We start from the raw sequence: 57,671 nt of genomic DNA on the forward strand, positions 1-57,671 counted from the left end.
ATAAGGCAGTATTAAGAGAATGGAAGCGTCATCAGAAGGTAACAGTATTGTTACAGAATATAAGTAAGAAATCAGTATAATAGGACTATGTTAAATATGCTAAAAGTACCTGACCACAGAGCTGTGAAATGTGCAGCTGTGAAAAGGAGGGTGTGTGTGTTAAGTTGGCGGAGACTTGGGCTGTATTCATTTCTAATGATTGGTTTGTTGGGTGTGCTTACAGGATGCGGTGATGCCGGACCTTCCTGGACTTCATATGAAGGCGCAGTCAACGAGAAGAGTTTCCCTGTACCGAAAGTAGCGAATAAATCGGACCAATCCGGAAACAATTCGGAGATGGACTATGTTCGATATACATTGTCTGGTATTAGTGAGAGTACCAGCCTGCCTGAAGTATATCTAGACGAGATTAAAAGCTGGGGCTGGACGGAGACACAAGCCAAGAGTACATCAAACACCTCAAACTCTCTTCGTGTGTTTGCTAAAGAGGGGCATATTGTTCATCTAGCTGTACATGATGGATTCTTCACGCTTATGGTACCTCGAAATGATACTGCGACAACAACGGTGAAATCCCTTGTTGATGATGAAGAGTAAGAGTACGGTTTGTTTTGTAACATTGTAATGTTCAGACGATACAAGTTCCCGTATGCCTACGGGGGCTTTTTTTATTTCAGGGAAGAGGAGATACACTGGGTTAGTTTAGGAGGCTATGAGTCCTTCCAAAAACCCGACCCAAGATGACTTGAGCTCTTCATAAGCTGCCAAGTTACTGCACGACAACTATGGGTTCCATGGTAATTGATACTCTTATTATTAGAGGGAGGGCCCTAAAGCAGGATTTATGAGCGCGTAGGGATCTCAGTTAGGTAGTCCAAGACACTAGATAAAGCGTAGAGACATGAGCTGAAAATAGGCTTGAGGCGAAGAGCAGTAGAAATATGGCTGCTTAATGGGGTACAGTTTAAACGGCTGCAATGTCTGATCACTAGATAGAGGATGAGAACGGGAATAAAATAAGTGGGGATAACCTTGTTAGCTTCTACCCATGCTGTGGATAAAAGAAAGGTTAGTTAGAACAAACAAAGGTTATCCACAGTGGATAACCTTTGTTATTTATTAAATAGTAGGAATGCTTGATTGCTTACGAAGACCATAGGTCATTTTCTAAGCCAAGCTGGGAGCACGGTTTATGTATTGCACTTGCACATGATACTTTTTATAAATGAGATAAAGGCGTCTATTGCAGATAGTACGAAACGTCCTGTTCGTTTAGTTTGATTAATCCGTCTTTGCGTTCACGTGAGAGAATCATAACCACGTACAAACGGGGGAGGAGCAGCCACAGATGCCAGAAAATCAGTGAAAGCGTGAAGGACAGCGGAGACCAGATCAGGCAAACGGTAATGATGCATAGTCCAATCCAGCTCATGTTCAAATGTACTCTGACAAACATACGGTAACTAAAGTGCTGATCCGGAATATAACCTAACCAAGGCATATGGAAGTTCCAGCGCCAGCGTTTGGCATAAGAGGCACGGACCAGAAGTAATATGGTTCTGGCAATGACATAATGAATCCAAAGGGTGATGGGCCCTGCCAGTAGAAAAAAGAAGAGGCCGGTCCAGGAGAATGCCAGTAAATTAAAAAAGAGCATAATGATAGGCAAGCACAGATAGCTGTAGATGACACTGCGGGCAATAGCCTTTTTTTTCAGAAGCCGGTATTGATAAAATGTAGCTTTATTCTCCGGTTCAGCGGTCATACGATTACAAATCCTCCTTCTGGGATCACGTTTCGTGTATGGACGTATGCTTGTTACGTTGCTGTCGTGCAAATGATCCATATGCGTATAGGAACCTTGGAAGCGCTATAGGGATAATGTACAAGTTTAAGTGTAGCAGACCTCATACAAGTATATCCTCGAACATATCGACTGTCAGGTTCTGATGTATTATATATCGGCTGAAAATCAAAGTTTTTTTAAGATTATAGAATATAAGTTTTTAGTGGAGGCGAAGTTGAAAGTGTATATATGAGGGAGGAGATATAACCTTATGGGAAGCATGAGTGCAAAAAAGTACGAGCGGTATGCGATTTGTTGAACTTTTGAATCGGTACAGACACCCAATGGGTGTTGGGCGAATATATATATTTTACAGAAAGAAAGCACTATGAAAAGGTTTAAAATAATAGAAACTGTGCAATACTGATAGTAAACGTAAAACAAGGTGGGATGGTTGATGGAAGAACACACCGAACACACATGTATTATCTGCGAACAGAAAAAAAGAGAAGGCATTTTTATTGTATCTGAATTTATATGCGATGCTTGCGAAGCAGAAATGGTTCATACTGATGCACAGGATGCCAAATACAATTATTTTATACACCAAATGAAACAGATTTGGGTGCAAAAAAACGCATAATGACCATAAGCCGAAACATCCATTCATGTAGGTGTATTCAGGGGCCCGTAGGGCCTTTTTCTGTTTGGTAGGAGAATTGTAGAACAGACGATTGTGAAGTACCGTGGATTTGGCGAAAAGACTGATATAATAAAAGGGTTAATGAGGAGCAGAATAAGAGTAATCTTGTGCTCTTCACTTAATGCCGATCAAGAGAGGGACAGTTCACAAGAGAGCTCTTATTATAATAGGAAGTTAAAGAGTAAACGTGAATCCAAATTTATTGATTATATAGGAAGGTAATTCTATGAAATACAAACCATATCATGCTCCTTTGTACGAGGCTCTGCTTCATTACCAGGATTCGGGGAATCGTTCTTTTCATGTGCCTGGGCATAAGAATGGAAAAGCTTATCGAGGTTTGATGAATACAGAAAATAGGAAGCAGCACGGAAGTTCTGACGTTGTGCCAACGGCGGCCTTTCTGGACATGATGCGGATGGATGTAACGGAAATTACCGGTACGGATGATCTGCATCATCCAGAAGGAGTGATTCTGGGAGCTCAAGAGCTAGCGGCCGATTGTTTTGGTGCGGAGGAGAGTTTCTTCCTTGTGGGCGGAAGTACGGCTGGTAATTTGGCTATGCTGCTTACGGTGTGTGATGAGCCACAAAGTATCGTGCTTGTCCAACGTAATGTACATAAATCAGTCATTCACGGGCTGATGCTTGCTGGCGCAAGAGCTGTGTTTCTGGAGCCCCATGTTGATCCATGCAGCGGACTTGCCGTTATTCCGTCGGCAGAGACGGTTGCGGCTGCTGTCCAGGCTTATCCTAAGGCAAAGGGGGTACTTGTTACTTTGCCGAATTATTACGGCATGGGGGCTGATCTGACGCCCATAGCCGACATATGTCACGCTGCTGGCATGCCACTGCTCGTGGACGAAGCGCATGGCGCGCATTATGGACAGCATCCACAGCTGCCTGCTTCATCCTTGTCATGCGGAGCGGACGGGGTGGTGCAGTCGACCCATAAGATGCTGTCTGCCTTCACCATGGGAGCCATGCTGCACATTCAGGGGCCGTTGTTGAACCGGTCCCTGCTGCGGCAGCGTCTGGCCATGGTGCAGAGTTCAAGCCCATCATACCCGGTGATGGCTTCGCTTGATCTTGCGCGCCGGCTGCTGCATGTGCAGGGCGCAGACACCTTCACGGCGGGGCTTGCCGCCGTGAATGCCTTCAAGCGCGGCCTTACAAAGCTGCCGCGCTTTCAGCTGCTGCAGCCTGTGCAGGCGCTGCAGCAAGAGCCGCCAGCCGAGGCAGAGCCGGCTGCTGGCGGTAACAAGGCCGCCGATGTATCGGGGCGGCCAACAGCACCTCCCGCGGCGGCGATGCCATCTGCCGCGGGTTACACCGCTCAGGACCCGTTTAAAGCCGTCATATATGACGGGGCGGGGGTACTGAGCGGTTATGGGCTGCAGCAGCAGCTGGAAGCTTACGGCTGCGTGCCCGAGATGAGCGACGAACGGTACGTCGTCCTGCTCTTCAGCCTTGGCTCAACGCGAAGTGATGCTGAGCACTTGCTGCAGGCGTTAGAGCACATTAGTCAAGCCAATGAGAATGAGCATAGGCAAGACCTGAACGAGCCATCAACGCAAGCTGCGAAAAAGGCAATTCACTATATTTCCACGTGGAACAATTTACTAGATGCATCCATGGAGTCCTTTTCAGAGCCTATTTCGTTCTCGCTACAACCTATATCAGAAAAAGATACAGCAGAAGTTGAACTCGAAGACTGTGCAGGCTATCGATCCGCTGAGATGATTATTCCGTATCCTCCTGGAATCCCAATTCTATATGCCGGGGAACGAATAAGTCCTGCTGCAGTAAAACGTATAAAGCTTCTGAGGGATGAAGGGGCGAGGTTTCATGGCGCAGCGGATGGTACTCTTCGATCATTGAAGATCATGAAGGAAGGGGAGAAGTTAAGTTAAACCCAAAATGTGAGGCAATACTTCTCATTACGTACTCACTCACTCTTTCATCACTAATCCCTCAATAATTCTATTATTCGTACCAGCTAATACATCATGTGCGGTCTAGACATAAGAAAGAAGGGAATTATTTTGGATATTCCGATAAAGAAATATACAGGAATAGTCCTGCAAGTCATGTTAATGTATGGCTTTTATTGGATAGGAACCTGGATACAGTCTATATTGCATCTACCTTTGACAGGCAGCATTGTGGGCATGCTGCTTTTGTTCATGGTCATTCAAATGGGGTGGATCAGGATCAGCTGGGGAAATGAAGGTTCGTCCTGGCTCCAGTCCAATCTACAGTTATTGTTTATCCCGCCTACGGTAGGCATCATTAATCACTTTGATTTCTTTACTGCGAATACAATCCTGCTTGTGTTGGGATTTATCCTCAGTACCCTAGTCACTTGCTTGCTATCTGCCAAAATTGGTGAGTGGCTTATGGCGTGGTTAAGATCGCATCGAGACAAGAAGGAGGCGATCTCATGTCCACATTCATCATCGGAATAGCTATGATTGCTCTGACTGTGGCCTTGTATATCCCGGCGACTCGTCTATATAAGAAGATAAAGTGGCCTGTTCTTATGCCAGTACTCACAACAACGGCAGTCATTGTAGTCATACTGCTCATTACAGGAATTAAACTGGATACCTATATGCTGGGTGGAAAATGGATACAGGATCTTCTGGGGCCTGCGGTCGTTTCCTTAGCCTTCCCTTTATCCAAACACATGGATGTGCTGAAGCGGAACGTCATTCCCATTCTGGGTGGTACGCTTGGAGGAAGCATCATAGGGATGTTTACCGGAGCATCGGTAGCTCTGCTGCTTGGTTATCCCAAAGATATTGTGATCGCCTTACTGCCAAAGTCAGTCACTACTCCTGTTGCCATCCAGTTGGCAGATCAGGCAGGAGGCAACGCTTCATTTACGTCCCTATTTGTAATGATTGCCGGTTTTTCGGGGATATTACTTGGGCCGCTGATGATGAAATGGATTCGAATAAAGGATAATAGTGCCTATGGCATTGGACTCGGCTCAGCTTCTCATGCACTTGGCATGGCCAGATCTTTTGAATATGGCGAGAACGCTGTAGCATTAAGCTCCGTCTCCATGATTGTCAGTGCGATAGCCGGATCATTGTTCCTTCCCTTATGGGTATCCATCATCTATGGTTGACCGGTCATCTCTATTGAAAATATTGGCGGAATAGCTGACCGCTATCGCTTGATCATGTATAGTATGATAGTAAGAAGCTTGTACAATATGGCCCAAACGACAATACCATGATCATGAACATACACCTCTGGGCGTGTCATTTCATAATCTGAAGTAGAAAGATCAAGGCCATATAACATTCACAGCAGAGTAAGATGCCATTATCGACATAGAAAGCAGGGAAGCATATGCAGGGCAGAGGTAAATTCATTACGTTGGAAGGGGGAGAGGGGTCCGGTAAAACAACGATGATCAGCAGATTGGGTTCTTACTTCGAGGAACAGGGTATACCTTACGTAGTTACTCGTGAACCTGGGGGGATCGAGATCGCGGAGAAAATACGTGCTATTATCCTTGACCCTCTCCATACGGCAATGGATGCGCGTACCGAAGCACTGCTCTATGCAGCTGCACGCAGCCAGCACTTGGCCGAGAAGGTGGAACCGGCGCTGAAGGCAGGCAAGACGGTCATCTGTGACCGCTTTGTCGACAGCAGTCTGGCATATCAAGGTCATGCACGTGGGCTTGGAATAGAGAATGTCTGGGCCATTAACCGGTTCGCAATAGGTGAGCTCATGCCGGATGTTACACTATATCTGGACATCGAGCCTGAAGCAGGTCTTGCCCGGATTGATGCCCACGATGGACGTGAGGTAAACCGTCTGGATCTAGAGAGTCTGGAATTCCATCGTAAGGTTAGGGAAGGGTACTTCCTGTTAAAGAAACAATTCCCGGAACGAATCCAGGTTATTGATGCTTCCAGACAGCCTGATGAAGTCGCAGCAGCATTGATTTTGTCGCTGGAGACAGGGATTTTGAAGGATTTTGGCGAGTAATTGTCTAATATATAGACAGGGCATTTCTAAGGTGCTTATTCTGAAGGAGGTTATGCAGGATGAAACTGATTGTTGCGATTATACAGGATAAAGACAGCAACCGATTATCCAGCGCATTGGTCAAAGCTAATTTTCGGGCAACGAAATTGGCCAGTACCGGTGGATTTTTGAAGGCAGGCAACACGACGTTTATGATCGGTGTCGATGATGGTCAAGTCGAGTCCGTAATGAATGTCATTCGCAGCAGCTGTAAGGTTCGTGAACAGCTCGTGACTCCGGTCACACCGATGAGCGGAACAACCGACTCTTACCTGCCGCTGCCTGTTGAAGTCCAAGTGGGCGGAGCTACCGTGTTTGTTCTGCCAGTGGATCGTTTTGAACACTTCTAATAATGCGTTCTGTGTCTATGATGCAAAATGATTGCTAGTGTTCTTAGGCGACTTATATGTGTCCTTCCTGATAACAGGAATCGGCGCTTTCCGTCCGAAATTAGGCCATCTTTTGAAGGGAATGCTTGCTTTCGGGCGGAAGTTGACTACCAAGCAGGTTAATGGTGGCAAGTTTTATCTACCATTTATATAGAGACTCATACAAGGGTATCTTCCACGCACAGGCGCAGCGCGCACTGTGCTGATGGTCGATGGTCTACTATAATAGAAAGCGGGCATATCGATGAAAATCAATCCTGGATTCAGACCGATGCAGAGCGGAATCAATGCTACCGACTCCAGTTCCAAACCGGTTCAATCCAAAAGTTTCTCTGACATGATGAATCACCAGGGTGAACGAGCCTCACAAGCCGAGCTTAACCGCCGACTAAGTGAAATTCAGATGCAGGGCGATCGCTTGGCTCGTTCCATGACGATTCGTGAACTGAAAGCATACAAGCAGCTGGTCAAAAGATTTCTGGAAGAAACGGTTCGCCGGGGTGTATCCATGAAAGAGACCAGAGGATGGGATCGGCGGGGCAGAGGCAAAAGATACAAGCTAATTGATGAAATCGACTCTGCACTGTTATCCATGGCTGATGAACTGCTCGAAACAGAAGAAGGTAAAATCACGTTATTACAACAAGTAGGAGAAATTCGGGGAATGCTTATTAATTTAAGCTTCTGAGGAGGAAGTATGTCCTTTCAACAAATTATGGGTCAGCAGGCAGCCAAGCAGATGTTGCAGAGCAGCTTGAGACGCCAGGCAATCAGCCATGCGTATTTGTTTAGCGGGCCAGCCGGCAGCGGGCAGCTGAAGACAGCGGTCACGTTTGCCAAAGCCATATTCTGTACAGAGCTTGAAGATGATGCCTGCGGACAATGTCTGGAGTGCCGTAAGGTCGAGCATGGTAATCATCCGGATTTAACGATGCTTGCACCAGATGGAAACAATATTAAAATCGATCAGATTCGGGATCTGCAGCGTATTTTCTCATACCGTTCAGAGGCTGGCCATCCCAAAGTTTATATTATAGAACAGGCAGAAAAAATGACCGTACAGGCGGCGAATAGTCTGCTGAAGTTTCTGGAGGAACCGCAGGTGCCTGCGGTAGGGATTCTGATTACCGATAATGGCCAAGCCATGCTGCCGACTATCCGCTCACGCTCACAGCTTGTTCCTTTCAGTGCACTGAATCCGGAAGAAATGCTGCAAGCTCTGATCGCGGAAGGACACCCGGCCAATCTGGCACGTTCGGCGGTTCATTTGGCATCAGGACTGGAATCATGTAGAGAAATTCTCCAGCAGAATTGGTTTGCAGAAATTAGAAACGTAATGTTACAATTAGGGAAGGAGTCCCTGGGCAGAGGGAGCACATCATTGATCTCTGCACAGCAGAAGCTTTTTAAAACCGGACTCTCGGAACATCTGGATATTATGCTGAGTCTATTCCATTTATGGTTTAGGGATATGCTGTATGTCCAGCACGGTAGGCATGAACATATCGTTTTTATAGATCAGTTGGACATGCTGTCTCAGTTGGCAAATACCCGCAGCACGGAGCAGTGGGTGTCCTATATGGATTTGGCCGCGGCATGCAGAAAAAAATTGCGTTTCAACGTCAATGGCCAGCTTTGTCTGGAGCAATTTTTGATCGGTTTGGCATAAGGCTGGGGAGAGGACAGTTTTTGTTCCATTCATATGCAAACGGTTATAACTTCGGAGGGTTCCCTAAGAAGACAGGGCTTCAGACGAAGTGGGATTGGCTTACAAGGGGGTTAATTTTTTGTACAGTGTAGTGGGTGTCCGTTTCAAAAAAGCGGGCAAAATTTATTACTTCGATCCCCTGGACCTTCCCATTGAGAAAGAAAATTGCGTTATCGTGGAGACAGCGCGAGGGGTAGAGTACGGTAAGGTTGTCGTTGGCAAGAAGGAAGTAAGCGAGTCCGATGTGGTGCTGCCGCTCAAAAAAGTCATTCGGGTTGCGGGAGACACTGATGCCCGCGTAGTGGATGAGAACAAGCGCGCAGCGAAAGAAGCTTTCGGTACTTGTTTAAATAAAATCAAAGACCATGGCCTCAAAATGAAGCTGGTCGATGTGGAATTTACGTTTGATCGCAACAAGATCATTTTTTATTTTACAGCTGAAGGAAGAGTGGATTTCCGGGAGCTGGTCAAGGATCTCGCAAGCATTTTTCGGACACGGATCGAGCTTCGGCAGATTGGTGTGCGCGATGAGGCCAAGATGCTTGGAGGAATCGGACCTTGCGGCCGTGTATTATGCTGTTCTTCCTGGCTGGGAGACTTTGAGCCGGTATCCATCAAGATGGCCAAAGATCAGAGCCTGTCACTGAATCCGACGAAAATTTCAGGGTTGTGCGGAAGACTCATGTGCTGTCTGAAATTTGAGCATGATAACTATGAAAGTGTGAGAGAAGAACTGCCGGCCGTAGGCAAGTTGGTCGTCACCTCTATGGGTGAAGGGAAAGTTGTCGGCATCAATGCCGGTAATCGCACAGTCCATGTTCAACTGTTCGACATCAGTAAAGTCAAAGAACTTCCGCTGGATGACGTCGTTATCAAGTAAACCATAAAGGTTGCTTCGGGGTGGAAACTTGGAAAAGAAAAATCTGTTTACGCACATTCATGAAATGGAAACCCAATTGGGTCAGTTGCACAGTGATTTAGGAGAGTTAAAAATGATTGTCAAAGAGCTGCTTGAAGATAATCAGCGGCTTACGATTGAGAATGAGCAGCTACGCAAACTGCTCAAGCGTGAGGCTCCGGTAGATCTGCCTGTTTCATCTGCACTGGCTCCAGCCGCTAGACCGGCAGGTCCGGCTACAGGTGAAGATGTGGTAGGTGAAGGATATGATAATCTGGCCCGGCTGTATCACGAAGGATTCCATATCTGCAATGTCTATTACGGACATTTGCGGACGGAAGGCGATTGTCTGTTCTGCCTGTCTTTTTTGAATAAATGAAGTGACCGTAGGGAAAAGCCCCTACGGTTTTTTTTCAAGGTTATAGACCTAAACTAAAGCTAAAATGCGATATAGAGTACCGGAGGATGAACGTATCATATGACAGCCAATGAAGCTAAAGAAGTAATTTTGCATGAATCAGAACGGATTGATGATCTGCTCTCTCATGATTTGAGAATCATTCAAAGTGATGAAGTATTCAGTTTTTCCATGGACGCCGTATTGCTTGCCAGGTTTGCTTCTGTTCCAAAACGAGGCCGTGTACTCGATTTATGTACGGGAAATGGGGTTGTTCCGATTCTGCTGACAACGCGTACGCAGGCTACCCTGGAAGGAATCGAGATTCAGCCAAGGCTGGCAGATATGGCACGGAGAAGCGTGAAGCTGAATGCTCTGGACCAATCGATCACCATTCATGAAGGCGATCTGCGGGAACTGGTGAAACAGACAGGACATGCTGTTTATGATGCGATTACCGTGAATCCGCCGTATATGCCGCTGAATGGAAGTGACCTTAAAATGAATACACACCAAGCCATGGCACGTCATGAGTTGGGATGTACATTGGAGGAAGTGATTCAGGCATGCAATCGTCTCGTGCGTAATGGAGGAAAAGTATCCATGGTTCACCGCCCTCAACGGCTCGGGGAGATTATCTCTCTGATGAGGGAGTACAAGCTTGAGCCCAAGCGAATCCGAATGGTTCATCCACGCGCTCACCTTGAAGCCAATATGGTGTTAATCGAAGCGCTGAAGGATGGTAAACCGGAAGTGCGCATGCTTCCGCCCCTCATTGTCTACAATGAAGAAGGAACCTACTGTGATGAAATTATGGATATTTATTACGGATCACAACAACCAACGGGTACTACGGAAGGAGGAGTGTAAGTGACACTGCACATTCAAAAAAGTTATGCGGAAGTCCATGATGGTCGGGGTAAATTATATTTGGTTGGAACACCTATTGGGAATCTGGATGATATGACATTTCGAGCAATTAAGACACTGCAGAGTTGTGATATTATTGCGGCAGAAGATACAAGGCAGACCCGAAAGCTGCTCACTCATTTCGAGATCACCCCTTCCATGTTGTTTAGTTATCATGAACATAATAAGGCGGCAAGTGGCCCTGAACTGATACGCTATATAATAGAAGGAAAAAATTTGGCACTGGTCAGCGATGCTGGTTTGCCAGCCATTTCAGACCCGGGTTCCGATCTGGTACAACTAGCAATTGAGGCAGGAATTCATGTTATTCCGATTCCGGGTGCCAATGCAGCATTGTCAGCTCTAATTGTATCCGGACTACCGACGGAACGCTTCACGTTCGGCGGCTTTTTGCCGCGCGAGAAAAAGGATATGCGCAAAGTGCTGGAAGGTTTTGACGAATCTAACGGTACCTTGTTGTTTTATGAGTCACCGCATCGTATTCGCAAAACGTTGGTCAATCTAGAAGAGATTCTGGGGGATCGTTCGGTTGTGCTGGCTCGTGAGCTGACGAAGCGACATGAGGAGTTTGCACGTGGCACGGTTCGCGAGTGCATAGACTGGCTGGAGGAACATCCGCCACTTGGAGAGTACTGTTTGCTTGTGGAAGGCATTAAGGAACAGGAACGTAAAGCAGAGCGTGAAGCTTGGTGGCAGCAATTGTCCCTGGAGGACCACGTTAGCCACTATGAAGGCGAAGGACTTCACCGCAAAGATGCGATGAAAAAAACAGCAGCGGATCGAGGGTTAACGAAACGTGATGTATATAACGCGCTGATCTAATCCTCTGCATGACACAAATACGGTTAAACAGGGGAACATAACCTGAAAAGTTTCTTATTGGAAACCTTAGAGAAATATTAAAAGTCCGAGGCGGTGCAAAAATATTTTTGGATTTTTTCACCGCTTTTGTAGTTATGGAGGAGCTGCATCAGGGTTTGTCTGAATGGGGTAATAAAAAAAAGACCTTCCAACGGTGGGGTTCACACCGGGAAGGCAAGCAAGGAATATAAAAAGGTTAGAATTAACAATTCAATAAGTCCATTATACCTGAAATTTCTTATTTTGTCACAGGTGCAGGAATTTCGGAAATACATTCGTTACAAACGATTTTACCTTTGAAGTATGTAACGTTCTCAGCGTTACCACAGAAGATACAAGCTGGCTCGTATTTTTTCAACATGATGCGCTCACCGTCAACATAGATTTCCAGAGCATCTTTTTCACCGATACCCAGTGTACGGCGCAATTCGATTGGAATAACTACCCGTCCCAGTTCGTCTACTTTTCTAACAATACCTGTTGATTTCATCATTATAATCAGTGCTCCTCTCAGCTACTTATCTTTGTCATTATTCGACATTATTTTATGTTTTATGATACTCATCATACCAACGATTCCCAAAACAGTCAACCTTAAAATTAGCTTAAAATTAAGGCTGTTTTTGATAAGATTACGGCGGGCAAGGGGTTAAGAGCGATTTTTCATATTTAAACATCAATGTCAGGTTTGTCGATTTGGAAAACAATAAAAGTACCTTATTCGACAAAATTCGTCATTTTATGTCGAATAAACGGGTTGGGTAAGACTGAAAGCGACAAACACAACTCAAAAACAAGGGAGCGAAGCGACATGGAACAGCGTTTAACCGAAGAGAAAGTGTTTAAAGATCCGGTACATAATTATATTCATGTGCAAGATCCGATAATATGGCAGTTGATCAATACCCCAGAGTTTCAGCGCTTACGACGGATCCGTCAGTTGGGAACATCCTATCTGACTTTTCATGGTGCTGAACACAGCCGGTTTTCACACTCATTGGGCGTTTACGAAATTACACGGAAGATTATCTCTCAATTTGAAAGAAGTCACTACTCCGATTGGCCTAAGGAAGAAAAATCCGTTGCTCTCTGCGCTGCATTATTGCATGACTTGGGACACGGGCCATTCTCCCATTCCATTGAAGAAGCCTTCGACATGAACCATGAGGACTGGACGTGCCAAATTATCCTTGGGGATACCGAAGTGGGGGCGATCCTGAGACGGTATGCTCCCGATTTCCCGGAGAAGGTGGCATCTGTTATTCAGAAAACATATGAAAAGCCAATCGTCGTGAATTTGGTCACTAGCCCGCTTGATGCAGACCGGATGGACTATTTACTTCGGGATGCATACTTTACAGGTGTAAACTACGGAACTATCGACCTTGATCGCATCCTGCGAATGCTTCGTCCTTATCACGGGAGAATTGTAGTCAAGGAATCCGGTATGCATGCCGTGGAAGACTATTTGATGTCACGTTACCAGATGTACTGGCAAATTTACTTTCATCCGGTTACCCGAAGCTCCGAAATTATCCTGAGACAAATATTTAAGCGTGCAAAAGAGCTGGTAAAGCAGGGGTTCCAATTTCGTTTCATGCTGGAGCCATTGCCGCAGCTGTTTGCAGGAGTGCTCTCTGTTGAGGAATATCTGCAATTGGATGAGGCTTTGATACAGACCACATTCATGCAGTGGCGTAAAGAGAACGATTCTGTTCTGAGCGAGTTATGCGAACGTTTTATGGATCGCAGGTTGTATAAGTATGTAGAGGTTGAACAGATCGATGTGGAAACGATTGAAGAAATTCAGGTTGCCTTTGCCAATGCAGGTCTTCATCCCGAATATGATCTGGAAATTGATTTTCCGACGGATCTTCCGTATGATGTTTTTCGTCCGGATGAATCGACAGACAAACAGATTCTGCTGCTGGATAGACAGGACAAGTTGCATGAATTGTCCGAGGTTTCGGACATCGTCCGTTCAATCAGCGGAATACATCGTGGTAAGCACAATCTGTACTATCCGCAAGACAAGGTGGACGCCATCATTCACGAGCTGCCCTCTCATATTCGCCCATACTTCTCATGATCATGAATTGAGCCGTGGGGAGTAAAATATTTACAAATTAGCTATGACAGAAAGAGTTTCTACTTCGAGATATTATCATGATACAGTAATCTGCTTTAATGGAGAGTATATGTAGATCGACATAATTTTGTAATGTACACTTTTTTTGAACAAATTGAGATCATAAGGGCTCCTATATATAGTAGAAATTGAATTTGGTAATTCCACATGTTGTACTCTGAAAAATCAATGATGATGATAAAATGGGTGCATTTTATAGGATTTTGATTGGGATAGAAAACAGTTATTCGACAGGAAGGGAGAAATACAAATGATGTTATTCGACACACATACACACCTGGACGCACCGCAATTCGACGAGGACCGCGAGGAGATGATTCAACGTGCTGTAGACGCCGGGGTTGGCCGTATGATCAATGTCGGTTTCAACCGGGAGACCATTCCATCCACGATGAAGCTTGCCGAAACGTATGATTTTATATATGCTGCTGTAGGCTGGCATCCTCAGGATGCCATTACGATGCAGGAGGGCGATCTCGAGTGGATTGCATCTCTGTGCAAACATGAAAAAGTCGTTGCCATAGGCGAGATTGGCCTGGATTATTATTGGGACACTTCACCCAAGGATGTGCAGCATCGTGTATTAAGACAACAGATCGGACTGGCTCGTGAACTTAACATGCCTATTGTCATTCATAATCGCGATGCTCATGAGGATATTGTCAAAATTTTGCGTGAAGAGAAAGCTGGCGAAGTCGGGGGTGTGATGCACTCTTTCTCAGGAAGCTGGGAAACGGCAAAACTCTGTCTGGATCTAGGGTTCCATCTATCCTTCGGTGGACCAATTACGTTCAAAAACGCCAAGCAGCCGAAAGAGGTACTGGCGAAGGTGCCAATGGACCGATTTTTCATCGAAACCGACTCCCCATATCTTACACCACATCCTTATCGTGGAAAACGAAATGAAACAGCGCATGTACGTCTGGTTGCAGAAGCAGCTGCGGAAATTAAAGGCATTTCGGTAGAGGAAATTGCTGCAATAACAACCAAAAATGCCATGGAACGATTTGGTATTCGTTAAAAAACGAAGCAAATGCGGTGAAAAAGAGAGGTAGACGGAGCGAATTTGCTTTTTGATCCAAATAAATGAAGAATATTACAATATTTTAACCAAATATTTAGAAAAACGTACTTGAACAACGCTTTACAACATGCATCGAAACAGGATATCATCTTTTCAGTGAATTGTTGTGCGGAAAATTGGACAGATGTTCGGGGGATGAACAAAGGGACACTTTCCGATGACACAACAATACTTTTCATGAACCGATCTCGCTGAGTCTCCGTTAACGGAGAGCGGGGGAACCAATAGGGCTTAAACATCAGTGTAAGCAGCTGATGCGCATCGTTCGCTGACCCAAAAGCAGCGGATGCATTTGCGAAGCGCTATTTGATTTCTTCTTTGGGTCTCGGGGTGAATTCAAGGGCATCCGCCATGAGCGGGTGACCGGAGATAGGGCGGCTCTCTTTCGCCCGAACCCGACAGCTAACCTCGCAAGCGGAAAAAGAGAGGCAACCTCGTGCATGAATTTCCGATATTCAAAATCATTCGGAAGCCACGAAAGAGTTCCTCTGACACTCTTTCTTTGGCTTTTTTGTTTTTGAATAAAAGAAATAAGGTCATCATACGGTAAGAATTCAGGTGGTGACATCATGTTGCGAAGAGTGGTTCATGGTGCAGAACCGGTCATTGAGATAACGGTCAGTTCTGTAGAAAATTTGGTATAGTCGCGTCAAAGACATCATGCATTAACTTTAGACGGCGAGGCTATGAAGGAGGACGGAGAAGTGGGCACATTCCAACCAGAAGAGACCCATGAGTCACGATCATCCAGTAAGTCTTACGCGTTGCGGTGGAAGCATGAGAACATGCGTCAAATGGCACTGATCGCTATTTTCTCAATCGCGCTTACAATCATGATCTTGTTAGTCGTTTACGGTCAAGCCGGGAAACAAATTTCGCTGGTTATTGATGGCAAAGCTCAAGCGGTAGAGACTCGTACAGGAATGCTTCAAGAAATGCTGGAGGAGCAATCAATCACAGTCAGCCCCCATGATGAGGTATCCATGCCTTTGAACGGGGCAATCGCAGATGGAGACCGCATTGTTATTGAGCGGGCCGTTCCAGTCAACATTACGGCAGACGGAGACACCAAGACTCTGTATACAACCGATTCATCGGTAGAAGATGCAATTCAGAAATCTGGAATTGAAGTTGCCAGTGAGGATAAGGTTTATCCTGCGCTCGCAACACCAATCAAGGCAGATATGAAAATTCGCGTAGTGCGTGTAACAAAGCGTACAGTGGAAGTGGAACAGCCGATTGCGTACAAAGTAATCAAAACGGCTGACCCTAGCTTGTACAAAGGTGACAATCGCGTCATCGTAAACGGCAAAGAAGGTACACTTGTACAGCATATCGAAAAGGTGTTTCAGGATGGAGAATTAGTCTCCAAAAAGATGGTGGGCAAATCGGTATCGACCAACCGTGTCGATAAAGTTATTGCTGTCGGAACCAAAGCAAAACCTGTTGTGAAGCAGCCGGAGATTCAGACGGTATCGGCCCAAACCTCCACAGCAAAGAAAGAAACGACAACGAACTCGAAGAAAACCGCTGCATCAGGCAGCAAAGTGATTACCGTCTCAGGCACTTCTTTTAAATATTCCAAAGTACTTAAAAATGTATCGATGACTGCGTACTCTTCTGAAGAGCCTGGCATTGGTACAAAAACAGCTTCCGGTACCCGGGTAACCGAAGGACGGACCATTGCGGTCGATCCAAAAGTGATTCCGATCGGCTGGTGGGTGTACATTGAGGGACTCGGCTTCCGTCGTGCGGAAGATACCGGCGGTGCCATTAAAGGCAACAAAATCGATGTATATTATGACAGTGTAAAGCATGCCCTGAATTTCGGACGTAAGAAAGGCAAGACGGTATATGTGATCGGTCCAGTTAAGCCGGAAGCGAACTAAAATCGTTTTACTTTGAAATGGGAATGCTATAAAATAGTTGCATGAATGAATCATGCGGAATATGCGGCGGTGGAGTCTGAACAGGCTCGCCGCCGTTTGGCAGAGAAGAGGATATTCCTCTTCTTTTTGCGTTAGAAAGGAAGAAATGGAACATGATAAAAGAAGTCATTGTGGTAGAAGGACGCGACGATACCGTCGCCATCCGGCGGGCTGTTGAGGCAGACACCATAGAGACCGGCGGATCAGCCATCAACCAGCGAATCTTGAAGCGAATTGCACTGGCACAGGAGAGACGCGGTGTAATTGTTCTTACGGACCCGGATCATGCTGGTGAGCGCATTCGCAAAATCATTGCAAATAAGGTCCCGGGCTGCAAGCATGCTTTTATTCCGGAAGCGGATGCAACCCGCAAAGGGGATATCGGGGTCGAGAATGCCTCACCTGAGGCAATCCGCCATGCACTGGAGCGTGTGCATACCTCATATGAGGGTGTACCGAGCCTGATCGATTGGGAGGACTTGATTGCAGCAGGGCTGATTGTGCACCCGCAGGCAGCCGCAAGGCGTATGGAGATGGGGAATCTGCTCGGCATAGGTTACTGCAACGGAAAGCAGTTCCACAAGCGGCTGGGTGTATTCCAAATTAGCCGGGAAGAGTTTTCTGCAGCATTATCGCAAATTGAACGTGAAGGATTGTGAGCGTATGAATGGCATGGATGAGACTTTGGAAATTGCAACACCCAAGCGAACGAAAGAGATAATTCAGAGACACGGTTTCTCCTTTAAAAAAAGTCTAGGTCAGAACTTTCTGATTGATCAGAATATATTGAACAAAATTGTAAATGCAGCGGATTTGGACGAGTCCAAGGGCGCACTCGAAATCGGCCCGGGGATTGGGGCACTTACGGAGAGGCTGGCCCGAGCAGCCGGCCCTGTAACAGCTGTAGAAATCGATCAGCGTTTGTTACCGATCCTTGGAGAGGTAATGGAGCCTTATCCCAACGTTCGGATACAGCACGGCGATGTGCTGAAGCTGGACTTGGCAGAGCTTTTTCGCACAGACTTTGCTAGTGTGAGCAAGGTGAGTGTTGTAGCCAATCTGCCGTATTATGTGACGACTCCTATTATGATGAAACTGCTGGAAGAGAAACTGCCGGTAGACAGCATTGTCGTTATGATTCAGAAGGAAGTAGCAGAACGTATGGCAGCTGCACCCGGCTCGAAGGACTACGGAAGTCTGAGCATTGCGGTCCAATACTACAGTGTGCCTGAATTGGTTTGCATTGTGCCGCCAACTGTATTTATTCCGCAGCCCAACGTGGAATCAGCTGTCATCAAGCTCAAGGTTCGTGAGCAGCCTCCTGTCGAAGTGCCGAGTGAAGCACACTTTTTCGAAGTGGTACAAGCCTCATTTGCCCAGCGCAGAAAAACTATCTCGAACAATCTCAAGGCTCGCTTCTTCACCAAGGAGAATCGGGAGCAGGCGGATCAGTTACTGGAGCAGGCTGGCATTCAGCCGTCCAGGCGGGGTGAGACACTTAGTCTGCAGGAATATGCGACGCTAAGCACAGTAATGTGGGATGCAGGAGTTCGTGCCGGCCTGTAAATAAATTCGGATGAACCAAACCGGGTCTTTGCCCATACGATGGGGTAGAGGTGATTATGTTGATGAATATCGGAGACTTGGTCGTTCGTAAGTCATACGGTGGAGATGTGACTTTTCGGGTGGAAGGCCTCCAGTTGGATAGCGCGGTCATTAAAGGGACCGAATTCCGGCTGCTTGCCGATTCCCCGGTGGACGATTTGATACAGGTTCCTTATGAACCGCAGAGTGCCAAGACCAGACAGGCACATGTAAAAGCGCATCAGACACTCTCCAGGCTGCAGCAGAACCGGATTGAACAGGCGGAACGCAACCGTGAAGGCTTGACGCAGGACTGGGCTGCACAGCGCGAGCCTGCTTATTTTGAAATGCCAGGCAAGGTGCTTCACTTGGATGGGGATCCAAATTACCTGAAGAAAAGTATGGCTCTCTATGAGCAGCTTCGTGTCCCGGCAGAGGGTCAATATGTCCATGAGTCAGCCATGGCTGATGCCCTGTATCGTCTTCTTCCCAAAGTCCAGCCTGACATTGTGGTTATTACGGGCCATGACGGGGTGCTGAAGACCCGTCAGCCTTACGACTTATACAGTCTTGGAAGTTACAAGAATTCGCAAAATTTTGTTGCAGCGATCCAGGTTGCAAGACAATATGAGCGTCATCTGGATGCACTCACGATCGTTGCAGGAGCATGTCAGTCCCATTTTGAGGCACTTCTGCGGGCAGGTGCGAACTTTGCCAGCTCACCAGGCCGAATTCTGATTCATGCCCTTGACCCGGTATATGTGGCAGCCAAGGCGGCCTTTACATCCGTTAGAGAAACGGTGAATATGAATGATATTCTGCATAACACAATTAGTGGCAGCCAGGGTGTAGGTGGTGTCGAAACACGCGGCAGTTACCGCGTTGGCCTCCCTGGTTTGAACGATTTATCTACACTTAAAGTTAACCCATCAGTCGTCTGATACAGGTCAATTAAAGTCCCAATTTGGGGCTTTTTTCATTTGCAAAAAAATTCATTGACAGCAACTTTTCCATGCTGATATAATATTTAGTTTTGATTTGACATTGACTGTAAATTCAGGTATAATGGACAAGAAAAGAGGTGGTCGTCGACAATGGCTAAAAATACGCTGTTGGATATCAAACGCAATCTCGACGCTCATATAGGTCAAAAAATTATGTTGCGGGCTAATGGTGGCCGCCGTAAGACTATCGAGCGTACGGGTGTATTGGAAGAAACGTACCCTTCTGTTTTTATCGTCAAGCTTGATGAGGAGCAAGAAACATTCAAGCGAGTCTCTTACAGTTATGCAGATATACTTACGGAGTCGGTGGAAGTCATGGTATTTAACCCAGGCGACCAGACGCCTAACTCCTACATGGAGACGTAAGCATCGTTTTACAGGCAGTTTGCCCCTTGGGGCGAACTGCTTTTTTATTTGTATAGAAATACCGTCCAGGGAGGCATCTGCAGGAATGAGGTTTAACCAGAAACGGCATACTACTTGAACAGGCCCATACTGATATGCTGAACAGTTCATCGAAAATGGTGGCTCTGAAGCTGTCAGGAAGAATCCTGGTGTAAATGGACTAATCAGAACTGCTACTTCAAGGAGGATGGTTTCATGAGCCGCAGAAGAAGAAGTGTGATGTCAGATGAGCTCAAGTATGAGCTGGCAAAAGACCTGGGATTTTATGATACCGTACAGCAGGAAGGTTGGGGTGGTATCAAAGCCAAGGATGCAGGCAATATGGTGAAGCGTGCCATTCAGCTTGCTGAAGAGGCAGCACGCAAATCGTAATTCGATCTAGACGGTTTGGAGAGCGGGGCCTTCCACGAGGTTGACCTCGCTTTTTCCCCATGAATTCGGAATAAAAATGACTTGACAGCCCCATTTTGATATAATATGTTAAGTTGTCTTAGGGAAAAGGTGAGGACGGGTGAACGCCTTGAAAATTTACGAAAAAGCGCCTGCTAAAATTAATTTGATGCTGGACGTTTTACATAAACGAAGCGACGGCTTCCACGAAGTCGAGATGATTATGACCATGGTCGATTTGGCAGACCGGCTGGAAATGTCAGAACTGCCTCGCGATACGATATTTATCTCCAGTCAGGCCGGGTATATTCCGCTTGATGAGAAGAATCTGGCATTCCAGGCGGCCAGATTAATCAAAGAGCGCTACGACGTGCGTACTGGAGTGCACATTCATCTGGACAAAAAGATACCGGTGGCTGCCGGTCTGGCAGGTGGCAGCAGTGACGCTGCAGCTACGCTGCGTGGCTTGAACCGCCTCTGGCGTCTGAATATCCCGGATCATGAGCTCCAGGAGCTTGGGGCAGAGCTTGGTTCGGATGTACCTTTTTGTATTACAGGGGGGACAGCGCTCGCTACAGGCCGTGGAGAGAAATTGAAACCCATGCCTAACCCACCGCAATGCTGGGTCATCTTGGCGAAGCCTCCAATCAATGTGTCGACAGCGGATGTGTACGGAAGATTCCGCAGCGACAAGATTGTTCGGCATCCAAGTGCGGCCAAAATGGAGCAGGCCATTCGTAATCATTCCTTTGCAGAGGTGTGCGGACAGATGGGTAATGTGCTTGAGGATGTTACGCTTAAGCTGTATCCGGAAGTTCAGCATCTGAAGGATGCCATGATGAAGCTGGGTGCGGATGGGGTGCTCATGTCGGGTAGTGGCCCAACCGTATTCGGGTTGGTCTCCAAGGAAGCAAAGGTTGCACGGATCTATAATGGGCTGCGCGGCTTCTGCAAGGAAGTGTATGCAGTACGCATGTTGACTTAGAATTCGCTTTTATAATGTACAAACACGTATAAAGGTGGTATATTTTTAAATAATTATTCGGATTTGGATGTTTTCCGTGATCGTGAGGATGGATCTCTGTGAAGAAATTAAAACGAAGCGCTAGGCTGGTTGAAATGACGCAGTATTTATTGTCAAGACCGCATACGGTTATTCCGTTAACCACTTTTGCCGAACGTTATGGTGCCGCAAAGTCGTCAATCAGTGAGGATTTGGCGATTATCAAGGAAGTGTTCGAAGAAGGTGGGTCGGGAGAACTGCAAACACTGGCAGGGGCTGCCGGGGGAGTGAAATGGATTCCGAAGGTGTCCAGAGAACATGCTCTGGCTTTTGCCGAACGACTAAGCAATCAGTTGGAGCAGCCTGACCGTATCTTGCCTGGCGGTTACCTCTATATGTCTGACCTGCTTGGACAGCCTGCATTGATGAATGAAGCAGGTAAAATATTTGCGACTGCTTTTGGCAATATGGATATCGATGTAGTCATGACGGTAGAAACGAAGGGCATTCCTCTGGCGTATGCGACTGGAGCCCAGCTTAACCTGCCTGTAGTGCTCGTGCGCAGGGACCATCAGGCTACGGAAGGATCGGCCGTAAGTATCAATTATGTATCGGGGTCCCATAAAAGTCTCCATACCATGTCCCTATCCCGCAGGGCGATGCGTGAGCATTCGAGGGTTCTAATTGTGGATGATTTCATGAAAGCCGGTGGAACGGTACAGGGCATGATTGATTTGCTCGCCGAGTTTAATGCAACGGTAGCAGGTGTAGGGGTGCTGGTAGAATCTGGTTCAGTTGATTCGGAAGAGCGTTTGCTGACCGATTACGTATCTCTTGCGCAGCTGACAGCCGTGGATGCAAAAAGCAGACACATTTCGGTGAAGCCTGGTAACTATTTTGACCTGTAGAAAGATGACGAATGACATGTCGGTAAAGGTTCTATTCCATCGACCTGGCACTAACGTTGTCGAATTGTGTATTAAATAAAAAAATTCCTGAAATTAGGACATTTTTGTGGGTATAAAAAGAAGGAGTTCGTATAGGCTGTGTGGAATTATACACCAAGTTCTGATGGAAAAAGGTGGTGAACACACACATGCAAATTACGGATGTTAGACTCCGCCGTGTTAACTCGGAAGGGAGAATGAAGGCTATCGCATCCATTACCATCGATAACGAATTCGTCGTTCATGACATTCGCGTCATTGATGGGAACAACGGAATGTTTGTTGCTATGCCGAGCAAGCGGACTCCTGACGGAGAATTCCGTGATATCGCCCACCCGATCTCTTCCGGTACTCGTGAGAAGATTCAGGCTGCTGTTTTGACTGAGTATGACCGCGCTGCAACTGAGGAAGAAGTCATTGAAGAAGGTGCCTGAGAACATTATTGGGGTTCGAAGGAAAAGAGAGCCATGTCTTATGGCTCTCTTTTCTTTTTGACCGGAATAAGATATATTCAGTATTGAGTTTATTCAAACAGGAACATTTAGCAGCATTATTGCTGGAAAATGTTGAAGGAAACATTAGCGCAGCGTGCGCTTGGTGACAGGGCGGCATCTTAAGAGTCATTGGGATTCGGTTAAGGCTCGCAGGTACACGGCGTATACATATAGGTCACGATTTGCTCGTGTCCGCGTTGTTACGTGTGATAACAGAGACAGCAGGCGATGAACAAGACCGGCTTCAGGCCGGCTGAACGATACTTATCAGGGGTGATCCATCAAGGTGGGTCTTCCGGATGGGGTTTTCAGAACAGGAGGTCGTGAAATTTGAAACGAATGGCAATTGTACTTGCTGCAGGGCAAGGCAAACGAATGAAATCTAAATTGTACAAAGTACTGCATCCCGTATGCGGAAAACCTATGGTGGCTCATGTGCTGGATGCAGCTCTACGCGCAGGTGTTGAGCGCAGTGTAGTGGTGGTCGGTCATGGTGCCGAAGCGGTGCAGTCATTTTTGGGTTCCAAAGCAGAGTACGCACTTCAGGCTGAACAATTGGGAACGGGTCACGCGGTGAAGCAAGTGAAGTCTTTGCTTGGAAGTGAGCAAGGCTCTACTATAGTCGTCTGTGGAGATACGCCACTGGTAACCAGTGAAACGCTGGAAGGTCTGATGAAGCTTCATGAGAGTCGCGGAGCTGCGGCAACTGTGCTAACGGCTCAATTGGACAATCCAAAAGGCTACGGCCGCGTCATTCGCGGAGAAGACGGTTCTGTACAACGCATTGTGGAACAGAAGGACTGCAACGAGCAGGAAGATGCTGTGAAAGAAATTAACACAGGTACTTACTGTTTCGATAATGCGAAATTGTTTGCTGCACTGGAGAAAGTAACCAACCAGAACGCCCAAGGAGAGTACTACCTGACAGATGTTGTTGGGATTTTCCGTAACGATGGAGAAGTGGTTGAAGCTTATATGTCAGATGATATCGCAGAATCCATCGGAGTTAACGATCGACTTGCTCTGTCCCAAGCAGAAGCATATATGCGTGAACGTTTGGCTGTAAAACATATGTTGAACGGTGTTACGATCATTGATCCGTCATCGACATATATCGGAGCGGATGTTACGATTGGATCAGACACGGTATTGTACCCGGGAACCATTCTGAAAGGGACAACTTCCATTGGTGAAGCTTGCCATATTGGTCCTCAAGCCGATATTGAAGACAGTGTTATTCAGAACGGTGTAACGATTAAACATTCCGTGTTGGCACAGGCCGAAGTAGGCGAAGAGACAACGGTAGGACCATTTGCTTACCTGCGTCCTGGCACCAAGCTGGGCCGGAAAGTAAAAATTGGTGACTTTGTCGAGGTGAAAAATGCTACAATTGATGAAGGATCCAAAGTATCACATCTCAGTTATATTGGGGATGCTAAAGTAGGAAAGAACGTAAATGTTGGATGCGGGGCAATAACGGTTAATTATGATGGATATAATAAAGCTGTAACGACAATCGAAGATGATGCGTTCGTAGGCAGCAATGTCAATCTGATTGCACCGATCACGGTAGGAAAAGGCGCTTATGTGGTTGCTGGCTCAACCGTTACACATTCCGTTCCGGAGAACGATCTGGCTATTGCTCGTCCTCGCCAGGAGAACAAACCTGGTTACGCGGAGAAAATTCGCGGACGTGCCAAAGCCAAGAAACAAAATGCCAAACCCGAATAAGGGGTATTGATATTCTGATTGCCTCCCGATCTTCGGGAGGTGCCGACATGTCGCAGACGCTTATAGATTCCAATGAACCAGCACGGAGGGTTTTTATTTTATGACTTATTTTGATTCGAAATTAAAAATATTTACTTGCAATTCTAACCCCAAGCTTGCCCATCAAATTGCTGATTATATCGGAATTCCTATGGGTGAATCTCACACAACCAGCTTCAGCGATGGTGAGATTCAAGTGAAGCTCTCCGAGAGCGTTCGGGGCTGTCACGTATACATTGTGCAGTCCACTTGCTTGCCGGTTAATGACAACCTGATGGAGATGCTCGTCATGATTGATGCACTGAAACGGGCATCAGCCAAGACAATTAACGTTGTAATTCCGTATTACGGTTATGCACGGCAGGATCGTAAGGCACGTTCACGTGACCCAATTACAGCGAAACTGGTAGCCAATCTGATTGAAAAAGCAGGAGCTACCCGCGTGATTGCGATGGACTTGCATGCGATGCAAATCCAGGGCTTTTTTGATATTCCAGTGGATCATCTGCTTGGTGTGCCGATTCTGGCTCAATATTTCCGCTCCAAACAGATCGAAAATCCGGTCGTTGTATCTCCTGACCACGGTGGTGTAGTACGTGCACGGAAATTGGCTGATTTCCTGAATGCACCTCTGGCCATCATTGATAAACGCCGTCCGGAGCCGAATGTAAGTGAAGTTATGAACATTATCGGTAACATTGAAGGTAAAACAGCGATCCTGATCGATGATATCATCGATACGGCAGGAACCATTGTGCTGGGTGCAAACGCACTGATGGAAGGCGGCGTGAAGGAAGTATACGCATGCTGTACTCACCCGGTATTGTCCGGACCAGCGATGGAGCGTTTGGAGAATGCACCACTGAAAGAGGTTATCGTAACGGATACGATTCCAATCACGCATGCCAATCCGACAAGCAAACTTAAAGTGTTGTCTGTAGCACCTTTGCTCGGGGAAGCCATTATCCGGGTTCATGAGGAATTGTCAATCAGCAAGCTGTTTGAAATTGAATAAGGATGTCTGCACAAAGTAGTAGAGGGGTTACGTTTTCCGGTCGAACGGAAAATGTAACCCCTGTCGGCGTGCCATTATAATGATGCATGGAGAGGCCGGATATTAATATCCTGGCCGTGAAATGAAGCGAAAACGCCGCCGATGAAAAAGAGTGTCGGCAATTTCGACAAATTGATTATCGAAACGTGTAATCAATCCGATCTCAATATGGGTGTCGCGATCATATACCTGTACGGGTACATGGTATTCGAGATGATAGATAAAATCACTATGTTGAGTCAGCTGTCCGTTATCTTCGCGCAAAACCCGCTCACCTTCCTGGGTTAATAAGATAAGATAATAATCGTGAAAATTACAGTAAATAGGAAGTTCACTTTCTTGATATTATATGAAATATAACATTCGAAGTCTATGCCTCACCTCATGTGATTCGAAGGAGGGAATAAGATGAAGTGGATTGTAGGCCTGGGTAACCCGGGCTCAAACTATGCCAAAACACGACATAATATTGGTTTTATGGCACTGGACCAACTGGCCAGTCGTCATGGGATCTCCATCACTCAGAGCAAATGCAAAGCGTTAATTGGAGAAGGAAATATTGGCGGTGTAAAAACCGTGTTAATCAAACCCATGACATTCATGAATCTGTCCGGTGAATCGGTACGGGCATATATGGACTTTTACAAAGTCAGTCTGGAAGATCTGATTGTCGTTTATGATGATATGGATACGGAGATTGGCAAAGTCAGACTGCGTTATCAAGGTAGTGCTGGCGGCCATAATGGCATCAAGTCCATTATTCAGCATACGGGCACACAGCAATTCAACCGTGTACGGATGGGCATTTCCCGCCCGGAACCTGGACACGCCATTGTTGATTATGTACTGTCTACATTTATGAAGAAAGAGAAGGAAGCGCTCGAACATACCATTGAGCAAACTTGTGATGCTTTGGAGCATAGCCTCAATCATACATTTGAGCAGACAATGGCTAAGTTTAACGGGTAATACTTGTTGGAAGACATGCTGGGAAAAATGATCAAATCCGGGTTCAATTCAGTCATAATGGGCATACTGGACGTATAAACCATGTTCAGGAGGCATAAATATGTCAGTGAATTATGTGTGCAGGCACTGCCGTACCTTTATTGGAAGAATCGATTCTGCCCGAATATCAGAAGAACAGTTGGGCTTTCATTTCTTGACCCCCGACGAGCGGAGGGATATAATAGCGTATAATTCCGGTGGGGATATTACCGTTCGGATTACATGCGATTATTGCAAAGAAGCGCTTGAACTCAATCCTGAGCTCAGCCTGCTGGCGAGCCCGCTTCAATAATAAGCCTGGTTCGCAGCGAAGATGGATAACAGATGATGGGGGCCGCGGAATACCGCTCCACCTTTATAGCCTTGGCAGCCTGCTGAGGCTTCTTTTCAATTTGGGAATGAAAATGCTCATGACCGAATTTAGGTTATTGGTTGAACCTGATGTGGTAATGCAGCGAGTAATCCGATATGATGAAACAGGACAAAAAGGAATTTGTATCCAATTTAGAATGATAAACCTGCGCTTAGGCGTGAACTAATCAAGTAAGTTATAAGAGAGGTGCCCCTTTTGTTACAAGCACTTATACAGGCTTTTTCCAAAGATCCCGATTTTGGATCCATTACTGCCGGTATTACGTCCGGTATGAAAGAGCAGCTGGTCTCAGGATTGTCCGGATCAGCGCGCCAGATCATGCTGGCAGCTCTGCACCAAGAGATGAACCGACCACTGCTCGTCGTTACACACAATATGTTTTCCGCACAAAAAATCGCAGAAGATTTACAGGAAGCGCTTTCACCTGATCAGGTGCTGCTCTATCCTGCGAATGAACTTGTTGCCGCTGAAGCCGCCGTTTCCAGTCCGGAAACACTGGGTCAGCGTATTGATGTGTTAGTTCGTTGCGCCCAAGGTTTTAGGGGCGTTGTTGTTATTCCATTTTCCGGCGTGCGACGTTATGTCCCTCTTCCGGAAGTGATGGCGAATGCTCAGATTACCATCAAACAAGGGAATACACTCGATCTGGACTCGTTCCTTCTGGAGATGGTGAAGCTTGGGTATGAGCGTGTGGAACGGGTTGAATCTCGCGGCGAGATGAGCGTGCGCGGAGGAATTATTGACTTTTATCCAGTGACTTCGTCCATTGCCTATCGGGTGGAATTGTTTGACGATGAAATTGACTCCATACGAACATTCGACCCAGCGGATCAACGCTCCATTGAACGTATCGATGAAGTTACGGTGCTGCCATGCAAGGAATTGATTGCTGACCGCGAACGCATGGAGAAGGCTGCGGATGAAGCTGTCGTTTTACTGGAAAAACAGCTGGAGAAAATGACTGACCGCCAGGCCAAGCTACGTCTCCGTGAAGAAATTCACCGGGAGATTGAACTGCTGCGGGAGCATGTATATTTCTCTGAAATGTATAAATATATATCACCGCTCTATCCGGAGCATAAAACCATTTACGATTACATGCCAGAGGACACGCTTCTTGTTCTGGACGAACCGGCACGGCTGGCTGAAACGTCCAAGCAGCTCGACCGGGATGAATCGGAGTGGAACCTACATTTGATGCAAAACGGAAAGACGCTGCCTGATCTTCATTTGTCGGCAGATGGGGATGAGCTGTTATATGAACGCCCATTCCAGACGCTGTTTATGTCGATCTTCTTGCGTCAGGTTCCACATACACAGCCTCAAAACATTCTGAATTTCATCAGTCGGGGCATGCAGGATTTCCACGGACAGATGAATGTACTTAAGGCCGAGATGGAGCGCTGGCAGAAAGCCGGAGTGCATGTGCTTATGCTGGCGAGCGGGGAAGAAAGACTCGAACGTATGCGGCGCGTCCTCATGGACTACGATATACCGGAACCGGAAATGCTTATCGGTAACCTGCAGACCGGATTCGAACTGCCGTCCATTCATTTAGCCGTCGTAACCGAAGGTGAGATGTTCTCCCAAAAGCAGCGCAAGGCGCGCAAACAAAGCCGGAATGTGGATAATGCAGAACGGATTAAATCGTATAGTGAGCTGAAAGTGGGCGATTATGTTGTCCACCAGAACCACGGGATTGGTAAATATCTAGGCATTGGTACACTTGAGGTTGGCGGTATTCATAAGGACTATATGCATATTCTCTATGCTGGTGGGGATAAACTGTCGGTACCGATCGAACAGATCGATCTGATCCAGAAATATGTCGGGTCAGAAGAGAAAGAGCCCAAGATCTACAAGCTGGGTGGTAACGAATGGACACGGGTTAAAAATAAAGTTCGCTCATCTGTACAGGATATCGCCGACGATCTGATCAAGCTCTACGCAGAGCGTCAGACCTCAAAGGGTTTCGGCTTCGAGAAGGACTCTGCCGAGCAGCAGGAATTTGAGGCCATGTTCCCTTATGATGAAACTCGTGATCAGGTCCGTGCGATTGAAGAAATCAAAAAGGACATGGAACAAAATCGTCCCATGGATCGTCTGCTATGTGGAGACGTCGGTTACGGAAAGACCGAGGTTGCCATTCGTGCTGCATTCAAAGCGGCTATTGAAGGCAAGCAAGTTGCGGTACTCGTTCCAACCACGATCTTGGCACAGCAGCATTATGAGACATTCCGTGAACGTTTCTCGGGGTATCCATTCAATATTCATGTCCTTAGCCGGTTCCGTTCCCGTAAGGAACAAAATGAGACGGCCAAAGGCATTAAAAGTGGTACGGTCGACATTGTTATCGGTACACACCGGTTGTTATCTCAGGATCTGGTATTCAAGGATCTTGGACTGCTTATCGTTGATGAAGAGCAGCGCTTCGGTGTAACCCATAAGGAGAAACTGAAGAAGCTGAAAACAAACGTGGACGTGCTTACACTGACGGCTACACCAATTCCGCGTACCCTCCATATGTCCATGCTGGGAGTCCGTGATCTCTCGGTTATTGAAACACCACCAGAGAATCGTTTCCCGGTGCAGACCTATGTCGTGGAACATAGTCAGGCGCTTGTTCGGGAAGCCATTGAGCGGGAACTGGCACGTGGGGGTCAGGTCTATTATTTGTATAACCGTGTTCAAGGGATTCAGGAGATGGCTGCCGAAATTGCTGATCTCGTTCCTGGAGCCAAAGTCGGCGTGGGCCATGGTCAGATGTCGGAGACGGAGCTGGAGAAAACGATCCTGGACTTCCTGGATGGCGAATATGACGTGCTCGTAAGCACAAGCATCATTGAGACGGGGGTAGATATCCCGAATGTAAATACCCTGATTGTTCACGATGCAGACAAAATGGGCCTTTCCCAGCTGTACCAGCTGCGTGGTCGCGTTGGACGGTCCAATCGAATTGCCTATGCGTACTTTACGTACCAACGGGATAAAGTGCTGACAGAGGTTGCAGAGAAACGTCTGCAGTCTATTAAGGAGTTTACCGAGCTGGGGTCGGGATTCAAAATTGCGATGCGAGATCTATCGATCCGCGGAGCGGGGAACCTGCTGGGTGCAGAGCAGCACGGCTTCATTGCCTCAGTCGGATTCGACCTGTATTCTCAGATGCTGGCCGAGGAAATTAACAAACGCAAAGTCACTATGCTCGGGGAAGAGCCGGTACCTTCCGATCAATGGAACACCACACTCGATCTCAGCATTGATGCCTACTTGCCGGGCGATTATATCTATGACAGTATACAGAAGATTGAAATTTACAAAAAAGTGGCGGTCATTGCCTCGTTCGACGATGCCATGGAACTGGAAGACGAATTGGTTGACCGATTCGGCGACCTTCCGGAGGCCGTCATTAATCTTATGGCTGTAGCCAGATTGAAAGTGTATGGCAAAATGTATGGAATTGAGTCCATTACGCAGCGTGGTGACGACCTTACCGTGAAGTTCTACGAAGGCCGTGAGCATGCGTTTGAGCTCTCGAAAATTGCGCACATTGGAAATCAGTTCGAAAGACGTGTACAATTTGAACAAGGACCCCATATGCTTATTCATGTCAAAGGCAAAGGGCTTGGGGACAAGCAACTGATGGAGCTGGTAGAGAAATTTCTGGAGTCCATGAAGAGTGCTTTTAAATCAAAGGGGGAACCAAAGGATGTTACCAAAGTATAAAAAAGTAGGGAAAGTACTCTCCGTGAGTATGGTTGCTGTACTGTCCTTATCACTGCTTGCTGCATGCGGCAAGAAGGATGAAGCAGCTGCACCAGAAACTAATGATACAAGCGCTGTTGTAGCGACCTATGATGGCGGTACAATTACAGCCAATGAATTCGATATGGAGCAGCGGGTCATGAAATTCCTCTATCCGGAATATGCACAAATGATGGAGATGGACGATTTCAAGGACTACCTGGTGCGCCAGGAAGTTGCTTATGAATATTTGAGTGGCAAGGCGAGTGAAGAAGCCAAAACAGAAGGTGCCAAAGTGGCAACCGAACAGTTCGACAAAATGAAGGCTTCTGTTCAAGCCGATCAATGGACTGAAATGTTGAAAGCTCAGAACCTGACAGATCAAAACATCAAGGATTACATGACTCGCATCATGACTGTAATCAAGGATAAAGAGACTGGCGTTACGGAAGATGCGATCAAAAAAGAATTTGAAACAAACAAGGATCAGTTCACAACGGCTTCGGTTCGTCACGTCCTGATTAACTTCACGGACCCGGATACGCAAAAAGAGCGTAAAAAAGAAGATGCTTTGAAAATTGCGAAAGAAGTTAAAACTAAGTTGGATGCCGGCGAAGACTTTGCAAAAGTTGCAAAAGAATACTCCGAAGATCCAGGCTCTGCAGATAATGGCGGATTGTACGAAAATACCCCTGTATCCAACTGGGTAGAAGCGTTCAAAGAAGCTGCCAAAACATTGCCGCTCAACAAAATCAGTGATCCTGTTGAGACGGAATACGGCTATCACGTGATGAAAGTGGAATCCCGTACGGAAGCAGACTACAGCAAATTGACAGATGAGCAAAAAGAAACACTCAAAAGCCAATTGGCTGCTGCAGAGATCGATACGTTCATGACCAATGAACTGGATAAGATCGTGAAGGAAGTAAACCTGCCGAAGACAGACAAGGCTGAAGAAGGTACTACGGAAGGTACTGAAGGCACAACGGGTACTGGAACTGGAACCGAAGGTGACAAATCTACAGAAACCAAAACGGACGAGTCCACAGGTACTGACGCTAAGACAGATCAAGGTACTAAAACAGAGTCCGATGCAACAACAGGAGATAGCGCAGATACAAGCAGCAAGTAAGAAACGAGCTGAAGCACACTTACTTTCTGGACAAGCCTAGAGAAGCAAGGGGAGGACTTATGGCCTGCCCCTTGCTTCTCTTTGTACAGACAGAAGCGTAATGGGTACATGGTCACCTTCTGCGAAGAGAACACAACTATATTCTTCAAAGTATGTATAAGGAAATGGGAACAGATGAATACTATGGTCAAGATATCACACTAAACGTTCTGGGACTTTCCTCTACCCATTAAGGAACAGTAGTTGAAAAATCTTCTCGAGAAAGTGGGGCAACATGTGAAATGAAAGCTACTGGTATTGTCCGCCGTATTGATGACCTCGGCCGTGTGGTCATTCCAAAAGAAATCCGTCGTACGTTAAGAATTCGTGAAGGAGATCCGCTTGAGATTTTTGTGGATCGTGATGGAGAAGTCATTCTAAAAAAATATTCGCCTATTGGCGAACTGGGCGATTTCGCCAAAGAATATGCTGAATCGTTGTATGAGAGTACAGGTCATGTAACCATGATCTCTGACCGCGATACCATTATTACGGTAGCGGGCGGCTCCAAGAAGGAATATCTGGACAAGCAGGTAGGTCAGCTGGTAGAGAGCTGCATGGAAAACCGCAAAACCATCGTTGAGACAGGTAGTGGCTCCTATGAGATCAGCAAGGATCATGATGAAACATTATCCTCTTTCGTCATTGCACCCATCATTTCGGGTGGAGACCCTATTGGAACCGTCATTCTGTACAACAAGGATGAATCCGTGAAAATGTCCCAGATGGAAGTTAAAATGGCTGAGACGGCTGCTGGCTTCCTTGGCAAACAGATGGAACAATAAACAGCAATCAACTCCTGGTGCCTTTCCGGCAGACAGGAGTTTTTTTGCATTTAAAAAGGCATAATGCTCAGGCAGAATGAAGAGCGGAGAGAGGGAACTTCAACAGAAGGTTAGTCTGTGCGGCTTCAGGCAGGTATAATAGCAAAGTATGCTTACTGGATATAATCGCTTGGATAACTGTAGGAGGGATTTATGAAACAGCCGTCTACTACTGGCTCAAGATTGCTGCAGGGTGCATTTGTGCTTGGCCTTGCTGCCATTATTTCTAAAATCATCGGTGCTTTTCAAAAGATTCCGTTACAGAATCTAGGGGGCGACGGTGTTTTTGGCATTTATAACACGGTATATCCGTTCTATATGCTTATTATTACGATTGCAGCCGCCGGACTGCCTGTTGCCGTATCCAAATTTGTTGCCGAACAACAGGCGCTGGGGAGGCCAGAGGAGGGCAAACGGATTATCCGCCTGTCTTCGATACTTCTTGGAAGCATCGGATTAATCCTGGCCATACTGATGTACATCAGTGCACCACTTATAGGTCATCTGATTGGTAATGGACATGTCATACCTTCTATTCGGGCTGCGGCGCTCGCACTGCTATTTGTCCCGCTAATGACTGGACTCCGTGGATATTTTCAGGGTTTACAGCAGATGGTGCCAACTGCTGTGTCACAGGTCGTAGAGCAGACGATTCGTGTGACGGTAATGATTGTGCTGCTGCTATGGCTGATGAAGCAGGATGCATCACTGGAGACCATTGCTGCGGGAGCCATGCTGGGTTCTGTTGCCGGTGGAATCGCGGGATTACTCACCATGCTCGCCTATGTGTACGGTAGGCGGCGAAAGAGCGGGAAAACTGGACTAACCCAAGAAGAGCTGGATGGCTTGCAGAGATCGGGAGCCAGGGAGGGACAACCGGAGCAATGGACAGGAGAAGGCACTCAAGCGGAGAAGCTTCCCACCAATGGTCAATGGATTCGAACCTTGCTGGTGTATGCCATTCCCGTCTGTCTGGGTTCGCTCGCTGTACCTCTGATGAACCTGGTGGATACCTTCACGGTGCCCCGGCTTCTAAGAAGTGAAGGGCTGGATGAGGTCGAATCCATGGTGTCGTTCGGAATTTATAATCGGGGCTTGCCGCTTGTACAGCTCGTGACGATGCTTGCTACGTCGCTATCGGTGCTGTTCATCCCGGCGATGGCCGAAGCTCGCCTGAAGGGCGGGCCGGAAGCCGCCAGGCAGCAGGCAAGCATTGCGCTGCGCTGGTTCTGGTTAATCGGTCTGGCTGCATCCGCTGGTCTGGCGGTGCTGGCAGAACCGATCAACCGCATGCTGTACGGTGATGCCGCAGGCACCGAAGCTCTGCGGTATATGGCGCTGACGGCAGCAGGCAGTACCGTCAGCATCATTGCGGCGGCGCTGCTGCAGGGGCTCGGCGCCGTGCGCGCACCCGCGTTCAGCATGCTGGCCGCCGCAGGTGTCAAGGCGCTGCTGAACGTCATGCTTGTGCCGGCGATGGGCATCAGCGGGGCGGCCCTGGCAGGCGCAGTCGCCTATATGCTGGCGGCTGGCCTGAATGTGGCATTGCTGGCGCGGCGTACCGCAATGCGCCCTGCCCCTGGCGCCGTGCTGGTGAAGCCGGCGCTGGTGATCGCCGCCATGAGTGTGGTGGCGGCAGGCATGGCCTGGGCCACCGGAGCGGTGCTCGGCGGCATGGGCATCGCGGCTGATCGCAGGCTGGCCGCGGTAGGCATTAGCCTGCTTGGCATTGCCGCAGGCGCAGCCGTGTTCTTGCTGGCGTCAGCCCGTACCGGGCTGCTGACCGCCACAGATCTGGCCGCGATCCCGAAGCTTGGACCGCGTCTGGCCAAATGGCTTCGGAGGCTGCATGTCCTGCGCTAGCCCTGTCTCACCCTTTTGCGTGTGAAATTATTGGATATCCGCGGATTCTGTTATAATACGTGTAATTATAGAGCGCTGTTCTGCGTATGTTTCTCATGTCAATGTAACAGTGGGAGGCATTCTGCAGAATGGTTCGGATGGAGGCCTAAAAATGAGCGCAGCAGCTTTGACCGTCGTTGGTCTCGGATCAGGAGATGCAGATCAGCTGACAGTAGGTATTATCAAGAAAATGAAACAAGCAGCTACGCTGTATGTCCGCACATTGGATCATCCCGTGCTGAATGACCTGAAGCAGGAAGGGCTGGAGATGACATCATTTGATGCGATCTACGAGGCGAAAGCATCGTTCCCGGAGGTCTATGACGAGATTGCCAATCGCCTCATTGAGGCTGCCCGTCAGGGAGAGCAGGGAACAGAGATTGTCTATGCTGTGCCAGGCCATCCGATGGTGGCAGAGGCAAGTGTACGGCTGCTTAAGGAGCGCTGTCCGCAAATGGGGATCTCACTTCGTGTCATGGGGGGAGAGAGTTTTCTCGATGAAGCCTTTATCCGTCTCGGATTTGACCCCATTGAAGGCTTTCAACTTCTTGACGCAAGCAGCCTGAGCACGGAGCTAGTGCAGCCTCAGCTTCATACCTTGATCGGACAGGTCTATGATGTGTTTACCGCGTCTGATGTGAAGCTTTGCCTGATGGATGTATATCCGGATGACTACCCGGTATTTGTTGGACACGCCCTCGGTGTACAGGATCAGGAGATCATCCACAAGGTACCGCTTCATGAGCTGGACCGGATTGAAGGTTACGGAAACCTCTCCCTCATTTATGTGCCGAAAAACACGGATGATGCCTTGCGACGCCGCTCTTTTGCAAGGTTGCATGAAATTGTTAATATTCTTCGCAGCCCGGGCGGATGTCCATGGGATCAGGAGCAGACCCATCAGTCGATTCGCAAAAACCTGATTGAAGAGACGTATGAGGTCATTGAAACGATCGATGAAGATGATCCTGACCACATGAAAGAGGAGCTTGGGGACTTATTGCTGCAGATTCTGCTGCATTCCCAGATGGAAGAGGAAGTGGGCACATTCAATGTGTATGATGTTATTGAAGGGCTTAATGACAAGCTCATTTTCCGTCATCCTCATGTATTTGGCGAGCATCAGGCCGAGAATGCGAATGAAGCACTGCAGAACTGGGAACAGATGAAGGCAGAGGAGAAGAAGCGCAAAGGGATAGATCAACAGACCGTTTCGGTGCTGGATGGTATTCCCCGCGATTTGCCTGCCTTGATGAAAGGGTACAAGCTCCAGAAGAAAGCAGCCAAGGTTGGTTTTGACTGGGATGATGTGAATGGCGTATTTGCCAAGATTGAAGAAGAACTGGCAGAACTGAAAGAAGCGGTGCAAAGCAATCAATCGGCTGAAGAGCGGAAGCTGGAACTGGGCGATTTGCTGTTTGCTACGGCTAATGTGGCTCGTTTCATTGATACGGACCCGGAGGAGGCCCTTGCTGCCACCAATCGCAAGTTCACTCAGCGGTTCCGATATATTGAGGAGCGGCTTCGTGAACTTGGACGGACACCTGCAGATAGCAACGTCGAAGAGATGGAGCAATTCTGGCAGGCGGCGAAGAAGGCTGGACTGTAACAGGGTAGACCAAGTAAACTGTTCAAATATCCTTGTTCCATGTTTTTCAATGGTATGATATGCTATACGAACATGTGTTCATATTCGGATTAGGGTTATTCCTGATTAATCGGACAACATTCCGGGTATTGGACTTAGACTTTCCATAGGCACAGGTTCAACATAAGCCAAAAAAAGTCGCTGGCCGAGGCAGGAATTCAGAATCCAAGCCAGAATACATGTGTAGTAACCTTGCGCGAAAGCCGCGGCAATCAGGCCGATTGCCAGGATTCGCAGATACTTTCTTTTTAATTTGGGAGGCTTTTAAAAATGAACAAAACAGATCTGATTAACAACATTTCCACCAAAAGCGGTTTGACTAAAAAAGACGTTGAGTCCGTATTGAACGGCTTCTTGGGAGAAATTACAGATGCACTCGCAAGCGGAGACAAAGTACAACTGATCGGCTTTGGCACTTTTGAAACCCGCAAACGTTCCGGTCGTACCGGACGTAACCCACAAACAGGGAATGAAATCGTAATTCCTGAGTCCACTGTTCCTGCATTCAAAGCAGGCAACAAACTTAAAGAAGCCGTAAAATAATGCGTCTTGATAAATTCCTGAAGGTCTCCCGGCTGATCAAACGCCGCACTGTGGCCAAGGACGTCTCCGAACAGGGACGTGTTCTGATTAACGGACGTGAAGCGAAGCCAAGCGCTGCTGTTAAAGTGGGCGATGAGCTGACGGTTCAGTTCGGTCAGAAGCTGGTCACCGTGAAGGTGGAACGTCTTGCTGAGAGCACCAAGAAGGACGAGGCGAGCAGCCTCTATACCTTGGTTAAGGAAGAGCCGATCGCCAAGGATAACGGGCTGAACTGGTAATCAGCTGCCCGATATGCTCTTTTGTGAATGAAAGCAAGTGAGATAGAAGCACCTTTCCTATACAGGAAGGGTGCTTTTGTGTTTGGATAAGCAGAAGCATTTCCTTCATGATCCCTGGTTCTATTCCCGCCTTCGCCTCCATAAGCTAGGTGTAAGAAGGAGGGGTACATGCCATGGTTGAGCACGGTAAACCGAAACAGCATCATTTGAGCATGCAAAATCGCAAACTGCTGGATCTGACAGGTGTCTCCAATGTAGAGAGCTTCGACAGTGAGGAGTTTTTGCTGCAGACTGAACTTGGGCATTTGACCATCCGGGGGCACAATTTACATATCAAAAACTTGAGCCTGGAGGAAGGTTTGCTATCCATTGAAGGCACAGTCAGTTCTCTGCAATATCTGGACCCCGGTTCCCAGAACAAGAATAGTAAAGGCCTGTTCGGCAAGATGTTCCGATGAGTCTGGACACGCAGTGGATCACATTAACATGGATGCTGTTGTCGGGAATCGTAATGGGTATGGCCTACGACAGTTACCGGGTACTGTCCGGTCAGCTGCGCTTCCCGAGATGGAGCATGCACACGCTTGACCTGTTGTACTGGGTTGCTTCCGCGCTGTTCGTTTTCCGGATGCTGTACGCCGGAAACCACGGACAGCTGCGGTTTTATGTCTTTTTGGGGCTAATTATAGGGGTTTGCTTCTATTTTTGGCTTTTAAGTGTTACAACCCAGCGTTTTGTGGTAATGTTAATTAAACTCGCAAGAACACTTATTCATTGGTGTGGACATGTCCTTAACATCCTGTTCGTTATGCCAGCGAAGGGACTATACAAGCTAGTTCGCGTGATATTGGGTTTTGTGCTCGCGATACTGATATTCCTGGGCAAGCTGGTACTGCAATGTTTGGTACCTTTCGGCAAGTTGTTCCGCTGGATGTTTAGGCCGCTCCTGAAACATTGGGTAACGCCCCGTTGGATAATCCGTGCGGGTTCAAGTATTGCAGCGATTTGGAAACGCTGGTTTTAAGGAGGTCCAAAAATGGGTAAAACACCTGTGGGGAGATCTGCAGCCCCGACAGGCCAAGGGAAATCTGCCGGCGCAAGAAGACGCCTCATGCTCTGGATGACATTTGTCGTTGTATTTGTTATTTGGGCAGGATATACGTTCCTTGTACAGAATGCACAGATTTCGGACAAGAGTTCGAACTTGGCCGCACAGCAGGCTTCAAAGGAAGAGACGCAGAAGAAGCTGGATCAGTTGAAGTATGAAGTCAGTCGGTTGAAGGACCCTGAATACATAGGACAGCTGGCGCGGAAAAAAGGCTATTACTTGCCTGAAGAGACGCCAATCCAGGTTGAAGAGTCAGGGAACTGATGGAATTACGCTCATGACTGAGCAAGAATTATTATCCATATATCTGAAGCCGTTATACTGTAAAAAATAGGCTTCCCTGCGGGGTAGAGCTCTGTTGACCTTGGTTTGCGGCATAAGGTATAATTACATTTAGCACAGCATTGATTTTGGCATCTAAAAAATCGGGTTGTATATTTTTAAGGGAGGATCATTTTATTCTATGGCAATTGAAGTGGGCACCAAGTTAGAGGGCAAGGTGACAGGCATCACGCATTTTGGAGCATTTGTGGATCTGTCAGGAGGTGTCACGGGTCTCGTTCACATCTCGGAAATCGCCGACAATTATGTCAAGGATGTCAACGACCACCTGAAACTTAATGACGTCGTTACAGTGAAGGTCATCAACGTTGACAAGGATGGCAAAATCGGACTTTCCATTAAGCAAGCTGTTGACAAACCGGTTGAGCAACAAACACAATCCAGACCGCCAAGAGCTCCAAGACCGGAACGCAGTGGAGGAGATCGCGAACGATTCAGCGGTGGAGGCCCAAGTGGCGGCCAAGGCCGTGGCGGCGGCGGTGGATTTAACCGCGACCGTGGAGGCCGTTCTTTCAAGCCCGCAGCAGGCAAACCTTCATTTGAGGATAAAATGTCACGCTTCCTGAAAGATAGTGAAGAGCGGATCTCTTCGCTCAAGAAGAACACAGAGGGCAAACGCGGAGGCCGTGGAGCCAAGCGCGTGTAATCTGTATCAACCTGATTTAAAATATAAGAAAAGCCGTTAACCCGAAAGGGTCGACGGCTTTTTTGTGTTTTGTCCTTTTTTTCTTTTAGTCTGTTGGTTGCGCATATTTTTTAGGGTTTACCGTCGGCTATGCGCGTCCCACTGGATTCCTGGCTTTTCTTGTAAAGTAGTGCTCCACAGATGCACTTTTTTCGCACAAGGACCAGAGGAAATAAGAACATTTGTCGTCTACCATTTTTTACCGACATGTTTCCATGCCATTCCGCAGGTATCCCGTTCAATTCAAGTTGAAGGAAGAACAAATGCCATTCAAAATCAGACAACTCTGTCCTCGGCGAATCAGGTTGTAAAGGATGGAATGACAATAAGGCCGGGGGTTTCGCTCCTCCGCGCCATGCTTGTTTCTTTTGTCGTAAACTTTTTGAACCCTGTCCACCTATTGTGACAAACTACGTCTTCTAATCTATCTATAATCAGAACCATCGAGGATGAAACATGAAAACAAATAATCGAATGGGGTGCCTTTGGGATGATGGAAAAGTGGAATGTCATTCAATTTCCGGGAATGAAAGCTGGTAAAGGGAGTACAGAAGCTCGGGAGGAGCTGTCCGTACGTCTCAAACAGTGGATTACCTCCCGCAAGGCTGTCCAGTTCGTTGCTGCACGCAAATGGGTGCTGCTCCTTACATTTATGGGATTCTTATTGGGGAAGGCCATGATCCTGAATGAACTATCGCCCTTTGCAATTGCGTACTTCGCGGTGATTGCCTTCATGCGAAGGGATTACATTATTCCCGTTGGGGCCGCTTTGCTGGCGGGGAGCCTGTTTGCTCCGTTTCCGGTTCCACTTATCGTTGCATCTGAGATGGCGATCTTCTATCTCTTGTTCAGAGGGCTGGAGTCTTATGACCGTGCTGAATTATCTTATGCACCAACAATGGTGTTTACGACTACTTTTATGGTCAAGTTGTTCGCAGTCGTCATTGGGCCGTCTTTCAGCTGGTACGCTATGTTAATGCTCACGATGGACTCCGTACTCAGCTTCGTGCTTACCCTGGTTTTTATACAAGCCATACCGATTTTTACGTACCGCAAAAAGAAATTCAACCTAAAGAGCGAGGAGATCCTCTGCCTGATCATATTGCTGGCCTCCGTTATGACAGGCGCGGTGGGCTGGACCATTCAGTCCCTTTCCGTGGAGCATATGCTCTCTCGTTATTTAATTCTGATCTTCGCGCTGGTGGGCGGAGCCCCCCTTGGGGCATCCGTCGGGGTCATTACGGGGCTGATTTTGAGTCTTGCTGACATGTCCGCCGTATACCAAATGAGTTTGCTCGCTTTTGCCGGGATGCTGGCGGGTATGCTTAGAGAGGGCAAACGTGCAGGCGTTGCACTGGGGATGCTGCTTGGCTCATCCATTCTATCCATTTATCTGGGCGGTCCAGGTGACGTGATGAATTCCTTATGGGAGACGTGTGCTGCCATTGTTCTGTTCATGCTTACACCTAAAAGCATGATGGCGGCCATATCCAAATATGTGCCAGGTACACAGGATCATACCAAATCGCAGCATGAATATGCGAAGCGAATTCGGGATATCACGGCAGAACGGGTGACCCGCTTCTCGCAGGTATTCCGCCAGCTTTCCCGCAGCTTCGATCAGATGTCCGGTACGGGGGAACCGGTACAGAACGAAGGCGGCATGGAGCATTTCATGAATGCGGTAGCAGAGGGAACGTGCGCAGGGTGCTTTAAACGTGCACAGTGCTGGGATGCCAAGTTTATTCAAACGTATAAATACATGACAGATGTGATGAGTTCCATTGAGGCCAATCCGGAGATGTCGGGCAAACAAATCCCAGTGGAGTGGAACAGGGTATGTGCCAAACCGGAGGAGGTGCTTGAGGTTATGCGTGCCCAATATGGGCTCTACCAGCATAATATGCAGTGGAAGCGTCAGATTGTGGACAGCCGGCAGCTGGTTGCCGAGCAATTATCCGGAGTATCCCAGGTGATGGAGGACCTGGCCAGAGAAATCCAACGGGAAAGTGAGGAGATGGTACAGCAGGAGGAACAGATTCGGGATGCGCTGGAGTCGCTGGGCCTGTCCATTCATTCGATTGAGATTATCAATCTGGAAGCAGGCAATGTGGAAATCGAGATAGTTCATGCCTATACGAGGGGATTTGATGAATGCCGGAAGATGATCGCGCCGCTGATCTCGGATGTTCTGGACGAGCATATTGCTGTTCTTCATGAGACGATGACGGATCCCCGTCAGGGTCTGGCAACCGTTACCTTTGGATCAGCCAAAACCTATGAAGTGACTACAGGGGTAGCTGCGGCTGCCAAAGGGGGAGATTTGTTATCCGGGGACAGCTTCAGCACGGTTGAACTGGGGAATGGTACCTTTGCGGTGGCACTCAGTGATGGTATGGGCAACGGGGAACGTGCGCGCATGGAGAGCAGTGCCGCGTTAAATATTCTGGAACAGCTGCTTCAATCGGGCATGGATGAGAAGCTGGCGATCAAGTCCGTGAACTCTGTGCTGATGCTGCGCTCTCCTGAAGAGATGTATGCTACGGTGGACATGGCTCTAATCGATGAATATACGGCAGAGACCACATTTATGAAAATCGGCTCAACTCCGAGCTTTATTAAACGCGGACAGGAGGTTATTCAGGTATCGGCCAGCAACCTGCCCATTGGCATTATTAAAGATATCGAAGTGGATCTGGTCACTGTACAGCTTCAACCGGGCGATATATTGATTATGATGACAGATGGAATCTATGATGCCCCAGGGTATGCCGTCAACAAGGAGCTATGGATGAAACGTCTCATTCAGGAGATTGATAGTGACGATCCGCAGGAGGTAGCGGACTGCCTGCTTGAGAGTGTGATTCGATATCAGCAGCATGAGATTTTGGATGATATGACTGTCGTTGTAGGAAAAGTAGAGCACTACCGTCCCGAATGGGCCACATTACGAGTACCGGGAATTAACCGGATGGAGCGTCCCCGTACAGTAAGTTAATTGCATCGTTCTCTGTTTGAAGTCTCTTCATTCTGGCAATGCTAGTCATAGAATTGGAGAGTAACGAAAAACGGAGGGATTTCGGATGAAGCAGATCTTGTTGATCACCGACGGTTGTTCTAATGTAGGTACAAGTCCGGTACTGGCAGCAGCGGAAGCACGTGAAGAGGGAATCACGGTCAATGTGGTTGGTGTGATCGATTATGGAACCATTGGTGAACTGGGTAGTCGGGAGATTGAGGATATTGCGAAAGCCGGAGGGGGGATCAGCCAGATTGTCGGCACAAGGCAGCTTGCCCATACGATGCAGATGATGACAAGGAAAACGGTGGTTCAGACCATTCAGCAGGCGGTTAATAGAGAGTTAACACAAATTTTGGGAGAGAAGGTGTCCAAAACCGTAACGGACCTTGAACCTGCCCAGCGTGCTCAGGTGGTAGAAGTGATAGATAACCTGGCTGAAACAGCCCCTCTTCAGGTCATCCTGTTAATCGATGTAAGTGCAAGCATGAAGCCTAAGCTCGCTGCGGTTGAAGAAGGAATCCGGGATTTGATGTTGAGCTTGCAGTCACGTGTAGGGCAGAGCAAGCTCTCGGTATTTCATTTCCCGGGTCGCCATAGTGGAGAAGAGGCTGTGATGGATATCAACTGGACATCGGATCTGGGTAGTGTCCGTTCGCTGTTTGGACGTCTGCAGATGAAGGGTGCGACCCCGACAGGTCCTGCGATTCAGAAGGTGATTGATTTTTACCGATATGGTACACTGGAGGGACAGCAGGAAATAGAAGGGAACTATCGCATTGAAAGAGAAGGGATGCTCGGTGACAACGTTGTCTGATGCCTCTTTCCCGCCAGGAACAGTAATTACGGGGAAATGGAATCGCAGCCGTTATACGATTCGCAAGCTGCTGGGCAAAGGCGCCAACGGCATCGTTTTTCTTGTCCAGCGGGGTGAGAATGGCAAGCACTATGCACTTAAGATGGGATTTGATCCGTTCGATCTGCAATCAGAGATCAATGTGCTCAAATCGTTTCAGCTACAGCGTAATCATGAGGCCCTGAAGCAGAGTGGTATTCCTTCCTATCTCAAGGATGTGGACGATTATGCCATTCAGGGACGGGATATTCCCTTTTATGTGATGCGTTATGTTCGGGGTGAAGCTCTTCACCACTTCATCAGGCGTCAAGGGACGGACTGGACACTGCTGGTTGGGCTTAGACTCTTACAGAAGCTGGCACAATTACATCAGGCGGGATGGGTGTTTGGTGATCTTAAGCCTCAGAACGTACTGGTATCCGATTATGGTCAAGTGGAGCTCATTGACTATGGTGGAGTAACGTCGATTGGACGAAGTGTGAAACAGTTTACCGAATGGTATGACAGGGGCTTCTGGAATGGCGGAAGCCGAACAGCAGATGGCACCTATGATGTCTTTGCTTTTGCCCTGTTACTGATTCACGTATTGGAGGGGGAAGCACTCAAGTCGCTGGCTGCCGAAGGATTGCCACAATTGCGGAGTGTCAGTCAGCTCACGGCTCTGGTGGAGCGAAGCGAAAGGCTGCGACCGTTTCGTAACTGGACGATTCAGGCTCTTCGGGGACAGTTCCGGGATGCCGGACATGCAGCCAAGGCCTGGAAAGACATGATGGCCCGGCCTACACCTCTTCGCCGGCGTTCATCAAGCTCTACACCACGCTGGCTTAAAAATGCATTCGCTGTATCCGTTATATTACTTATTGGGGTACTCATCTATGCACTGCGTTTTTAATTTTTACAGGTGCATATACATAACGCAAGGAATGAGGAACAGGTATGAAGGCTTTACGCTGGAACGAGCTGGTGAATCATGTGCTGGAGGCAGCGGAAGAGCATCAGTTATGGGTTCCCGGGGATCGGATCATCGTCGCAGTATCGGGCGGACCGGACTCGGTGGCTTTTTTGCATATTATGCATGAGATCAGTACAAGACATGTTCCGCTGAAACTGGTCTGTGCTCATGTGCATCATGGGTTCCGCTCAGAATCCGATGAAGAGGCCGAAATGGTCGGGAAAATGGCAGCACAGCTGAACATTCCTTTTGAATGGGTGAAGGCCGATATTCCTTCCTATATGAAGCTTACAGGAAAGGGATCACAGGAAGCAGCACGCGATAGGCGGTATGCATTTCTGCATGAGGTAGCTGACAAATATGGTGCAGCAAGCATCGCTCTGGCACATCATGCGGATGATCAGGCAGAGACCGTTATGCTTCATTTATTGCGTGGCAGCGGGTTAACCGGACTGTCCGGAATGAAGTTTAAACGCCGCGAAAAAAATGTGGAACTTATTCGTCCATGTCTTCGTATAAACAAGACAGACCTTGTAGAAGCTTGTAATACTCAGGGATTTCTGTACTTTAATGATGCAAGCAATTCCCAGCGTAAATATCGGCGTAATGCCATTCGCTTGGATGTGCTTCCTTATTTGGGGCAATATAATGGACAGCTCACGCCGTCTTTGAATCGGCTTGCCGAAATTGTGGGCGATGAAGACGATTTCATGGAACAAGGTGCATATGACGCATACAGGTGTCTAGTGCAGGTGAACGGCGGAAGGCAAACCTTTGAGGTGCCTTCCTTTTTGAAGTTACATGTCGCTTTACAACGAAGGTTGATTAAACTAATATTGAATTATCTGCCTTTGGACAGTGATTTTGTCGACTTTACCCGTATCGAAACCATTCGCCGCAAGGTGATAGAGCCTTATGCGAAGACCTGGAGCCTAGATATAGGACAGACACTCGCTTGTACCCGGGAGTATGATCTGGTTTCCTTTGGCTTACGGACAGACGTACAGGATCAATCTTTCGAGTATCGTCTCGTGCAATGGAACGGAACTTATGAGCTTTCACTCAGGGAGATTGACCGATATCTTCGGATCGTTCCTATGAGTCCCGAGGACTATCTTGTACCGGAAACGGCAGATCAGGCCGCATTTGATGCGGATCAACTGCTCATGCCGCTGGTTGTGCGTTCACGGTTACCTGGAGATACCATGAAAGTCATGGGATTAAACGGAAGCAAAAAGGTGAAAAATATTTTCATCGATGAAAAAATCCCCCCCTCTGTCCGTCCGCGTATTCCCGTGGTTTGTGACGGAGCAGGCAACATTGTCTGGTTGCCGGGTGTTCGCCGGTCGAATATTGCACCGGTGAAGGAGGATACTTCCGCCATCCTGTACATGACTGTAGGCAATTCAGCGATTCAGGGGTAGTGGTTATGGTTCAGGTAAGGCTTTCATAGTATAACTTAGGAGGTTCGCACAGTTGCAGAACGACATTCAGGAAGTATTGATCAGTGAAGAAGAAATTCAAAGTAAAGTCAAGGAATTAGGCGCAACACTAAGTGCCGAATATGCAGGTCGCAATCCTTTGGTCATTTGTGTGCTCAAGGGTGCGTTTATATTTATGGCTGATTTGGTTAAAAACATAACGGTACCTGTTGAAATGGATTTCATGGCAGTATCCAGTTATGGAGCATCCACCAAATCGTCAGGCGTTGTTAAGATCATCAAGGATCTCGACGTCTCGGTTGAAGGCCGTGAGGTTCTCATTGTCGAAGATATAATTGATAGTGGACTTACGCTCAGTTATTTGATTGAACTGCTTCAAAATCGCGGTGCCGAATCGGTGCGCGTGGTTACGCTTTTTGACAAACCTTCAGGCCGTAAGGTGGAGCTTGAAGCTCATTACACCGGCTTTGACATTCCTGATGCATTCATCGTTGGATATGGTTTGGATTATGCCGAGAAGTACCGAAATCTCCCTTACATCGGGATTTTGAAACCGGAAGTATACAGCAGTTAATAAGCATGCTAGTTCCAAGCCCAGTTCTGCTCGTGCCTTCTGTTGAGAAGCCATGTCGGGCTATGTTAAAATAATTAAAGTGTCTCGAGAGGAGGTAGGGGATGAATCGGTTCATCCGGAATTCTGGTTTTTATTTGATTCTTTTTTTAGTCGTGGTGGGCATAGTGCAGTTCGTCAGCAATGGCGGCGAAGCCACAGATAATCCTAGATATGATCAGTTGCGCACGGCGGTTAAGGCGAACAACATCTCGGAATTGACGGTTCAATTCGACGGTCAGTCTTTTCTTGTGACCGGTCAATATAGAGAGAAGCCTAGCGAAGCCAAATCAGAAAATTTCTCAACGTACATTCCTCCTACGGATGAAGCGATTAGTGAGCTTGTAGCGGCAAGTGAAGCTAATAATTTCAAGTTAAATCAGGAGCCAATGAGAGGTGACAGCATCTGGCTGACACTTCTGACATCCTTTATTCCTTTGATCATTATGTTCCTGCTGTTCTTCTTCCTGTTTAATCAGGCACAAGGCGGCGGCGGTAAAGTAATGAACTTTGGTAAAAGCCGTGCCCGTCTCTATAACGAAGAGAAGAAGCGGGTTACATTTGAAGACGTCGCAGGTGCGGACGAAGAGAAGCAGGAGCTTGTTGAGGTCGTTGACTTCCTCAAAGATCCTCGCAAATTCGCAGCTGTAGGTGCGCGGATTCCTAAGGGCGTATTGCTCGTGGGGCCTCCGGGTACTGGTAAAACGTTGCTTGCTCGTGCTGTTGCAGGTGAAGCGGGTGTGCCGTTCTTCAGTATCTCGGGTTCTGACTTCGTCGAAATGTTTGTCGGTGTCGGTGCATCCCGTGTACGTGACCTGTTCGAAAATGCAAAGAAAAACGCCCCATGTATCATCTTTATTGACGAGATCGATGCTGTAGGTCGTCAGCGTGGAGCTGGCCTTGGCGGTGGTCACGATGAACGTGAACAAACGCTCAACCAGTTGCTCGTTGAAATGGACGGATTCGGAGCCAACGAGGGTATTATCATCGTGGCTGCAACGAACCGTGCAGACATTCTGGACCCTGCCTTGCTGCGTCCGGGACGTTTTGACCGTCAAATTACGGTTGACCGCCCTGATGTAAAAGGTCGTGAAGCGGTACTGAAAGTACACTCCCGTAATAAACCACTCACAAAAGATGTGAAACTGGACATTATTGCGAAGCGTACAACAGGCTTCTCTGGTGCGGATCTTGAGAATCTCCTGAATGAAGCGGCATTGCTTGCGGCACGCCGTAACAGAAGAGATATTTCCATGCGTGAGGTAGACGAGGCGATCGACCGTGTCATCGTAGGTACGGAGAAGAAAAGCCGTGTCATCAGTGATCGCGAGAAACGAATTGTTGCTTATCACGAAGCAGGCCATACCATTGTAGGATACTTCCTGGAACATGCCGATATGGTACATAAAGTGACCATCATTCCGCGTGGACGTGCGGGTGGATATGTAATCATGTTGCCAAAAGAAGACCGTATGCTGGTTACCAAGCAAGAGCTCTTGGACAAAGTTACAGGACTCCTCGGGGGCCGTGTGGCAGAAGAATTGTTCATTGGTGAAATCGGTACTGGCGCATACAGTGACTTCCAGCAAGCGACAGGTATTGTACGCAGCATGGTTATGGAGTACGGTATGAGTGAGAAATTGGGACCTATGCAATTCGGAAGTTCACAAGGACAGGTATTCCTAGGACGGGATATCGGCCATGAACAGAATTACTCGGATTCCATCGCTTATGAGATCGATCAGGAAATGCAGCGCTTTATCAATGAATGTTACGAGAAATGTAAGGACTTGCTCGTAAAACATTCCAAAGAAATGCACTTGATCGCTCAAACGTTGCTTGAAGTGGAGACACTGGAAATGGATCAGATCAAACAATTGATCGAGACAGGTTCCTTGACTCCAAAACCGGAGAGCGATAATGATAACGAAGGTACGCCAAGTGAAGGCGGAGAACCAATCGTCGATAACATCGGTGATGTGCGTGTTCGCATTCAAGGCAAAGACGAAACACCTGAGCCACCTGCCGGAGATATCCCTAACGATGCTCCGAATCTGGATAAAGGCAACAGTAATGATCCAGATAATGGTGGTACGAAGCCAACGTCTTAATGTCTAACAGAACCTGTTCTGAGAACAGATCAAAGAGAGCCGAAAGGCTCTCTTTTTTTGTGCGTTTTGTTCAAATTGCAGAGATAATGATAACTGCGAGCTAGAGCGCGAACTACGCAGGAAACGGTTGATTAGGGTGTTGTTCTGTGCCATTTTCATTTATTGACAGAGTCGTGAACGTTGTGTACATTAGGTGTTAAACCGCTTGTGATTCGTTTCTCAAGCGAAAATATCGACGCAGATAGTCACAGGAAACGGCGCATGGCGCTGTCCGTCAAAGGAGAGGATCACAGGTGGAAGCTCTGGCTTTAGAGCGCAAGGCTGAGATGAACCGGGAGCTGCGAGAGCGGCTGATGGAGTTGAAGAAGGAACGTAACGCTATTATTCTTGCTCATTATTACCAACGTGACGAAGTACAGGAAGTAGCCGATTTTCGTGGGGATTCCTTCCTATTGGCACAGAAAGCCGCACAAACGGATGCGGATGTCATTGTATTTTGCGGGGTTCATTTTATGGGTGAAAGCGCTAAGATTTTGGCCCCGAACAAGACGGTTATCATTCCGGATGAACGTGCAGGATGCCCCATGGCAGACATGGTCAATGTTGAGGGCCTGCGTAAACTGAAAGCGCAGCATCCCAATGCAAAAGTAGTGACGTATATCAATTCCTCGGCTGAGATCAAGGCGGAGACCGACATCTGTTGTACATCGGCCAATGCAGTCAGGGTTATTCAATCTGTTGATTCTGATGAGATTATCTGGGTGCCGGATAAAAACCTCGGACATTATGTTCAGCAGCACACAGACAAAAAAATGATCATCTGGGAAGGGTATTGCAACACTCACGATATGCTGACTGTAAAAGACGTCGTCGAGATGAGAGCCAAATATCCAGATGCCGAGTTTGTCGTACACCCGGAATGTCGTCCGGAAGTCGTAGAGATGGGAGACTTTGTAGGCAGCACGACAGCAATTCTTGAATACTGTAAAAATTCTTCTACCAAGGAATTTATCGTGGGGACGGAAGATGGTACAGGATACCAGCTGCGACTGGATAGCCCGGATAAACAGTTTCATTTTGCCACCAAGTTCCTGGTGTGTCCAAACATGAAGGTCAACAACCTGAAGAAACTGGTTAAATGCCTGGAAACGATGAAGCCGGAAATTTACGTACCACCGGCCGTTGCCGACAAAGCCAGAGAATCGCTAGAGCGCATGTTACTGGTGAAGTAGCATGCGCTACTCTTGCTCCGAGACAGGTGAATAGGATGATACCGCAATATATAGTGGATTTTGATCTGTCCCAGCTGCCCATTGTGGAGACGGATGTACTAGTTATTGGTTCTGGCATTGCCGGATTATATACAGCCATCAGGGCAAGCAAACATAATCAGGTATTGATGATTACGAAGAAGTCGTTACTGGAGAGCAATACCCGCTATGCACAAGGAGGCATCGCTGCGGTAATCGCTGAAGATGATTCCCCTGCATACCATCTGCAGGATACACTTGTGGCTGGAGCGGGCCTGTGTCGCCGCGAGGCCGTGGAAGCATTGGTGAACGAAGGCCCGGATGGAGTACAGGAACTAATCCGTCTGGGCACATTGTTTGATGTGGAGAACGGCGAGCTGGCGTTGACGCAGGAGGGTGCGCACAGTCACCGCCGTATTTTGCATGCAAATGGTGATGCGACTGGATACGAGATCGTGAGGGCTCTTGCAGCTCAGGCCAGTGCACATTCAGGTATTGAAGTCTGGGATGAGCATTTTGTCATTGACTTGATCACGGATCATGGAGAATGTGTAGGGGCATTGGTTCAGAAGTCAGACGGTACCAAGGTGTTTGTAAAAGCGCGTGCAACGGTGCTCTGTTCCGGTGGGGCGGGGCAATTGTACCGCTATACAACCAACCCTGAGGTTGCCACAGCTGACGGTGTTGCCATGGCATATCGTGCAGGTGCAGTCATTCGGGATATGGAGTTCATCCAATTCCACCCGACATCCCTATGTTATCCAGGCGCTCCTCGTTTCTTGGTTTCTGAAGCGGTACGGGGCGAAGGAGCGTTTCTGCGAAATATCAAAGGTGAGCGTTTTATGGAACGTTATCATCCACAGCTTGAACTCGCTCCGCGCGATATTGTTGCACGAGCGATTGTTAGTGAGATGGAGATGACGAACAGTACATTCGTGTATCTGGATATTACTCATGAGTCGGCTGATTTAATCAAGCACCGATTCCCTACCATATATGAGACATGTATGCGGTACGGACTGGATATGACCACAGACTGGATTCCGGTTGCTCCGGCAGCACACTATATGATGGGCGGCGTCAAAACGGATTTGAACGGGGAGAGCAGCATTGGAAGGTTGTTTGCTTGTGGTGAAGTTTCCTCAACTGGAGTCCACGGAGCCAATCGTCTGGCGAGCAACTCATTGTCTGAGGCCATCGTATTTGGGCACAGAATTGTTGAACGCATTCAAACACTGCCACCGCTAAATTCAATACAGATTGAAACCCCTTCGCCGCATAGTGTCGGGAATAGAACATGGGATGAGCAGCAGCCCATTTCGGAACGACGTTTGCGTTTGCAGAAAATGATGGTTCGTCAGGTGGGTCTGAGACGTAACGGTGCCGGCTTGCAGGGAGCCTTGGATAAACTAGAGAGTGAAATGGATATCTTCAATTATTTGCTGACCCACAAGGAAGAGATGGAATACGCCAACCTTTTGACCTGTGCCTGGCTGGTCACCAGTGGAGCATTACATCGTCAGGAGAGCCGGGGAGCACATTACCGTGAGGATTTCCCGCTTCGTGATGATGCGGCTTGGCAGAAGCATAGTTTGCAGCAAAGAGAACAAGCGATTGTGGAGGAATTGATGTCATGATACTGAACGGATATAATGAAGGACTCATCGAATCCATCAAAAACTGGCTTCGCGAGGATGTGGGGGCAGGGGATGTCACTACGAGTGTGACGATTCCGGCAGGCCATCAATCCAAGGCGGTTATTCACGCTAAAGACCACGGGTTCATCGCAGGCATATCGGTAGCTGAACTGGTATTTCAGGTAGTAGACCCATCGCTCGTATTTAGACCGATGGTACAAGATGGAGATGAGGTTACTCGGGGAACAACGCTGGCAGAAGTGGAAGGAAGCACCCACAGTCTGCTTACAGGTGAGCGTCTGGCGCTAAACCTGCTGCAGCGTATGTCGGGGATTGCAACGCGCACACGTTCATATGTTGATGCATTAGAGGGCCTCTCTACGCGATTGGTGGATACACGTAAAACAACCCCTGGACACCGCATGCTTGAAAAATATGCAGTACGGATCGGTGGAGGGGCGAATCACCGATTCGGATTGTACGATGCGGTTATGATTAAGGATAACCACATTAAAGGGGCAGGCGGCATCACAGAAGCGGTGAAGCGGGCAAGAGATGTCATTCCTCATACGATGACTATTGAGGTGGAGACTGAGAATCTGACACAGGTGAACGAAGCCTTGCAGGCAGGTGCGGATATCATTATGCTGGACAATATGCACCCGGATCAGATGCGTGAGGCTGTTACGGTTATTCGTAAACAGGCTCCACATGTTAAAGTGGAGGCATCAGGTAATGTCTCTCTGGATACCATCCGGGGGATTGCCGAGAGTGGTGTGGATGTAATTTCGGTTGGAAGGTTAACCTATTCTTTCGAGAGCCTTGATATCAGCCTGGATTTAAACGAAAAGAAAGAGGGGTGAACCTCTTTGATTCTTGTTGTAGACGTGGGCAACAGTAATATTGTACTCGGCGTGTATCAAGGCCGGTCGTTGCTCCACCATTTTCGTCTGAGTACGTCCCGTCAGTCCACAGTGGATGAATACGGCGTATTGATTTATAATTTATTTCATATGTCGGATATATCAACACGCGACATTGAAGGAGTCATCATCTCATCGGTGGTTCCTCCGCTTGTGCATGTGATGGAAACGATGTGTGAAAAATATGTTGGCAAAAAGCCAATGGTTGTGGGACCCGGCATTAAAACAGGCCTAAACCTAAGGTACGAGAACCCGCGTGAGGTAGGCGCAGATCGCATTGTGAATGCAGTGGCAGCCGTTGAGAAATACGGTGGTCCACTTGTGGTTGTTGACTTTGGTACTGCGACGACCTTCGACTGCATTGATGAGAAGGGCAACTACCTCGGGGGAGCTATCGTACCGGGCATTCACATTGCCACTGAAGCGCTCTATGAGCGGGCATCCAAGCTACCTCGCATCGAACTGGAGAAGCCCAAGAAGGTTATAGGACGCAATACGGTGCATGCCATGCAGGCTGGTATCATTTATGGCTATGCTGGACAGGTCGACGGCATTGTTGATCGCATTCGTACAGAGATGGGTGTACAGCCCAAAGTTATTGCAACCGGGGGGCTTGCACCGCTGATTGCAGAGGAAACACGCAGCATCGAGGAAGTTGATCCGCTGCTTACGCTGGAAGGGCTGCGTATCATTTATGAGCGGAACCGGGAAAGGTAAGGAAAGAGACGGCATGCAGCGGGCTGATTTACCAGTCTTACGTAGCCGTTTTTTCTGTAAATTGAACGCATTTATAAGTTGAACGAATATCACATTCAACTTATATATCGTGCATCAGAGATACTATAGTATACGCCAAAGGAGGCTGAATGACTTGGAAAACAACAAACAGGACCGCTTGATTCGCGGTACAGCAATGGAAGGACGGGTTAGAGCCTTTGCTGTCCAAACAACAGAGTTGGTTGAGGAATTGCGCAGAAGACATGATACGTTTCCCACGGCTACAGCTGCCATGGGGCGTACGGTAACCACTGCAGCCATCATGGGTGCAATGCTTAAAGGTGAAGAGAAGCTGACCATTCAGGTCAAGGGAGACGGTCCCATTGGACAGATTGTTGCCGATGCGAATGCCAAAGGTGAAGTTCGTGGCTATGTGACGAACCCGCATGTGCATTTACCAAGCAACAGTATGGGTAAGCTTGACGTTAGAGGAGTTGTGGGCACAGAGGGCTTCGTGAACGTAACGAAGGACCTTGGCCTGAAGGAACCTTATCGTGGCAGTGTACCGATTGTTTCGGGAGAGCTGGGCGAAGACTTCACATACTATTTTGCCAAATCGGAGCAGACGCCTTCTGCTGTAGGCGTTGGTGTGCTTGTAGATACCGACAATTCGGTCATTGTCTCCGGCGGATTCATTATACAGCTGCTGCCAGGGCTGACCGACGATGAAATTACCGTAATTGAAAATGCTATCGGCACGTTGCCTGCTGTGACGACACTGCTGGAGCAAGGGCTTGAACTGGAAGAATTGCTGAAGCGCGTACTGCCGGATGTACAGGTTATGGATGGCATGGACATTCATTTCCGCTGTCAGTGTTCCCGGGAACGGGTCGAAAAAACGTTGATCAGTCTGGGTCAGCACGAAATGGAGCAACTGATCGAAGAAGAAGGCAAAGCAGAAGTGGTGTGCCAGTTCTGCAATGAAGCTTATGATTTCAATAAGGAACAACTCGAGACCATTCTAGAGCAAGCCAAGAACTGATATAAGCGGGGACGGGACGCGGAATGACGAGACAGGAAAAAGGGCTGTGGACTGCTGTAATTGTCCTGACGCTCGGCATGCTGGTGATGGGGACGGTAATGGTTGTCCAGGGTATGAGATCAGGTCGGGATGATGCAGATGCACCTCATGATACAGGTCAGGAAGAAGGAAGCGCCATTGCCACAATCAACGGAGAGGTCATTACTGACAAGGAATGGACGGATGCGCTGAAACGACGGTATGGCAGCGATATGCTCCTTCAGATGCTGAACCGCAAAGCGGTTTATGCGGAGGCTGTTGATCGGAACCTGACAGTTACACCGGAGGAAATAGCGAAGGAAATGTCTGTTGCGATGGATGGCTATGATTCGGAGCAGGCATACTTTCACGAGATGAAGTCCCAGCTTGGCCTGACGAAACAAGAGCTTGAACTGGAAGCGGGTTATCGACTTTTATTGGAGAAGATCGCTACGAGCGGTATTCAGGTCAAGGATGCAGACATTGAGCATTATTGGGACGAGCACCGCGAGGACTTCATCTCTCCCGAGAAATACGATCTGTCCATGATTATGGTGGAAGATGAAGAGCAAGCCGATTCGTTACTGGACGATTTGGAGCAGGGTGCAGACTTCGAAGATATGGCAAAAGCTGAATCAACAGACAGCTTCACCCGTGATGCTGGAGGGCGGCTTGGCTGGATTGAACAGAATGATCCGTTTCAGTCGGAAGACGTCATGAACCTGGCTGAACAATTGGATGTTGGCGATATTGCTGGGCCAGTACAGGTCGAAGATGGATATGCCATTATCAAATTGAATGATAAGCAGGATGCCCAAGTTCAATCCGCAGAAGAGGTACGTGAAGATATCCGAATGCAGCTGGCTCTGAGCCAGGCTGATCCACTTCCCCAGGTGGAAGAGAGGCTGCGCAACAAATATGAAGCCGTGATTATCGCCGAAATTCCTGCTTCCTGATTTTTTACTGATCGATGGATGGGTTGTTTGGAATGCTACAACGTGATAAAAATACTCTGTCTACAGGCTTAGGGCCCAGGACAGAGTATTTTTTTGAGTACTCATATTGACAATGGCGTGCAACGTTGATAAGATAAAAATAATAAATACCTACTCGTTTACTCGGATTAAAAGCAGTGTTTAACCCTAAGAAACCTTCGGAAACCTTATATCCATTCCATGGATATGCATCTGGACCAGATGGAGTAAGGGATTTCCGCAGTTCTTCTATAACATCAAGAGGCTGCTCCGGCCGCGCAATATAAGCAACAGGACTTAAGTATTATTCATCCCACTAAGGAGGGCATTCATATGGCTAAAGTTGTTAATAACGTAACAGAACTCATCGGAGGTACTCCGCTTGTTCGTCTCAACCGTATCGTACCTGAAGGCAGTGCTGAAGTATTCGTGAAACTTGAGTATCAGAATCCAGGCTCGAGCGTTAAGGACCGTATTGCGATCAGCATCGTAGAAGAAGCGGAAAAAGAAGGCAAGCTGAAACCAGGTGATACCATCATTGAAGCAACTAGCGGTAACACAGGAATCGGTCTTGCAATGGTAGCTGCAGCCAAAGGCTACAAGTCTGTCATTGTTATGCCTGAAACGATGAGCTTGGAGCGTCGTAACTTGCTTCGTGCCTATGGTTCTGAGCTGGTGCTCACGCCAGGATCCGAGGGAATGAACGGTGCTGTCAAAAAAGCAGAAGAATTGCTTAAGGAAAACCCAACATACTTCATGGCTGAGCAATTTAAGAATAAAGCAAACGTAAAAATCCACCGTGAAACAACAGGTCCAGAGATCGTTGAAGCGATTCAATCTGTTGGTGGTACATTGGATGCCTTTGTTGCAGGGATTGGTACCGGCGGAACAATTACAGGTACGGGCGAAGTATTGAAAGAAGCCTTCCCTTCAATTAAAATTGTTGCTGTAGAGCCAGCCGCGTCTCCAATTTTGGCAGGCGGCAAGCCGGGTCCTCACAAAATTCAAGGAATCGGTGCAAACTTCATTCCTGAGATTCTGGATCAGGAAATCTATGACGAGATCATTCACATTGAGAATGATGATGCGTTTGAAACGGCTCGCCAAGTTGCGAAGGAAGAGGGCATTCTGTCCGGTATTTCTTCCGGTGCAGCGATTCGTGCAGGTCTGCAAGTAGCCAAACAGCTGGGTGCAGGCAAACGTGTTGTTGTTATCGTGCCAAGTAACGGAGAGCGTTACCTCAGCACACCACTTTACAACTTCGAAGCTTAATCGTAAGCATAATGATATCAATCCTCCGTACCCACATGCTGGGTATGGGGGATTTTTTGCTGAATGCTTTTAAAAGATGCGGCGCTTTAGTATACTATCAGACAATAGAACTAGCGACAGATGGAGGGCGGCTAACCGCAATGACACACCTGATGACAACATACGCCGATTGGACAGAGTGGGCCAGACAAGGATGGACCATGATGCCGTATATGATCAAGTCGGATGAGGGACCGGTTCATGGCGGTTTACCGTTAACATGGGAAGCAGCTTGGCACCAGGCATCGCCCTATTCCATGGTGCTGGAGAACGGGAAGGGCGGAAGATATACATTTCTGGGATTGCATCCGATATCCGTTATTTCAGGCAAGGGACATGAAGCGGTCATCTATGATCTGAAAAAAGGATTGACGTCCACAGATACGGGTAAACCGCTGGACGTGTTAAAAAGGTGGTCAGTTCCGTACAGTGCCCCTAAGGTGAGTGAGGCTCCTGATTTTGGTGGGGGGAGTGCAGGTTACCTCAGCTATGACGTAGCCAGATCACTGGAAAAGCTGCCAACGCTCGCTGAAGACAATCCCGCTTTGCCTGACTACTGGTGGATGCGTTTTGAAGAGCTTTGGGCATATGACCATGAACAAGAGGCACTGTATTGTATGGTCCATCTGCCGCTAAGAGCTGAATCGGACGAGGCACACCTTCAAGTCTTGTATGCAGAAGCTGAAGAGCGAGCTCAAGCCATGCGACAGCGGTGGCTGGATATTTTGGGATTTGCTCAGGCAGAGGAGCAGCAGCAAGCATTGGAGCATCGCAGCAGGCACATGCGTCAGTCGCAGAGGCAGGAAGATGCGGACAGGGAAACGGAAGGATGGCAGACATCATTTCCCCAACAGGATTTCGAACAGGCTGTACGCACCGTACAGGAATATATCCGGCAGGGTGATGTGTTCCAAGTAAACCTTTCGCTGCGGCAGGAAAAGCAAATCCAATCCAGTGCCGAGGATATATACGAATGGCTGCGTCTTGTGAACCCATCGCCTTATATGGGAATGCTTCGCAGTCCGGACTTTCAACTGGTGAGTGGTTCACCGGAGCTTCTTGTCAAAGTGGATAACGGCAAGGTAAGTGCACGCCCGATTGCGGGCACACGGAGAAGAGGTCGTGATGCAGCCGAGGATGACGCAATGGCCGCTGAACTGTTGAACAGTGAGAAGGAACGGGCCGAGCATATTATGCTGGTTGACCTGGAGCGCAATGATATTGGGCGCATTGCAGCCTATGGGTCGGTTCATGTCCCCGAACTGATGACCATCGAGAAGTATTCGCATGTGATGCATCTGGTTTCCCAAGTGGAGGGGAGGCTTGCCGATGGTTTATCCGTTTTCGATGTCATTGCAGCCACATTCCCTGGTGGAACGATTACCGGTGCTCCCAAAGTACGGACCATGGAAATTATTGAGGAGCTTGAGCCTATGCGGAGAGGCCCCTATACAGGATCCATTGGGTGGATGGACTACAGTGGGAATATGGAGCTGAACATCGTCATCCGAACACTGGCCATCAAGGATGGAGTGGGCTATGTTCAAGCGGGAGCAGGCATTGTTATTGACTCCGATCCGTATCGGGAATACAAGGAGTGCCGGAATAAGGCGAGAGCCATGATGAGGGCCGTGAACTACAGTGAGCAAGCGG

At 47.9% G+C, this 57,671-nt stretch carries 56 protein-coding genes and 1 riboswitch (1 of these 57 running past the window's edge); of the genes, 54 read left to right on the forward strand and 2 right to left on the reverse strand.

The window, feature by feature from the left end:
* Positions 1-156: 156 nt before the first annotated feature.
* Complete coding sequence (locus CHI14_RS28220) at positions 157-597, forward strand: hypothetical protein (protein WP_249281270.1); 441 nt, start codon at positions 157-159, stop codon at positions 595-597.
* A gap of 643 nt (positions 598-1,240) precedes the next feature.
* On the opposite strand, the gene CHI14_RS28225 is transcribed toward CHI14_RS28220, so the two are convergent.
* On the reverse strand, positions 1,241-1,765 hold the full coding sequence (locus CHI14_RS28225) for a hypothetical protein (RefSeq protein ID WP_095293334.1): 525 nt from the start codon (positions 1,763-1,765) through the stop codon (positions 1,241-1,243).
* A gap of 478 nt (positions 1,766-2,243) precedes the next feature.
* Here CHI14_RS28225 and CHI14_RS28230 point away from each other — a divergent pair, with 478 nt between their 5' ends.
* The 12 genes from CHI14_RS28230 to rsmI all read left to right on the forward strand — a co-directional run bounded on the left by CHI14_RS28230 (position 2,244) and on the right by rsmI (position 11,682).
* Positions 2,244-2,429: a sigma factor G inhibitor Gin gene (locus tag CHI14_RS28230; RefSeq protein ID WP_095293335.1), complete on the forward strand. Its 186-nt coding sequence runs from the start codon at positions 2,244-2,246 to the stop codon at positions 2,427-2,429.
* 286 nt (positions 2,430-2,715) lie between these two features.
* Entirely contained in the window at positions 2,716-4,401 is a 1,686-nt protein-coding gene (locus CHI14_RS28235) for an aminotransferase class I/II-fold pyridoxal phosphate-dependent enzyme (RefSeq protein WP_095293336.1), read from the forward strand.
* Between the two features lie 183 nt (positions 4,402-4,584).
* Positions 4,585-4,956: a CidA/LrgA family protein gene (locus CHI14_RS28240; protein WP_283164017.1), complete on the forward strand. Its 372-nt coding sequence runs from the start codon at positions 4,585-4,587 to the stop codon at positions 4,954-4,956.
* Positions 4,932-5,624 (forward strand): LrgB family protein, encoded by a 693-nt coding sequence (locus tag CHI14_RS28245; protein WP_095293338.1) that lies wholly within the window; start codon positions 4,932-4,934, stop codon positions 5,622-5,624. Before CHI14_RS28240 ends, CHI14_RS28245 begins: the two co-directional genes overlap by 25 nt.
* A gap of 227 nt (positions 5,625-5,851) precedes the next feature.
* Positions 5,852-6,499, forward strand: a complete 648-nt coding sequence (tmk, locus tag CHI14_RS28250) for a dTMP kinase (RefSeq protein WP_095293339.1) — start codon at positions 5,852-5,854, stop codon at positions 6,497-6,499.
* Positions 6,500-6,558: 59 nt separating this feature from the next.
* Entirely contained in the window at positions 6,559-6,888 is a 330-nt protein-coding gene (locus tag CHI14_RS28255) for a cyclic-di-AMP receptor (protein ID WP_017691391.1), read from the forward strand.
* Positions 6,889-7,171: 283 nt separating this feature from the next.
* Positions 7,172-7,615 carry a YaaR family protein gene (locus CHI14_RS28260; protein ID WP_095293340.1) on the forward strand — a complete coding sequence of 148 codons (444 nt, stop codon included), beginning with the start codon at positions 7,172-7,174 and terminating at the stop codon, positions 7,613-7,615.
* Positions 7,616-7,624: 9 nt separating this feature from the next.
* Positions 7,625-8,596, forward strand: coding sequence for a DNA polymerase III subunit delta' (gene holB / locus CHI14_RS28265; RefSeq protein ID WP_095293341.1), 972 nt, complete (start codon positions 7,625-7,627; stop codon positions 8,594-8,596).
* A 118-nt stretch (positions 8,597-8,714) separates the two neighbouring features.
* Entirely contained in the window at positions 8,715-9,515 is an 801-nt protein-coding gene (locus tag CHI14_RS28270) for a PSP1 domain-containing protein (protein ID WP_095293342.1), read from the forward strand.
* A gap of 28 nt (positions 9,516-9,543) precedes the next feature.
* A complete protein-coding gene (gene yabA, locus CHI14_RS28275) occupies positions 9,544-9,912 on the forward strand; it encodes a DNA replication initiation control protein YabA (protein ID WP_095293343.1) in 369 nt (122 codons plus the stop codon).
* A 99-nt stretch (positions 9,913-10,011) separates the two neighbouring features.
* Positions 10,012-10,800 carry a tRNA1(Val) (adenine(37)-N6)-methyltransferase gene (locus CHI14_RS28280; protein ID WP_095293344.1) on the forward strand — a complete coding sequence of 263 codons (789 nt, stop codon included), beginning with the start codon at positions 10,012-10,014 and terminating at the stop codon, positions 10,798-10,800.
* Positions 10,801-11,682: a 16S rRNA (cytidine(1402)-2'-O)-methyltransferase gene (rsmI, locus tag CHI14_RS28285; RefSeq protein ID WP_095293345.1), complete on the forward strand. Its 882-nt coding sequence runs from the start codon at positions 10,801-10,803 to the stop codon at positions 11,680-11,682. It abuts the gene before it with no gap.
* A gap of 277 nt (positions 11,683-11,959) precedes the next feature.
* On the opposite strand, the gene CHI14_RS28290 is transcribed toward rsmI, so the two are convergent.
* Positions 11,960-12,214, reverse strand: a complete 255-nt coding sequence (locus tag CHI14_RS28290) for an AbrB/MazE/SpoVT family DNA-binding domain-containing protein (protein ID WP_024633700.1) — start codon at positions 12,212-12,214, stop codon at positions 11,960-11,962.
* A gap of 318 nt (positions 12,215-12,532) precedes the next feature.
* Between CHI14_RS28290 and CHI14_RS28295 the strand changes: the two genes are divergently transcribed.
* From CHI14_RS28295 to CHI14_RS28495, 41 genes are all read left to right on the forward strand, one after another.
* Positions 12,533-13,810 carry an HD domain-containing protein gene (locus CHI14_RS28295; RefSeq protein WP_095293346.1) on the forward strand — a complete coding sequence of 426 codons (1,278 nt, stop codon included), beginning with the start codon at positions 12,533-12,535 and terminating at the stop codon, positions 13,808-13,810.
* A 310-nt stretch (positions 13,811-14,120) separates the two neighbouring features.
* Positions 14,121-14,891 (forward strand): TatD family hydrolase, encoded by a 771-nt coding sequence (locus tag CHI14_RS28300; RefSeq protein ID WP_170948305.1) that lies wholly within the window; start codon positions 14,121-14,123, stop codon positions 14,889-14,891.
* Positions 14,892-15,133: 242 nt separating this feature from the next.
* A riboswitch (cyclic di-AMP (ydaO/yuaA leader) is annotated at positions 15,134-15,387 on the forward strand.
* A 271-nt stretch (positions 15,388-15,658) separates the two neighbouring features.
* Positions 15,659-16,843, forward strand: a complete 1,185-nt coding sequence (locus CHI14_RS28305) for a 3D domain-containing protein (protein ID WP_095293347.1) — start codon at positions 15,659-15,661, stop codon at positions 16,841-16,843.
* Between the two features lie 152 nt (positions 16,844-16,995).
* Positions 16,996-17,541, forward strand: coding sequence for a ribonuclease M5 (gene rnmV, locus CHI14_RS28310; protein ID WP_095293348.1), 546 nt, complete (start codon positions 16,996-16,998; stop codon positions 17,539-17,541).
* 4 nt (positions 17,542-17,545) lie between these two features.
* Positions 17,546-18,448, forward strand: coding sequence for a 16S rRNA (adenine(1518)-N(6)/adenine(1519)-N(6))-dimethyltransferase RsmA (gene rsmA / locus CHI14_RS28315; protein WP_170948308.1), 903 nt, complete (start codon positions 17,546-17,548; stop codon positions 18,446-18,448).
* A 62-nt stretch (positions 18,449-18,510) separates the two neighbouring features.
* The gene (gene yabG, locus CHI14_RS28320) at positions 18,511-19,407 is read left to right on the forward strand and encodes a sporulation peptidase YabG (RefSeq protein WP_095293349.1); all 897 of its coding nucleotides are present in this window, start codon (positions 18,511-18,513) and stop codon (positions 19,405-19,407) included.
* A 153-nt stretch (positions 19,408-19,560) separates the two neighbouring features.
* Positions 19,561-19,836, forward strand: a complete 276-nt coding sequence (veg, locus tag CHI14_RS28325; RefSeq protein WP_095293350.1) for a biofilm formation stimulator Veg — start codon at positions 19,561-19,563, stop codon at positions 19,834-19,836.
* A gap of 234 nt (positions 19,837-20,070) precedes the next feature.
* Positions 20,071-20,247 (forward strand): small, acid-soluble spore protein, alpha/beta type, encoded by a 177-nt coding sequence (locus CHI14_RS28330; RefSeq protein WP_095293351.1) that lies wholly within the window; start codon positions 20,071-20,073, stop codon positions 20,245-20,247.
* A 148-nt stretch (positions 20,248-20,395) separates the two neighbouring features.
* Complete coding sequence (gene ispE / locus CHI14_RS28335; protein ID WP_095293393.1) at positions 20,396-21,250, forward strand: 4-(cytidine 5'-diphospho)-2-C-methyl-D-erythritol kinase; 855 nt, start codon at positions 20,396-20,398, stop codon at positions 21,248-21,250.
* 98 nt (positions 21,251-21,348) lie between these two features.
* Positions 21,349-22,176 carry a pur operon repressor gene (gene purR / locus CHI14_RS28340; RefSeq protein ID WP_095293352.1) on the forward strand — a complete coding sequence of 276 codons (828 nt, stop codon included), beginning with the start codon at positions 21,349-21,351 and terminating at the stop codon, positions 22,174-22,176.
* A 188-nt stretch (positions 22,177-22,364) separates the two neighbouring features.
* Positions 22,365-22,649, forward strand: coding sequence for a septation regulator SpoVG (gene spoVG, locus CHI14_RS28345; protein WP_017691372.1), 285 nt, complete (start codon positions 22,365-22,367; stop codon positions 22,647-22,649).
* Between the two features lie 399 nt (positions 22,650-23,048).
* Positions 23,049-24,440 (forward strand): bifunctional UDP-N-acetylglucosamine diphosphorylase/glucosamine-1-phosphate N-acetyltransferase GlmU, encoded by a 1,392-nt coding sequence (gene glmU, locus CHI14_RS28350; protein WP_170948309.1) that lies wholly within the window; start codon positions 23,049-23,051, stop codon positions 24,438-24,440.
* A 100-nt stretch (positions 24,441-24,540) separates the two neighbouring features.
* Complete coding sequence (locus CHI14_RS28355) at positions 24,541-25,494, forward strand: ribose-phosphate diphosphokinase (protein ID WP_017691370.1); 954 nt, start codon at positions 24,541-24,543, stop codon at positions 25,492-25,494.
* A 141-nt stretch (positions 25,495-25,635) separates the two neighbouring features.
* Positions 25,636-25,821 (forward strand): hypothetical protein, encoded by a 186-nt coding sequence (locus tag CHI14_RS30255; RefSeq protein WP_170948306.1) that lies wholly within the window; start codon positions 25,636-25,638, stop codon positions 25,819-25,821.
* Positions 25,822-25,941: 120 nt separating this feature from the next.
* A complete protein-coding gene (pth, locus tag CHI14_RS28365; RefSeq protein ID WP_095293354.1) occupies positions 25,942-26,502 on the forward strand; it encodes an aminoacyl-tRNA hydrolase in 561 nt (186 codons plus the stop codon).
* Between the two features lie 100 nt (positions 26,503-26,602).
* Entirely contained in the window at positions 26,603-26,833 is a 231-nt protein-coding gene (gene fin, locus CHI14_RS28370; protein ID WP_095293355.1) for an anti-sigma-F factor Fin, read from the forward strand.
* Between the two features lie 276 nt (positions 26,834-27,109).
* Positions 27,110-30,637 (forward strand): transcription-repair coupling factor, encoded by a 3,528-nt coding sequence (gene mfd / locus CHI14_RS28375; protein ID WP_095293356.1) that lies wholly within the window; start codon positions 27,110-27,112, stop codon positions 30,635-30,637.
* Positions 30,621-31,787 carry a peptidylprolyl isomerase gene (locus CHI14_RS28380; protein ID WP_095293357.1) on the forward strand — a complete coding sequence of 389 codons (1,167 nt, stop codon included), beginning with the start codon at positions 30,621-30,623 and terminating at the stop codon, positions 31,785-31,787. The genes mfd and CHI14_RS28380 overlap by 17 nt, the downstream gene beginning before the upstream one ends.
* Before the next feature lie 281 nt (positions 31,788-32,068).
* Complete coding sequence (gene spoVT / locus CHI14_RS28385; RefSeq protein WP_095293358.1) at positions 32,069-32,611, forward strand: stage V sporulation protein T; 543 nt, start codon at positions 32,069-32,071, stop codon at positions 32,609-32,611.
* A gap of 192 nt (positions 32,612-32,803) precedes the next feature.
* Positions 32,804-34,513: a putative polysaccharide biosynthesis protein gene (locus CHI14_RS28390; protein WP_095293359.1), complete on the forward strand. Its 1,710-nt coding sequence runs from the start codon at positions 32,804-32,806 to the stop codon at positions 34,511-34,513.
* A gap of 151 nt (positions 34,514-34,664) precedes the next feature.
* On the forward strand, positions 34,665-36,161 hold the full coding sequence (gene yabN / locus CHI14_RS28395; RefSeq protein ID WP_095293360.1) for a bifunctional methyltransferase/pyrophosphohydrolase YabN: 1,497 nt from the start codon (positions 34,665-34,667) through the stop codon (positions 36,159-36,161).
* Positions 36,162-36,470: 309 nt separating this feature from the next.
* Positions 36,471-36,743 (forward strand): HU family DNA-binding protein, encoded by a 273-nt coding sequence (locus tag CHI14_RS28400; protein ID WP_017691362.1) that lies wholly within the window; start codon positions 36,471-36,473, stop codon positions 36,741-36,743.
* Positions 36,743-37,021 (forward strand): RNA-binding S4 domain-containing protein, encoded by a 279-nt coding sequence (locus CHI14_RS28405; RefSeq protein ID WP_095293361.1) that lies wholly within the window; start codon positions 36,743-36,745, stop codon positions 37,019-37,021. Before CHI14_RS28400 ends, CHI14_RS28405 begins: the two co-directional genes overlap by 1 nt.
* A gap of 173 nt (positions 37,022-37,194) precedes the next feature.
* The gene (yabP, locus tag CHI14_RS28410; protein ID WP_095293362.1) at positions 37,195-37,479 is read left to right on the forward strand and encodes a sporulation protein YabP; all 285 of its coding nucleotides are present in this window, start codon (positions 37,195-37,197) and stop codon (positions 37,477-37,479) included.
* Positions 37,476-38,045 (forward strand): spore cortex biosynthesis protein YabQ, encoded by a 570-nt coding sequence (yabQ, locus tag CHI14_RS28415; RefSeq protein ID WP_095293363.1) that lies wholly within the window; start codon positions 37,476-37,478, stop codon positions 38,043-38,045. Before yabP ends, yabQ begins: the two co-directional genes overlap by 4 nt.
* A 12-nt stretch (positions 38,046-38,057) precedes the next feature.
* A complete protein-coding gene (locus CHI14_RS28420) occupies positions 38,058-38,393 on the forward strand; it encodes an FtsB family cell division protein (RefSeq protein ID WP_095293364.1) in 336 nt (111 codons plus the stop codon).
* 199 nt (positions 38,394-38,592) lie between these two features.
* On the forward strand, positions 38,593-39,117 hold the full coding sequence (locus tag CHI14_RS28425; protein ID WP_095293365.1) for a S1 domain-containing RNA-binding protein: 525 nt from the start codon (positions 38,593-38,595) through the stop codon (positions 39,115-39,117).
* A gap of 529 nt (positions 39,118-39,646) precedes the next feature.
* Positions 39,647-42,154, forward strand: coding sequence for a stage II sporulation protein E (gene spoIIE, locus CHI14_RS28430; protein ID WP_170948307.1), 2,508 nt, complete (start codon positions 39,647-39,649; stop codon positions 42,152-42,154).
* A gap of 85 nt (positions 42,155-42,239) precedes the next feature.
* Positions 42,240-42,992, forward strand: a complete 753-nt coding sequence (locus CHI14_RS28435; protein WP_095293366.1) for a vWA domain-containing protein — start codon at positions 42,240-42,242, stop codon at positions 42,990-42,992.
* Complete coding sequence (locus CHI14_RS28440) at positions 42,976-43,923, forward strand: serine/threonine protein kinase (protein ID WP_095293367.1); 948 nt, start codon at positions 42,976-42,978, stop codon at positions 43,921-43,923. Before CHI14_RS28435 ends, CHI14_RS28440 begins: the two co-directional genes overlap by 17 nt.
* Before the next feature lie 44 nt (positions 43,924-43,967).
* Entirely contained in the window at positions 43,968-45,407 is a 1,440-nt protein-coding gene (gene tilS / locus CHI14_RS28445) for a tRNA lysidine(34) synthetase TilS (RefSeq protein WP_095293368.1), read from the forward strand.
* A 52-nt stretch (positions 45,408-45,459) separates the two neighbouring features.
* Complete coding sequence (gene hpt / locus CHI14_RS28450; protein ID WP_095293369.1) at positions 45,460-45,999, forward strand: hypoxanthine phosphoribosyltransferase; 540 nt, start codon at positions 45,460-45,462, stop codon at positions 45,997-45,999.
* Between the two features lie 101 nt (positions 46,000-46,100).
* A complete protein-coding gene (ftsH, locus tag CHI14_RS28455) occupies positions 46,101-48,146 on the forward strand; it encodes an ATP-dependent zinc metalloprotease FtsH (RefSeq protein WP_095293370.1) in 2,046 nt (681 codons plus the stop codon).
* A 293-nt stretch (positions 48,147-48,439) separates the two neighbouring features.
* Positions 48,440-49,378 carry a quinolinate synthase NadA gene (nadA, locus tag CHI14_RS28460; protein WP_095293371.1) on the forward strand — a complete coding sequence of 313 codons (939 nt, stop codon included), beginning with the start codon at positions 48,440-48,442 and terminating at the stop codon, positions 49,376-49,378.
* Between the two features lie 35 nt (positions 49,379-49,413).
* Complete coding sequence (gene nadB, locus CHI14_RS28465; protein WP_095293372.1) at positions 49,414-51,033, forward strand: L-aspartate oxidase; 1,620 nt, start codon at positions 49,414-49,416, stop codon at positions 51,031-51,033.
* Positions 51,030-51,896 (forward strand): carboxylating nicotinate-nucleotide diphosphorylase, encoded by an 867-nt coding sequence (nadC, locus tag CHI14_RS28470; RefSeq protein ID WP_095293373.1) that lies wholly within the window; start codon positions 51,030-51,032, stop codon positions 51,894-51,896. The genes nadB and nadC overlap by 4 nt, the downstream gene beginning before the upstream one ends.
* A 6-nt stretch (positions 51,897-51,902) precedes the next feature.
* Positions 51,903-52,673, forward strand: a complete 771-nt coding sequence (locus CHI14_RS28475; RefSeq protein WP_095293374.1) for a type III pantothenate kinase — start codon at positions 51,903-51,905, stop codon at positions 52,671-52,673.
* 154 nt (positions 52,674-52,827) lie between these two features.
* A complete protein-coding gene (gene hslO, locus CHI14_RS28480; protein ID WP_095293375.1) occupies positions 52,828-53,715 on the forward strand; it encodes an Hsp33 family molecular chaperone HslO in 888 nt (295 codons plus the stop codon).
* Positions 53,716-53,738: 23 nt separating this feature from the next.
* Positions 53,739-54,689, forward strand: coding sequence for a peptidyl-prolyl cis-trans isomerase (locus CHI14_RS28485; protein WP_095293376.1), 951 nt, complete (start codon positions 53,739-53,741; stop codon positions 54,687-54,689).
* A 351-nt stretch (positions 54,690-55,040) separates the two neighbouring features.
* Complete coding sequence (gene cysK / locus CHI14_RS28490; RefSeq protein WP_095293377.1) at positions 55,041-55,979, forward strand: cysteine synthase A; 939 nt, start codon at positions 55,041-55,043, stop codon at positions 55,977-55,979.
* A gap of 140 nt (positions 55,980-56,119) precedes the next feature.
* Positions 56,120-57,671 carry the 5' portion of an anthranilate synthase component I family protein gene (locus CHI14_RS28495; protein ID WP_095293378.1) on the forward strand. 20 nt of this gene lie beyond the right edge of the window, so only the first 1,552 of its 1,572 coding nucleotides appear in the window; its start codon is at positions 56,120-56,122; its stop codon lies beyond the right edge, outside the window.

Origin of the sequence: Paenibacillus sp. 7516, from assembly GCF_002272715.1 — a bacterium.
GTDB classification, from domain to species: domain Bacteria; phylum Bacillota; class Bacilli; order Paenibacillales; family Paenibacillaceae; genus Paenibacillus; species Paenibacillus illinoisensis_A.

Excerpts from the sequence above, each read along its gene's own strand:
- CHI14_RS28225 (WP_095293334.1), bottom strand. The coding sequence starts at position 1,765 with ATGACCGCTGAACCGGAGAATAAAGCTACATTTTATCAATACCGGCTT.
- spoVG (WP_017691372.1), top strand. The coding sequence starts at position 22,365 with ATGCAAATTACGGATGTTAGACTCCGCCGTGTTAACTCGGAAGGGAGA.
- ftsH (WP_095293370.1), top strand. The coding sequence starts at position 46,101 with ATGAATCGGTTCATCCGGAATTCTGGTTTTTATTTGATTCTTTTTTTA.
- CHI14_RS30255 (WP_170948306.1), top strand. The coding sequence starts at position 25,636 with ATGAAAAAGAGTGTCGGCAATTTCGACAAATTGATTATCGAAACGTGT.
- CHI14_RS28290 (WP_024633700.1), bottom strand. The coding sequence starts at position 12,214 with ATGATGAAATCAACAGGTATTGTTAGAAAAGTAGACGAACTGGGACGG.
- CHI14_RS28485 (WP_095293376.1), top strand. The coding sequence starts at position 53,739 with ATGACGAGACAGGAAAAAGGGCTGTGGACTGCTGTAATTGTCCTGACG.
- spoIIE (WP_170948307.1), top strand. The coding sequence starts at position 39,647 with ATGATGGAAAAGTGGAATGTCATTCAATTTCCGGGAATGAAAGCTGGT.
- CHI14_RS28295 (WP_095293346.1), top strand. The coding sequence starts at position 12,533 with ATGGAACAGCGTTTAACCGAAGAGAAAGTGTTTAAAGATCCGGTACAT.
- fin (WP_095293355.1), top strand. The coding sequence starts at position 26,603 with ATGTCAGTGAATTATGTGTGCAGGCACTGCCGTACCTTTATTGGAAGA.
- yabP (WP_095293362.1), top strand. The coding sequence starts at position 37,195 with ATGGTTGAGCACGGTAAACCGAAACAGCATCATTTGAGCATGCAAAAT.
- CHI14_RS28255 (WP_017691391.1), top strand. The coding sequence starts at position 6,559 with ATGAAACTGATTGTTGCGATTATACAGGATAAAGACAGCAACCGATTA.
- CHI14_RS28300 (WP_170948305.1), top strand. The coding sequence starts at position 14,121 with ATGATGTTATTCGACACACATACACACCTGGACGCACCGCAATTCGAC.
- nadC (WP_095293373.1), top strand. The coding sequence starts at position 51,030 with ATGATACTGAACGGATATAATGAAGGACTCATCGAATCCATCAAAAAC.
- pth (WP_095293354.1), top strand. The coding sequence starts at position 25,942 with ATGAAGTGGATTGTAGGCCTGGGTAACCCGGGCTCAAACTATGCCAAA.
- yabQ (WP_095293363.1), top strand. The coding sequence starts at position 37,476 with ATGAGTCTGGACACGCAGTGGATCACATTAACATGGATGCTGTTGTCG.
- tilS (WP_095293368.1), top strand. The coding sequence starts at position 43,968 with ATGAAGGCTTTACGCTGGAACGAGCTGGTGAATCATGTGCTGGAGGCA.
- CHI14_RS28240 (WP_283164017.1), top strand. The coding sequence starts at position 4,585 with ATGTATGGCTTTTATTGGATAGGAACCTGGATACAGTCTATATTGCAT.
- CHI14_RS28230 (WP_095293335.1), top strand. The coding sequence starts at position 2,244 with ATGGAAGAACACACCGAACACACATGTATTATCTGCGAACAGAAAAAA.
- CHI14_RS28380 (WP_095293357.1), top strand. The coding sequence starts at position 30,621 with ATGTTACCAAAGTATAAAAAAGTAGGGAAAGTACTCTCCGTGAGTATG.
- CHI14_RS28425 (WP_095293365.1), top strand. The coding sequence starts at position 38,593 with ATGGCAATTGAAGTGGGCACCAAGTTAGAGGGCAAGGTGACAGGCATC.
- CHI14_RS28330 (WP_095293351.1), top strand. The coding sequence starts at position 20,071 with ATGAGCCGCAGAAGAAGAAGTGTGATGTCAGATGAGCTCAAGTATGAG.
- CHI14_RS28390 (WP_095293359.1), top strand. The coding sequence starts at position 32,804 with ATGAAACAGCCGTCTACTACTGGCTCAAGATTGCTGCAGGGTGCATTT.
- glmU (WP_170948309.1), top strand. The coding sequence starts at position 23,049 with ATGGCAATTGTACTTGCTGCAGGGCAAGGCAAACGAATGAAATCTAAA.
- rnmV (WP_095293348.1), top strand. The coding sequence starts at position 16,996 with ATGATAAAAGAAGTCATTGTGGTAGAAGGACGCGACGATACCGTCGCC.
- holB (WP_095293341.1), top strand. The coding sequence starts at position 7,625 with ATGTCCTTTCAACAAATTATGGGTCAGCAGGCAGCCAAGCAGATGTTG.
- CHI14_RS28245 (WP_095293338.1), top strand. The coding sequence starts at position 4,932 with ATGTCCACATTCATCATCGGAATAGCTATGATTGCTCTGACTGTGGCC.
- yabG (WP_095293349.1), top strand. The coding sequence starts at position 18,511 with ATGAATATCGGAGACTTGGTCGTTCGTAAGTCATACGGTGGAGATGTG.
- CHI14_RS28400 (WP_017691362.1), top strand. The coding sequence starts at position 36,471 with ATGAACAAAACAGATCTGATTAACAACATTTCCACCAAAAGCGGTTTG.
- CHI14_RS28235 (WP_095293336.1), top strand. The coding sequence starts at position 2,716 with ATGAAATACAAACCATATCATGCTCCTTTGTACGAGGCTCTGCTTCAT.
- spoVT (WP_095293358.1), top strand. The coding sequence starts at position 32,069 with ATGAAAGCTACTGGTATTGTCCGCCGTATTGATGACCTCGGCCGTGTG.
- nadB (WP_095293372.1), top strand. The coding sequence starts at position 49,414 with ATGATACCGCAATATATAGTGGATTTTGATCTGTCCCAGCTGCCCATT.
- yabN (WP_095293360.1), top strand. The coding sequence starts at position 34,665 with ATGAGCGCAGCAGCTTTGACCGTCGTTGGTCTCGGATCAGGAGATGCA.
- cysK (WP_095293377.1), top strand. The coding sequence starts at position 55,041 with ATGGCTAAAGTTGTTAATAACGTAACAGAACTCATCGGAGGTACTCCG.
- CHI14_RS28355 (WP_017691370.1), top strand. The coding sequence starts at position 24,541 with ATGACTTATTTTGATTCGAAATTAAAAATATTTACTTGCAATTCTAAC.
- CHI14_RS28260 (WP_095293340.1), top strand. The coding sequence starts at position 7,172 with ATGAAAATCAATCCTGGATTCAGACCGATGCAGAGCGGAATCAATGCT.
- CHI14_RS28420 (WP_095293364.1), top strand. The coding sequence starts at position 38,058 with ATGGGTAAAACACCTGTGGGGAGATCTGCAGCCCCGACAGGCCAAGGG.
- CHI14_RS28405 (WP_095293361.1), top strand. The coding sequence starts at position 36,743 with ATGCGTCTTGATAAATTCCTGAAGGTCTCCCGGCTGATCAAACGCCGC.
- CHI14_RS28435 (WP_095293366.1), top strand. The coding sequence starts at position 42,240 with ATGAAGCAGATCTTGTTGATCACCGACGGTTGTTCTAATGTAGGTACA.
- CHI14_RS28280 (WP_095293344.1), top strand. The coding sequence starts at position 10,012 with ATGACAGCCAATGAAGCTAAAGAAGTAATTTTGCATGAATCAGAACGG.
- veg (WP_095293350.1), top strand. The coding sequence starts at position 19,561 with ATGGCTAAAAATACGCTGTTGGATATCAAACGCAATCTCGACGCTCAT.
- rsmA (WP_170948308.1), top strand. The coding sequence starts at position 17,546 with ATGAATGGCATGGATGAGACTTTGGAAATTGCAACACCCAAGCGAACG.
- tmk (WP_095293339.1), top strand. The coding sequence starts at position 5,852 with ATGCAGGGCAGAGGTAAATTCATTACGTTGGAAGGGGGAGAGGGGTCC.